Genomic DNA, 43,866 nt, shown 5'->3' with positions numbered 1-43,866 from the left:
GACCCGAAACCCCGACTTTAGCCAGGTGATTGCCACCACCCGGCAGATTGCCCTCACCCAACCCGGCAGCTACCGCCTGACGGCCATCGACAGCTGCGGCAACTATTACCGCGACTCAGTTGTCATCACCCAGCAGGCAGACCCCACCACCCTGAGCCTCAACCTGCCGCCTCTATACGACCGCTGCATCCAGCAGGGCCGCCCCCTACAGGCCCCCGAAGCCCCCGGCCTGGCCTACCGCTGGACGGACGAAGACGGCAGCCTGCTGAGCGAGGAGCCTGTGTTTCTACCCCCAAGCGGCCAGGGCGGCACCCTCACCCTCCAGATCAGCGACCGATGCGGGCGCAGCGCCACCGCCCAGGTAGAGGTCATCGACCCCGAGGCCTCGGCCGTACACCGCTGGGGCACCGCCTTCAGCCCCAATGCGGATGGCCTGCACGACACCTACCCGCCCGCCAGCTACCTGGATGGCGCCTACCGCCTGCGGGTCTTCAACCGCTGGGGCCAGCTGGTGTACACGGGCAGCCAGCCCTGGCGCGGTACGGACGGCAATACCGATGCGCCCGAGGGTACCTACGTGGTGCACATCCAGGTGCCCGACTGCCAGGGCGGCACGCGCGAGCTGATCCGTACGCTGATGCTGGTGCGCTAGGGGTACGCTTGATACCCTGACAGGGCGAAGCCCCACCCAAGGCAGCAGGCAACTGCTACAGGCAACTGCTAGCCGAGTGCCTGTGCGATGGCCCCCTCCATCACCTGCCAGGCCAGCTCCAGGTCGGCCCGGGTAGCCACGTAGGGCGGCACCAGGTACACCACTGGCCCCATGGGGCGGATCAGCACCCCCTGGGCCAGGCAGTAGTCGTAGATGCGGGGGCCCAGGCTGCTCAGGTAGGTGGCATCGGCCCCGGTGGCGGGTAGGGTCAGTGCGAGCACGGTGCCCGTTTGGCGCACATTCTGTACGCCTGCCAGCTGTGCCATCCGGGCCTTGCCCTCGGCCTGCCAGTGGCATAGCTGCGCAATACGCGCCTGGCAGTCGGGCGTGCGCAGCAGGCGCAGGCTCTCCACGGCCGCCGCACAGGCCAGGGGGCTGCCCGTAAAGCTGTGGCCATGCAGGAAGGCCCGCACCTTCTCGCCCCGGAATGCGGCGCGTATCTCCTCGGTGCACACGGTGAGGCCCATGGGCAGGTAGCCGCCCGTCAGCCCCTTGCTTAGGCACAGTATGTCGGGCCGGGCCTGTATATGCTCGTGCGCAAACAGGCGCCCTGTACGGCCAAAGCCCACAAACACCTCGTCGAAGATGACCGGTACCCCCCGCGCCTGTGCGGCCCGCACCAGGGCCTCCAGCTTGTCGGCCGCATACATCTTCATCCCCCCCGCCCCCAGTATGAGCGGTTCCACAATGAGCCCGGCCACAAAGTGGCGGCTACAGGCAGCTTCCAGTGCCTCCAGCAGCGCCCCGGTGGGGGTTGTGTCCGGGTCGGGCAAGAAGGCTACCTCGAACAACTGCCGGTCGAAGGGCCGCGTAAAAATGCCCCGGCTGCTCACACTCATCGCCCCGAAGGTATCGCCATGGTAGGCCGACTCGAAGGCCAGAAACACCTGCCGGGACTCTCCCCGGTTGTGGTGCAGCTGCAGCAGCATCTTCAGGGCTACCTCTATGGCCGTGCTGCCATTGTCCGAAAAGAAAAAGTGGGCAAAATGTGCATCCAGCACCTCGCGCAGGCCCCCCACCAGCTCCACCGCCGGCGGGTGGCTGAAGCCGGCAAAAATAACCTGCTCCAGCTGGTGTACCTGCCGCGCCACAGCCGCCGACAGCTGCGGATGCGCGTGCCCATGCAGCGTTACCCACCAGCTGCTGATGGCGTCGAAGATGCGCTGGCCGCTTTCGGTAACCAGATAGGCTCCCTCGCCCCGCACTACCCGCTGCACGGGTGCATCTGTGCGGTAGCTGAAGGGGTGCCAAATGTGTGCGTCCTGTTCCCACATGGCACAAAGGTAGTTTTTTACCACAGGGCTTCGTTACTTGGGGGCTATGCAGTGTTCAGCCCTTTTACGCGTATTGCTATCGGGATGGCTACTGGTGTGGCCCAGCCTGGCCCAGCAGCCCGAGCGGCTGGGCCAGGGGGTAAACACCGAGGCCGTGGAGCTGATGCCCTTTGTAACGGCAGATGGGCAAGAGCTGTACTTTGTGCGAGCCCGCCACCCGCGCAACCTGGGCCATCGGGTAAACCCCGAGGATCAGGACATCTACCTGTGCCCCCGCCAGGGGGATGGCTGGGGCCCTAGCCTGAACATTGGCCCCCCGGTGAACAACTATTACCCCAATGCCCACCTGGCTATCACCCCCGATGGAAACACCCTGATGCTGATGGGAGTGTATGTACAGGGTGGGCGGGTGCTACTGCCCGGCTTTAGCTACAGCCTGCGCACAGCGGGCGGCTGGGGTATGCCCAGGCCCCTGCATGTGCGAAACTACCGAAACCTGGACCCCGAGTGGTATACCGGCTACCTGGCTGCCGATGGGCAGACCCTGCTGCTAGGTATAGAAGATAGTACTAGCCTGGGTGGGCTAGACCTGTACGCCAGCTTCCGCCTGCCCGATAGCAGCTATAGCCAGCCGCTGAACCTGGGCCCGCAGATCAATAGCCCGGGCCGAGAGGTGTCGGCCTTTTTGGCACCGGATAACCAGACGCTGTACTTTGCCAGCGAGGGGCGTAGCGACGGCCATGGCAGTTTCGACCTGTACATGAGCCGAAGGCTGGACGATAGCTGGACACACTGGAGCCAGCCGCTGAACCTGGGCCCCCCGCTCAATACGCCGGGCTTTGAGGCCTACCCCAGCATTGCCGCCAGGGGCAGCTGGCTGTACTACGTCCATAGCGACAGCGCGGCCCTGCCCGACATCTACCGCATGGCCCTGCCCGACACGCTACTACCCACCCCCACGCTGCTGGTGCACGGCACCGTGCGCGACCTGGATACAGGCCTGCCCCTGCAGGCCGAGATTGTGTATACAGACCTGCAGACAGGCACACCCGCAGGCATGGCCCGCAGTAGGCCCGGCACAGGTGCCTATCAGGTAGCCCTTCCGCCCTACGTCTGGTATGGCCTGAGTGCCCAGGCACCCGGCTACTACCCGCTGGGCGAGGAGCTGGACCTGCACCTGATGCCCGATACGGAGCCCAGCCTGCAGCGAGACTTGTACCTGCAGCGGGTGCAGCCCGGCAGGGCCATTGCGCTGCGGAATGTGTTTTTTGGTACAGACAGCACCGACCTGCGGCCCGAGAGCCGGGCCGAACTAGACCGCCTGGTGCAGCTGCTAGCCGCACAGCCCAGCTGGCGCATCCGCGTTACCGGGCATACGGACGAGCTAGGCAGCGAAGACTACAACCGCCGGCTGAGCCTGGGGCGTGCCAATGCGGTGTGCGCCTACCTGCTGCTGCACGGCATAGCGGCAGCCCGGGTGGAGGCCGAGGGCATGGGCGAAGCCCAGCCCCTGCAGGCACCGGCTAGCGGAGCAGACAGGGCGGCAAACCGGCGGGTGGAGTTTACCGTGCTGGAATAATTGGGCCACCGCACTACCGTAATCCCCGCTTCATTTATCTTTGTGCCAATGCCCGCCCTACTGCCCAGCCAGCCCCGTGCACCGTGGATGCAGCGCCTGAAGTGGGCGCTACAGGTGTGGGCCTTCTCGCTGCTGAGCCTGCTGGTGCTGCGGCTGGCCCTGTGGGGGGTCAATTATTCGTTTTTCCGCACCCTGGATGCCGGGCACCTGCTACAGGCCCTGGTGATTGGCCTGCGTTTCGACCTGGCTACCCTGGCCATTTGCCAGGGTGTGGTGCTGTTGGTGGTGCTATGGCCGCTGCCGCCTGTCTCCATCCGCCGCCGCTACGGGTTGCTGGCTTTGCTGCTCACGGCTTTGGCCCTGCCCTGGCTAGCCTTCAATGTGGTAGACATCGCCTACTTCCGGTTTACCCAGCGCCGCAGCACCTTCGAGGTGGCCGAGCTGGGGGGCGATATCCTCCGCCTGAGTGGTACCCTGCTGGCCGAATACTGGTGGCTTGTTCTGCTCTTTGCAGCTCAGGTATATGGCTACTACACGGTGCTGCGCAGGCTGGGCCACCGGGTTTTGGCTTCTGCCGATTTTGATTCGCTACCACACCGCAGGGCTGCCTGGTTGCCCGCTAGCCTGAGTTTTTTGGTGGTGGCGGCCCTGCTCTTCCTTAGCATACGTGGCGGGCTTCAGCGCATCCCCCTGCGTCCGGCCGATGCCTTTCAGGCTGAGGAAGTGATGGTGGGCCACCTGGGGCTCAATTCATTCTACACCGTACTGCACAGCCTGTCTCAGCAGGCCCGCAGGCCGCTACAGCTACTGCCGCCAGATGAGGCGCGGCAGCTGGCGCAGCAGCTGGTGCTAAGCCCGCAGGATAGCCTGCTGCGGCCCGGCCAGTACCCCTTCTGGCGGGTGCGCAGGCCAGCGGGGCCACCCATACGGCGCAACGTGGTTATTATCCTGCTGGAGAGCTTTGCAGCCCAGTATGTGGGGGTGTGCAACGGAAAGGCCGGTACCCCTGCCAGCCTGACCCCGCACCTGGACAGCCTGGCCGCAGCAGGCCTCTTCTTTCCAAACTTCTACGCCAACGGTACCCGCAGCATGGAGGTCTTCCCATCGGTGCTAAATGGCCTGCCCGACCTGTTCTCGCGCCCCATCATCGGCAGCGAGATGGAGACCTACTTCAGCCATGGCCTGGGCTATGCCCTGCGGGCCGCGGGCTACCACACGGCCATGTATCATGGCGGCATAAATGGCTCGCTGGGGCTGGACAGCTACAGCCGCCTATCGGGCTGGGGCACCTATTACGGAAAAAATGAGTATCCCGAGCCGGCGCACTACAATGGCACCTGGGGCATCCACGATGGGCGCTTTCTGCCCTGGGCAGCACGGCGCATGCAGCAGCAGCAGGCACCCTGGGCTGCTGTCCTTTTCTCGCTTAGCAGCCACCACCCCTTTGCGTACGAGGCCGACCGGCACCCAGACCTGGCCCAGGCGGGCCTGAACCCCTTTGAGCAGACAGTTCGGTATACAGACCGTGCCCTGGGCCAGCTAATCCAGACCTTTCGGCAGGCCGGTACGCTGGAGTCTACACTCTTTGTCATCACGGCCGATCATTCCTTTCACTACGAAACCGATACCCCGCCCGCCCTGCCCGATAACTACCGCACCCCGCTGGTGCTGTATGCGCCGGGGCTGATAGCGCCCCAGGTTTCCACTGTGCCGGGTAGCCCCGTAAACATTCCGGCCACCGTGCTGCACCTGCTGCACCTGCCTGGGCCCTATGCTGCCATGGGCAGCTCGCTGCTAGACACGGCGGCGGTACATTTTGCGGCAAACCACTATACAGATCTGTATTCCTTCGAAACCGAAACCCACTGCTGGCAGACCAACCTGGCCAGCTATGAGGTATACCTGCAGCGCACAAAAGGCGGCTGGCAGCCCAGCCATGCGGCCATACCCGCCGCCGAGCGGAGGCGCTACCTGGCCTATATCCAAACGGCCCATAACTGCATCATTGCCAACAAAATAGCCCCGGTTCAATGAGCCCCGAAACCGGCCTGGGGCCTTTTTCGCGCATCCTGCTGGTGTACAACCAGGGTGCTGGCAGGCAGCGGGCCGATGCCCTGCAGCAGATAGCGCAGTATGCCCGCCGCCGCCGCTGGGAGCTACAGCTCATCCGCTGCGGGCGGGGCCTTCCGCCCACAGACGTAGCCCTGGCGGAGGCCCTCAGCACCGGGGCCGACCTGGTGATAGCCGCGGGCGGAGATGGCACCCTGCACCACACCGCCCGCCAGCTGGCCCACACCGGCGTGCCCATGGCTATTTTGCCCCTGGGCACTGGCAATGGCATAGCCCGGCACTATGGCATCCCCCTGCGGCTGGGCGCGGCCCTGGCGCTGCTGGGCACCGGGCAGGTGCGCCCGGTGGATATGGGCCGGATGAATGAGCAGCTATTCATGGGCTTTATGGGCATGGGCCTGGATGCACGGGTGGCCCACCGCTTTGAGCGAGAACAGGGCAGACGTAGCTTTCGCAGATACCTGTGGCTTAGCCTGCGCGAGCGCTGGCACTACCAGCCACAGGCTGTGCGCCTGCATCTGCCCGATGGACAGCAGCTGCTGCTGGAGCGGCCCCTGCTGGTAAACGTGGCGGTTACCACTCAGTTTGGCAGTGGTGCGCGCATAGCACCCGCAGCCAGCGCCACCGATGGCCTGCTGGAGCTATGTGTGCTGCACCAGCACCCCCTGCTGCTGGGGCTGCCGCTGGCCATACGGCTGTTTCGGGGTACACTACCCGGCTCGCGCTACTACCAGCACTGGCCTGTGCCTCAGGTGGAGATAGAGCTACTGCAGAAAACCCTGCTGCAGCTGGATGGCGAGCTGCTGCTCAGCACACACAAGACCCTGCGTTTTTCCTGCCTGCGGGGGGCCCTGCAGCTGCTGCTACCGGCCGGACAAAAAGCGTAATTTCGCATCCTGCCAGTCTCGCCCATGCCGCTACCCAAACTTTTTACCCGCCTGGATCGCTACATTATTTGGGGCTTCCTCTCCACCTATCTATTCATGCTGTTTGCGGTTACGGTGCTGGGGGGGCTTATTGATTTTTCGGAAAAGCTGGGCGACTTTATGGATGCGGTCTCTGCCGATGCCTGGGGGATTTTTCGGCACTACTACCTCAACTTTCTCACCTTTCTGGGTCATTTGCTTTCGCCCATCTGTGTGTTTCTGGCGGTCATCCTCTTTACCAGTCGCCTTACCCAAAATAGCGAGATTGTGGCCATACTGTCCAGCGGGGTCAGCTTCTACCGCCTGATGCGGCCCTACCTGCTCACTGCTGGCTTCCTTACCCTGGTTTCTTTCTACCTGGGTGGGTGGCGGGTGCCCGATGCAACCCTGCGCTTCGAAACCTACTACTACGACGAGATCCGCTCCAGAGACTACCACGACGAGCAGAACATTCACCGAAAGGTAGGCCCCAGCCACTTTGTGTACATGTACAACTTTAACCAGTACGAAAACGAAGGCCGCCAGTTCAGCCTGGAGGAGTTTCGCGCTGGCGAGATGATAAAAAAAACCCAGGCCCCCAAGGTACGCTACATCGACAGCCTGGGCCAATGGCGCATCTACAACCCGGTGGAGCGCCACATACTGCCCAACGGGGAGCGCCTGGTGCAGCGCCCTACCTATGACACTACCCTGTACCTGAAGCCCAGCGACATATATAAGCCCAACAACTACAGCCGCAGCCTGCAGCTGCCCGAGCTACAGCTGCGCATACAGGAGGAGCTGGAGCGTGGGGGCAGCTATGTGCGCCCGCTGCGCTACGAGCTGCACGAGCGCTTTGCCTTCCCCTTTGCCATGCTCATCCTCACAGTCATTGGTTTTGCCCTCAGCACCCGCAAGCGGCGGGGCGGCATAGCCCTGCAGCTGGGGCTGGGGCTCATATTGGCTTTCAGCTACATCATCGTGCTTACACTCTCCAAGACGGTGCTGGGCGATAGCCTGCCGGTATGGCTGGCTATCTGGACCCCGAACCTGATCTATAGCGGCATTGCCTACTGGCTCATCCGCTGGGCGCCCAAGTAGGTAGGGGGCCGCTTACGCGCGGCCAAGCGTAGAGTCCTACAGGATTCATGCACATTTTGGCCTACGGCCGGGTGTCTTGTGGATTTTTTGCACGGGCCAGCGGTGGATATTATCGCTAGTATGCACCCATGGAAGCCCAATGGCTAGACCTGATACAGGAGCTGATACAGCGCGCGCGCCAGCAGTCCCAGGCCCTGCAGGCACTGGTGGAGCAGCGGGCGCAGCTGAACATGCGCCAGGCCCAGGAGCTAGACCGTAGCGAGGCGCTGGGCCAGCTGTACCGCCGCTACAGCGAGGCACAGCAGCAGCTGGCCGAGCAGCAGGCGCAGCTGGCCGACACCCTGGCCCTCTTTGCCCGCCAGCTGGCCCGCCTGGAGGGGGTGCACCGGCACCAGGCCGAAGACCTGAAGCGGCTGTACGAGCTGCACACCGACGAGATCCGCGCACTAAAGAAGCAACTGGCCGAGCTGAGACCCTCCCAATAGGGCCCACCAGCCCCCCCAGCGAGAAATGCGCCAACGGCGGCCCGATACGCATGATTGGTGTACCTTTGCGCCATGAAGAGCAAGACACCCCAGGATAGCTACACCGAGATTACCGAAATGGTGCTACCCAATGATACCAACCCGCTGGGCAACCTGATGGGGGGCCGACTGCTACACCTGATGGACATTGCCGCTGCCATAGCCGCCGGACGGCACAGCAACCGGGTGTGTGTAACGGCATCGGTAGACTTTGTAGACTTTAAGTCGCCCATCAAGCTGGGCGAGGTGGTCATCATCACCGCCCGCGTTACCTGTGCCTTTACCACCAGTATGGAGATCAAGCTACAGGTGTGGGCCGAAAACACCCTGCACGGAACCCGCCGGGAGTGCAACCATGCCTACTACACCTTTGTGGCCGTAGACCAAGGCGGACAGCCCATACCCGTAAACGAGCTGAAGCCCACCACGGCCGAGGAACTGGAGCTGCAAGCGGGTGCAAAGCGCCGCCGCGAGCTACGCCTCATCCTGGCCGGAAAGCGCACCCCCGAGGAGGTGGCCCCCTTCAAAGAGCTGCTGCAGCAGCGTATAGACGAACAGCAAACCAAAAAGCCCTAGCTCCCACCTGGCCGAATGGCCCGAATGGCCCGGCCAAATGCCTAAAGACGAGCTGGCCCTGCGCGTTTGGCCCTAGCCAGGTGCTTGTGCCTAACTGAAGGCCAGCCTGGGTGCAGGTGCGGTACATATCTGTTACCTTTGTGCCACCGTATAAGATCAGCCATCGGCTTATGTCTCACAAACACGATACCGTAACCCCCTATGGCCAGCAGGCGGGCGAAAAGAAAAAGCAGGTGGCCCAGATGTTTGATGCCATCAGCAGGCGCTACGATTTTCTGAACCACTTCCTGAGCGGCGGTATCGACATCCTGTGGCGGCGCAGGGCGGTGCGCATGCTGCGGCCCTTGCGGCCCCGCATTGTTATCGACCTGGCAACCGGCACCGGCGATTTTGCCATAGAGGCGGCGCGTATCCTTAAGCCCGAGAGGGTGATTGGCGTAGATATTTCGTCTGGTATGCTGGAGGTGGGCCGCGAAAAAATGCGCAAGCGCAAGCTGACACAGGTGGAGATGGTGCTGGGCGATAGTGAAAATATGCCCTACCCAGACAATTTCTGCGATGCCATTACCGTTGGCTTCGGTGTACGCAATTTTGAAAATCTGGAGAAGGGCCTGGCGGAGATGTACCGCATACTGCGGCCCGGTGGTGCAGTGGTTATCCTGGAGCCTGCTGTGCCAGCGGCCTTCCCCATGCGCCAGCTGGTGCAGTTTTACTACAAGACGCTGCTCCCCTTCTTTGGCGGTTTGTTTTCCCGGGATCCCCGGGCCTATCAATACCTACCCAACAGCGTACAGGCCTTTCCGCATGGCCCCGCGTTTCTAACCATCTGTCAGCGTATCGGATACAAAAATACCCAGTTCAAATCCTTATCCCTCGGTATATGCGCGCTGTATTGGCTGGAAAAATAAGCCTGCTACTTGTGCTGGCGTTGACCAACGTGGGCCTGGCCCAGTGGAACAACACCAAGTATGACACACGAAAGTGGAACCTGGGCTTCACCATGGGGCTGCATATGGGTTTCGTACGCCTGGATCAGGGAGACATTGACCCGGACCCCATTACGGGGCTGATAGCCAGAGATGTACGTGCCCGGCCTGTACCCGGCATTAACCTGGGGCTGATAGCGAACCTGCCGCTGCACCGGTATTTCGACCTGCGCTTTGTGCCCCAGGTATCGCTACAGCAGCGCGACTTTACCTACCGGGTGCGCGACACTACCTTCGACCGACGGCTACAGGCCAGCTATATGGACCTACCCCTGATGATACGCTTCAAGAGCCAGTTTTACCACAACTACCGCGTGTATGTGATGACCGGCCTGAAGTATAGCCTGAACCTGACCAGCGAAAAGCGGGTGAAAGACGACCCGGACCTGATTAAGATAGACCGCAAGGACCTCAGCATCGAGTTTGCCTGGGGCCTTACCCTATACGGAGACCGCGTGATGCTTTCGCCCGAGCTGCGATACTCGCTCGGGGTGCTGAATGTGTATTCGCCCGAGCGTACCGAGTATGGAAATGCCATCCGCTCTATTGCCAATCACACCCTTACGTTCTCGCTAAACTTTGAATAAGTGGGGCTGGATGCCAGCTGGCTGCACCCAGCATACTACTAGCACTTTTAACTTTCACGCCCGCCTACTTATCCCCCTTCAAGATGTCAAACGTTGTAACTACGGATCATATCAGCCTCCCTTTTCCCGTAGCGCAGGTATATGCTACCCTGATGGACGTACCGGCCTACCCCGAGTGGTTTCCACCCAGCCTGTCTTTTGAGATTGAGCGGCATGTGCCCGATGGCCCCGGCAGCCGCTTTGGCATGAAAACACAGCCCGTAAGCTGGAAGGTGGAGGTGCTGGAGGTGGAGCCGCTACAGCGGATACACATGCGCTACTACGATGGCCCCTGGACCGGCACGGCCACCTGGCGCCTGGAGGCAAATGGAGACCGAACGGAGCTGTACTACGATGTAAACCTGAAAACACAGGGCATGATGATGACCATGCTGAGCAAGATGATGGACTTGAATGAGTTTAACAGCAACCAGATGCAGAAAGTGTTTGCAGGCCTGCAGCAGTACCTGGGCCGGCAGTAGCGAGGAGCAGTGCCACCTGGTATGGTAGGGTAGGGTAGCGTTACCTCCCCCGGGGGCACCGAAAAAGGCAGCTATGTACCCTGCACCGCTCGCTACTCGCGCCTAGTAGGCGCGGGTATCTCGGCCCTCATAGTAGTTTACAAAGGCGCGGTTCACTACCCGGTTTCCCCCCGGTGTGGGGTAGTCGCCCGTAAAGTACCAGTCGCCCGTATGGCCAGGTATGGCCGTGTGCAGCCCCTCCACTGTTTGGTACACCACATGCACCGGTATATCCAGGTTGGGGTTCAGCATTTCGCTGATCTTGTCCGATATTTCCTCTTGGCTAAAGGGTGCGTACACCTCTTTTACATAGTTGGTGTGGTTGGCCTCGCCGGTCTCCAGGGCCTTCCGGGCTTTCTCGTAGATGGCGTTCAGGCTGTCTTTCCCGTTTCGCTCGGTGTGCAGCTGTATGGCAGCCTGAAAGGCCACAAAGCGCCCTATCTGGCTCATGTCTATCCCATAGCAGTCGGGGTAGCGTATCTGGGGCGCGCTGGATACGATAACAATGCGCCGGGGCTGCAGGCGTGCCAGCATCTTCAGTATGCTCTGCCTCAGCGTGGTGCCGCGCACAATGCTGTCGTCTATACACACCACATTGTCTACCCCCGGGCGCAGGATGTTGTGCGTTACGTCATACACGTGGGCGGTCATTTCCTCGCGGTCGCTGTCGTTGGTGATAAAGGTGCGCAGCTTGGTGTCTTTCTGTATCACGCTCTCCACCCGCACGCGGCGTTCCAGCAGGGCCTTTAGCCGGGCAGGGTCGGGCAGGGTACCCAGCGCACCCAGTTCCTCTATTTTTTGCTGGTTCAGGTAGTCTTCCAGCCCATTTACAAAGCCCTCAAATGCCACCAGGGCCGTGTTGGGTATGTAGGAGAACACGGTTTGGTCCAGCTCATAGTTTACCTTCTGCAGCACCTGGCTGGCCAGCTGCTGGCCCAGGGCCTTGCGTTCGTGGTAGATGTCGGGGTCGGAGCCCCGGCTGAAGTAGATGCGCTCGAAGGAGCAGCTGCGGCGTGCCCCGGCCTGGGCATAGGGTGCCAGCTGGGTTTCGCCCCCAGGGCTCACAATCAGGGCATGGGCGGGCGGTATTTCGGGTATTTCGGCAATCGGTATATTGAAGGTGGTGGCTATGGCCTGCCGCTCGCTGGCTATGGCCACTACCTCATCGTTCTCGTAGTAGCTGCCAGGGCGTATGCCATTGGGGTCGCGCAGGGCAAATAGGTGGCCCGTGCCGATAAAGCCCCCCATCATGTAGCCACCGTCCCATTTTTCGGCAGCCTCGCTCAGCACGTGTAGCACGTCCAGGTTTTGGGCAATCAGCGGGCTTATCTCATGCTTGCTGTGGCCGGCCTGGCGGTACTGCTGGTACAGGTCCTCGTTGTGTTCGTCCAGAAAGTGGCCTACCCGCTCCAGCACCGTTACCGTGTCGGTGTTCAGGCGTGGGTGCTGCCCCAGGCTCACCATCTTGGCAAACAGTTCGTTTACATTGGTCAGGTTAAAGTTTCCTGCCAGCACCAGCGTGCGGCTCTTCCAGTTGTTTTCGCGCACTACCGGGTGGCAGGCTTCGCGGGTGTTCAGGCCATGGGTGCCATAGCGCAGGTGGCCCAGCAGCACCTCGCCCGCGTAGGGGAAAAACTGCTTCAGCAGCTGTACGTCCATACGGGCCTCGGGCAGCTCGCGCAGCACCTCACTCAGCTTGCCGTTTACAATGCGGATGAGGCTTTGCCAGGGCGGCGCCGGCTCGGTTACCCGCATCCGCTCTACAAAGGGCTCGCCGGGTATGGCATCCAGTTTCAGGCTGGCCAGGCCCGCGCCATCCTGCCCCCGGTTGTGCTGCTTCTCCATCAGCAGGAACATCTTGTTTAGCCCCCATAGCGCCGAGCCATACTTATCCTGGTAGTAGGCTAGCGGTTTTTTGAGGCGGATGGCTGCCAGCCCGCACTCATGTTTGATGGCATCACTCACGGCTGCAAAGTTAGGCATAACAACCGGGAAAGGGGCACGAAAGTTGCGCCCGCATCCGTTGCGCGGGCAACAGATGCCCAGGTATTGGCCGGGGGTAGTTAATATTGCAACTAAATTTGCTATTTGCGTACCCAATCTGCCTCTATGCGCAAAACCCAGTGGGCCCACACCGCCTTGGTGCTACAGAATCTTCTGCTTGGCACTACCTACACCTTTGGTGCCTGGGCCAGTGTGGCCTTTCATCCGCTGGTGCTTACGGGCCTGCGGATGTCGGGTGCGGCAGTCATCTACCTGCTCATCTTCAGCCTGACGGGTGGCTGGCAGCAGTTTCGGCCTACGGGGCGCGAATGGCGCCAGATTTTCCTGATCACCCTGGTGGGCAGTGTGGTCAATCAGATCCTGTTTGTGGCTGGCCTGCGCTACACCAGCCCGGCCAATAGCGCGCTGCTCTATGCCACTACGCCCCTCATGGTGCTGCTTATTGCCGCCCTGTGGCAGCGCCTGGAGGTGCTGCGCTTATACAAGCTGCTGGGCGTGCTCATCAGCCTGGCGGGTGTAGTTCTGCTGCTGGTGCTGAGTGGCGTGGTGCCTAGCCGCGTGGCCAGTGCCCCCCTGCTCGGCAATGTGCTTACGCTGGGGGCGGTGTTCTGCTGGTCTTGCTACCTGGCCTTCAGCCGGCCCTTCCTCCAGCGCTACAAGCCCTGGCACTTTGCCAGTGCTACCATGGTGCTATCCGCCCTGCTATTTGTTCCGGTCAGCCTGTTTTTCTTCCCGCAGCAGGACTTTGCCGCTGTACCCCGCCAGGGCTGGCTGGGCCTGGCCTCCTTGATCCTGTTTAATTCTTTGGCAAGCTACTTCCTGTTCCTCTTTGCCATGCAGTACCTGAGGGCCAGCCAGGCTGCCATATACATCAATATGCAGCCGGTGGTGGCCGTCTTCTTCAGCATGCTGGTGCTGGGCGACCAGCCGCCGGTAGTCTTTTATGTAGCGGCGGGTATGATCCTCTGCGGCATCTTTCTGATCAATTATCGCCAGCGCTGAGCGTACAGATGCCATATATCCGGATGCCTATGCGGGCTTTTAGTGCCGTGGGGATGGGGGTACTGCTGGTATGGATGGTGGGCCTGCCTCAGCTGCTGCACGCCCAGTGTGCAAGCTGCAAGCGGGCCAGCTATAGCCTGGTGGCAAAGGCGGATCCAACGGCCCTGCTGCGAAACGAATACCGCTTTACCCTGGAGAGGACCTTCTGGGACCGGGCCAACCTGAGCTGGAGCCTGAGCGGTGGCTACCTGCAGTACAACCAGGATAGGGGCGTGCATCGGCCAGGGCGTACAGCCGATTTTGGCCAAGCCTGGGGCCAAGCTTTCGCCCCGGGCCGCGATCCGTTCCGGTTTAGCACCGCGCCCCTTTTTACTGCCGATAGCAGCGTACAGTGCGAGGAGATACAATCGGGCCTGCTGCGCCTGGCCCTACGCGCGTACCTTACGCACCTGTCGCCCTATGGCTTTTTTGCAGAACTGTCTGGCAGCTACTACAACCTGGCAGCTACCTACCGCGCCGCCAATGGCCAGCGGCTAGGCGGAGCGGTTATCCGGGCGCCGGGTGTGGGCTTTGCGCTCGGCTACCAGTTTCTTACTGGTAGGCGCGGCCGGTGGGCCTTCGACTTTTTTGGTGGATTTGACTACCACTGGCTGTCCCGCCACCCGCGCACAGAGGCAGAGCCTGCGCGGCGCACTGCTACACAGGTGCGCCTGCATGCGGGTATGCAGCTGGGCATAGCCCTCCACCGCTAGGCCGCCTGGGCCTGTTTCTCTCCGCCCTGTACTGGCAGCTTATGCAGCACTGCCCACCTAGGAAACGATGGGCTCCTCGGTGTGGTCTTCGGCTTCTGTCTCCGTGGGGCTCCCCTGCTTGGGTACAAAGCGGTCTCGAACCAGCTGTTCGATTTCGCTCATCAACTCGGAGTTGTCTTTCAGCAGCTTCTTCACGGCATCGCGGCCCTGGCCCAGCTTGTCGCCCTTGTAGCTAAACCAGGCACCGGCCTTCTGCACGATTTCGGCTTCCACGGCCATGTCCAGCACCTCGCCCGCCCGGCTGATGCCCTCGCCATACATAATGTCGAATTCCGTCGTCCTGAAGGGTGGGGCTACCTTGTTTTTCACCACCTTCACCCGCACATGGTTTCCTAGTATATCGTTGCCGTCTTTTATCTGGGCAGCCCGGCGTATATCTAGCCGTACGGATGCATAAAACTTCAGGGCGTTACCGCCGGTGGTGGTTTCGGGGTTGCCAAACATGACCCCGATTTTCTCGCGTAGCTGGTTGATGAAAATGCAGACACAGTTTGTCTTGTTCACTGCACCGGTAATCTTCCGCAGGGCCTGGCTCATCAGGCGGGCCTGCAGGCCCATTTTGCTTTCGCCCATCTCGCCCTCCAGTTCGGCCTTGGGCACCAGGGCGGCTACGGAGTCGATGACAATTACATCGATGGCTCCTGATCGGATCAGGTTCTCGGCTATCTCCAGGGCCTGCTCGCCATGGTCGGGCTGGCTGATCAGCAGGTTCTCGGTGTCTATTCCCAGTTTTTCGGCATAAATGGGGTCAAAGGCATGCTCCGCATCCACGATGGCAGCTATGCCGCCTTTCTTCTGGGCTTCGGCTATTATGTGCATAGCCAGGGTAGTCTTGCCCGAGCTTTCCGGGCCATAGATCTCTACGATACGGCCACGCGGCACCCCCCCTATACCCAGGGCCATATCTAGCCCTAGCGAGCCTGTGCTGATGACGGGCACGTCCAGCACGGGGCGGTCGCTCAGCTTCATCACCACGCCCTTGCCGTATTCCTTTTCCAGCTTGTCTACCGTTAGTTTCAGCGACTTTAGCTTTTCTGCTCTCAGGTCTTTATCTGCCATGACGTGTAAATGAGTCTACGTAGAATTTTATGTTCAATACCCCTGCAAGATACACACCGGGGCTGCCGTGCGCAATACATTTTCGGCACGCCCTGTGCCAGCGTGCTGCCTGTGTGGGCGCCAGGCCGGTGTGTGTGGGGTATGGTGGATAAAAGCAGCGACAACTGTATCTTTGGCCCCATGACCCAGCCCCGGAACTACCGGATATTCTCGCACCACCAGCCCTTTGCCCTGGAAGCAGGCGGTGTGCTGCCCGAGCTGCACCTGGCCTACCACAGCCTGGGCACGCCCAATGCGGAACAGCGTAACGTGGTGTGGATATGCCATGCCCTGACGGCAAACAGCGACCCGGCAGACTGGTGGCCGGGCATGGTAGGCCCCGGCTGCACCTACGACCCCGCACACTGGCACATCCTGTGTGTAAACATGCTGGGCAGCTGCTATGGCAGCTCGGGCCCCCAGCTGCCCAACCCCGCCACCGGCCAGCCCTATGGCCGCCACTTTCCCGATGTAACGGTGCGAGACATGGTGCGCGCCATGGAGCTGCTGCGCCAGCACCTGGGCATAGGCCGCATACACACCCTGATGGGCGGTAGCATGGGCGGCCAGCAGGCCCTGGAGTGGGCGGTGCAGCAGCCCCAGCTGTTTGGCCACCTGGTGGTGCTGGCCACCAATGCCCGGCATAGCCCCTGGGGCATAGCCTACAACAGTGCCCAGCGCATGGCCCTGCAGGCCGACCCCGGCTGGGACCAGCCCGGCGGTGGGGCGGCAGGCCTGGAGGCCGCACGCGCCGTGGCCATGCTCAGCTACCGCAGCTACACCGCCTATGGCCAAACCCAGGCCGATGAGCAGGACGACAAGCTGCAGGGCTACCGGGCTGAAAGCTATGTGCAGTACCAGGGCCAGAAGCTGCGCAAGCGTTTTCACCCCTACAGCTACTACCTGCTTAGCCGGGCCATGGATAGCCACCACCTGGGCCGCGGCAGGGGGCCACTGCCCAGCGTGCTGGGCCAGGTGCAGGCCCGCACCCTCTGTATCGGCATTACCAGCGACTACCTGTTCCCCCCCGCCGAGCAGCAGTACCTGGCCCAGCACATACCAGGCGCCCGCTATGTGGAGATTGACTCCATCTTTGGGCACGACGGCTTCCTGGTAGAGCACGTGCAGATCAGCCAGGCCATCGCCGCCTTTTATGCCGGCTGAGGTGCCGCCGCCGCAAGCCCGGCACCCGAAAAAATCCGTACCTTTGCGGCCTGTATCCCTATGCCTACGGTCGGATTTTACACACTGGGCTGCAAGCTTAACTTCAGCGAGACGGCCACGCTTGGTCGGCAGTTTGAGGCGCAGGGCTTTCGTGCCGTGCCCTTCCGCGAGCCAGCGGATGTGTACGTGATCAACACCTGCTCCGTAACCGAGCAGGCCGACAAGAAATGCCGCAAGGTGGTGCGCCAGGCCCTGAAGCAAAACCCCGATGCCTTTGTGGCCGTGGTGGGCTGCTACGCCCAGCTGAAACCGCAGGAGATAGCCGCCATACCCGGGGTGGATGCTGTGCTGGGGGCCGCAGAGAAGTTTCGCCTGTTTGAATACATAACGGAATTTCAGAAAAACCGCCAGGCCGAGGTGCACCACTGCACCATAGCCGAAACGCGCGACTATGTGGCCAGCTACAGCACCGAGGAGCGCACCCGGGCCTTCCTGAAAGTACAAGACGGATGCGACTACAAGTGCACCTTCTGCACCATCCCCCTGGCGCGAGGCCACAGCCGCAGCGACACCCCCGAGCGCATCCTGGCCCAGGCCCGCCACCTGGTGCAGCAGGGCGTGCAGGAGATTGTGCTCACGGGCATCAACATTGGCGACTATGGCGTGGGCCAAGAGGCCAAGCTGATCGACCTCATACGCCTGCTGGATGCTGAGCTGACCGAGCTGCCGCGTATTCGCATCAGCAGCATCGAACCAAACCTGCTGACCGACGAGATGATCGACTTTGTGGCCCATAGCCAGCGCTTTATGCCGCATTTTCACCTCCCGCTACAGAGTGGCAGCAATGCCGTGCTGGCCATCATGCGCCGCCGCTACCGCCGCGAGCTGTATGCCGGGCGGGTACAGCGCATCAAGCAAGCCATGCCACATGCGGCCATCGGCTGCGATGTATTGGTCGGTTTTTCCGGCGAAACAGACGATTATTTTGAAGAAACCTACCACTTTATAAAGGACCTGCCCGTCAGCTACCTGCATGTGTTCCCCTTCAGCGAGCGAACCAATACCCTGGGGGCAGAGCTGCCGGGCCATGTGCCCCTGCCCGTACGCCAGCAGCGCGCCGACCGCCTGCGCATGCTGAGCGAAAAGCTGAAACACGCCCACTACGCCGCCCACCTGGGGCAGCAGCGCCCCGTGCTTTTTGAAGACAAGGTGGAGGCAGGCATGCGCCTGGGCTGGACGGACAACTACGTGCGGGTTGCCCTCCCCACTGCCGATGCCCGGGCCAATGGCCTACAGCCGGTACGCCTGGCGGCCATCCACCCAGACGGTTATGTGGCGGGTGAGAGCCCACTATCCTCGCCCGCGGCCCTGCACACACCCCAAGAGAGAACATCCTCGGCGCGGACGGAGATGCCCCTGCCGTAGGGCAGGCAGCCGCCCATACACGGGCGTAGCCGTTCGTCCCAATGGGTAGCCAGCCCCGGAATGACCGGTATCGTACATCCTGAAACAATCCGTATTTTCGGCCCTTGAAGTTTCTATTCACCCACCTTTTTACGCTATGAGAAGATTCCTCCTCGCCTGCACGATGCTGCTGGGCACCGTGTTTGCCCAGTCTGGCGTGCTGCCCCTAGACCCCAGCGTGCGTACCGGCGTGCTGCCCAACGGCCTTACCTACTACGTAAAGCAAAACAAAAAGCCTGAGGCACGTGCCGAGCTACGCCTGGCCCTGAAGGCAGGCAGCCTGCAGGAACTGGACGGCCAGAACGGCCTGGCCCACTTTACCGAGCACATGTGCTTCAACGGTACCGAGCACTTCGAAAAACAGGTACTGGTGGACTATCTGGAGGGCATAGGTACTGAGTTTGGCCCCCACCTGAATGCTTATACAAGCTACGAGCGCACCGTCTACATGCTGCGCATCCCTACGGATGAACACGAAATTGTAGACAACGGCCTGCTCATCCTGTCGGACTGGGCCCAGCGCCTACGCCTGGAGACGGAGGAGATAAACAAGGAGCGTGGCGTGGTGATAGAAGAGTGGCGTACGCGCAGGGGTTTTGGAGATCGGCTGGGGGATAGTGTTCTCGCTACTTTTTTGGAAGGTTCTCGCTACTTGGACCGGAAGGTGATCGGAAAGACCGAAGTACTATCGGGCTTTGACCCCGATACCCTCCGCCATTTTTATCATACCTGGTATAGGCCCGAGCTGATGGCGGTCATTGCTGTCGGAGACTTTGACCCAGACGAGATGGCGGCGAAAATCCGGAAGGAGTTTTCCGTACTCAGCCCCAAGTCGGGCCCCCAATACCAAGACTATTCGGTTCCGGCCTGGGATAGCCCCCGGGTACTGTCTATGAAAGATGCTGAGTCTCCGGTATCGATGGCTCAGCTCTACTTCTTTCGGCCCAAAACGGTGACCAAAACCCTGGATGATTACCGCGCCGGTATCTTGCGGCATATCGTGGGTGCCGCACTTACCGAGCGGCTACAGGTGCTAGGCCTGCAGCCAGGTGCGCCTTTCTCAGAAGCGGGGGCTGGTTTTTCCAACTTTCTGGGCCCCCTGCGCACCCTGGTGGCAACCGCCACCGTTACCCAGGACGCAGGACGAGAAGCCCTGGAGCAGCTGGTGCGCGAGGCCGAGCGTATGCGTCGTCATGGCCTCTTGCCTGGCGAGCTGGAGCGTGCCAAGGCTGAGCTGAAGGGCTTTGTGGATAAGCGATATGCCGAACGAAATAGTACCGAAAGCGATGATTTTGCCGAAGAGCTAATCGAGTATTTCCTGAAGGGCGAAGCCATGGTAGGCATAGAGCAGGAAAGCCAGTACCTCACTCAGCTTATGTCTGGCATCACGCTCTCCGAGGCAAATGCCTTTGCCGCCTCCGCCTTGCTGCCTCAGCAGGATGCGGTTGTATTCCTGGTACCAGACAAGCCGGGGGTAGACCTGCCAACAGACCAGGAACTGGTGGACCTGCTAGCACGCGTGCGGGCCGAGCAGATAGAACCTCTGCTAGAAGAAGACAACACAGCCCCCCTCATTTCCCAGCTTGCCCAGCCCGGCGCCATTGTATCCGAGCGCGTGTACAAGGCTACAGGCATTACCGAGCTGAAGCTCTCCAACGGCGCACGCGTGCTGCTGAAGCCAACAGATTTTAAGCAGGATGAAATTATGATCACTGCCTATGCAGACGGCGGCATCAGTGTTTTTCCCGACGATACCTACCTGAACGCATACTTCTCTGACAACCTGGTGGGCCAGATGGGGCTGGGAAGTTTTGACCGGATTGCCCTGGAAAAGAAGCTGGCCGGCAAGCAAGTTTCCATCTCGCCCTATGTGGCCGAATACGAGCATGGGCTGTCCGGCTCCAGCACACAAAAGGACTTGGAGACCGCCTTCCAGCTTGTCTACCTTACCCAGCTTAGCCCCCGGGTGGATGAGGTGGCCTATCAGAACTGGAAGCTGCAGGAGCAGCAGCAGCTGGCGGACGCAGACAGAAACCCGGAGTCCTACTTCCGGCGCCAGAGCCAGCCAGTGCTCTACGCTGGTCATGTGCGTAAGCAGGCTATACAGGCTGCCGACCTGGAGCGCTTGTCCCTGGCTACCATCCACGAGCAGTACAGGCGTCTGTTCAGCCACGCAGCGGGCTTCACCTACGTGTTTACCGGCAGCTTCCGGCCAGCGGACTTGAAACCCCTGATAACAACCTACCTGGCCGCCATACCCCAGGGTGAGCCGCAGAAGTGGGTAGACCGCAAGGTGCGCACCATACCCGGCCCGCTGGAAAAAACCTTTAGAAAAGGAAGAGACCCCAAGAGCTATGTGCAGCTCAGGTTTTTGGGTCAGGAGCCCTTTACCTACGCAAACATGCTGTCGCTGGATGCCACCTGCGAGGTGCTGAGCATAAAACTGCGCGAAAACATACGCGAGGAAAAGGGCGGCGTGTATGGGGTAGGCTGTAGCGGTGGCCTGCAAAAGTGGCCTGTAGCCAGCTACTCAACCACCATTTCTTTTTACTGCGACCCAGCCCGGGTGGAAGAGCTGATAGCGGCCTGCACAGAGGAGATTGAGAACTTGCAGAAAAATGGCCCCACGGCTACAGACCTGAACAAGGTAACCGAAACCTACAGGCGCGGCCTGGAAACTAGCCTGAAGGAAAATGCCTGGTGGCACAGAAAGCAGAAGACTTTTGGCCAATACGCCTGGGACTTTGAAACCATTGACCGCCAGCTGCCAGATGAGTTGAAAAAGCTGAATGCGAAGCGAATACAGAAAGCAGCAGCCACCTACTTCGATACAAAGCGGATGGTGCAACTGGTGCTGAAGCCTGAGCCGGCGGAATAGTACGCCAGGGCCCGGTACTTATGGTACCGGGTTTTTTTTGCCCACGCCGCATGTCACTTCTCACTCTTGTGCTGGATGGCTATCTGGTCTTTGTCCATTGTGCCGTTTGTCCGCTTGGTGCCCGGGCTCTGAAAATAGGCATTAAGAAGCACCTTTAGCATGGAAACCTTTTGTCCAGGCATAGACCCCCCGAGCTGGCTGGCCAGTACTGCACCCGCAGCCTGGGCCGGCAGCGCTCCGTGCTTTTCGAAGCCCGGGTAGAAGCAGGCATGCGCCTAGTCCGGCCGGACAGCTGGCCGCCCGTATCCACCGCCGCAGCCCATACTTTCTGTACTGTAAGCCTACAGGTAGTGCATACCCCGGGTTGGGTGCAGGTGGCACTGTCATTACCGAATAGGTATCTGTGGTATTGTTTTGTTCCAAATTTTTATTCTTAAAAAACTACCTCTTTAATCTCAAAGAGTTGTTTAACGCTATTTAACAAAATGAATATGATGAACAGAGGGGCGTAATAGACATGCTTCTATATCTTAGCTTATTGTTCAACACTTAAGTTTACACGTATGAAGAAACTCTTACTGGTGCTACTGTGGCTTCCGCTTGCAGGCGTAGCACAGCCGCGGGCACTACCGCTCGACCCCAGCGTGCGTACCGGCGTACTGCCTAATGGCCTTACCTATTACATCAAACAGAACAAAAAGCCCGAGGCGCGTGCCCAGCTACGCCTGGCCCTGAAGGCAGGCAGCCTGCAGGAACTGGATGGGCAGAATGGCCTGGCCCACTTTACCGAGCACATGTGCTTTAATGGCACCAAAAACTTTGAGAAGCAGAGCCTCATAGACTATCTGGAAGGCATCGGCACTCAGTTTGGCGCCGACCTGAATGCCTACACCACCTTCGACCGGACGGTGTACCAGCTGCTCATCCCCACTGACATGCCTGATATAGTAGACAATGGCCTGCTGATACTGGCCGACTGGGCACAGCGGGTACAAATGGAGCCCGAGGAGATAGATAAAGAACGCGGTGTAGTGCTGGAGGAAATGCGCACGCACATGGGCCTATCTGAGCGTCTCACGGATAGTACCTATCATCTGTATGCGGCTGGAAGCCGCTTTACCGAGCGTATGCCGATTGGGAAAAAGGAAGTGCTGGAAGGCTTTGCGCACGATACACTCCTCCACTATTACCGCACCTGGTATCGGCCCGAGCTGATGGCGGTGATAGCGGTAGGCGACTTTGACCCTGCGGAAATGGAGCGGAAAGTAAAAGAAACTTTTGGCCCGCTGGAAGCACGAAAGGGCCCCATGCCCACTTCCTATCCGATTCAAGCCTGGACAGAGCCCCGGGTACAGCTGATAAAAGATGCTGAATCGCCCTTTTCCATGCTTAGCGTTGCGTACCTGGTGCCCCCCCTGGTTACACGCACCCGAGAGGACTACCGCCTGCTGCTGCTGCGCTACCTGGCCAGCACAGCCCTGCAGGAGCGGCTGGCGGCAAGGGCACGAGAGGCCAATCCACCCTTTATAACAGCCAATACTGGCATTGGCCAGTTTGTAGCCGATAACTGGGATAGCTGGTACCTGCAGGCCAACCTGGCAGATGGAGGCGCAGCCCGTGGACTGGAAGCACTGGTGACCGAACTGGAGCGCATGCGCCGATACGGCCTGCAGCCCGATGAACTGGAGCGCGGAAAGCTGAGTGTAATGGGCATGCTAGAAAAGCGATATGCCGAGCGTGATGCAACAGATAGCGAACAGCTGGTAGACGAATTAGTAGAGTATCACCTGAAGGGTGTGGCAATGCCGGGCTTTGAGGCCGAAATGGCACTGGCAAAAGAACTAATGCCACAGACCACGCTAGTCGAGGTGAATGAATACATAAAAGAGCTGCTAAAGAGCAATGTGCCTGCGGTAGGCTATCTGCTGCCCGACAAGCCAGGGGCTGTAATGCCCACCAAGGCTGCTACCCTGGCCCTGCTGGAACAGGTACGGAAACAAGACATACAACCGCTAGCAAAGGTGGACATAGACCGGCCACTAATAGCAGAAAAACCGAAAGAAGGTAAAATTGTAGCCGAGAAAACCCACACCACGATTGGTGTAACCGAGCTTACCCTCTCCAACGGTGCCCGCGTGCTGCTAAAGCCGACAGATTTCAAGCAGGACGAGATTCTGATCCAAGCCTACTCGCCGGGCGGAACCAGCTGCTTTGAAGACCCAGCGTACCTGGATGCAGATAACGCGGCAAGCATCGTTGCAGAAAGCGGCCTTGGAACTTTTGACCAGCTAGCCCTGGAGAAAAAACTTGCCGGAAAGGAAGTGAGCGTTACACCCTACATCGGCAAGAGTACACACGGCCTTAACGCGAGCAGCACCAAGAAGGACCTGGAAACAGCCATGCAGCTGATATACCTTACCCATACCCAGTCCAGATCGGATAGAACTGCTTTCGAAAACTGGCGGCATAAAAAGCAACAAGATCTAGAAGATGCAGACAGACTGCCGGAGCAGTATTTCTTCCGTCAGTATACTGATATTCTGGCTGATGGGCAGCTGCGCTATCGGAATCTAAAGGCTGAGGATTATGCCAAGATGGATCCGGACCAAGCTATGGTGCACTATCGCAGCCTGTTTGCCCATGCTGCTGGCTTCACCTACGTCATTACCGGTAGCTTCGATCCGGTACAGATCAGGCCGCTCATCCAGCAGTATATCGCCTCTATTCCGGCAGGCACAGCCACCGAAGTTAAGGCGAGAGAGCGCAAACTGGTGCAGGGCCCTATGCGCCGAGAGCTAACCAAAGGAGAGGACCCCAAAAGCCTGGTAATGCTAGCAAACCTTGGGGCTGAGGACTATACGCAGCAGTACCTGCTGGAGCAGAAGGCCACCTTTGACGTGCTGGATATTATGATACGCGAAGAATTGCGCGAGAAACGGGGTGGCATATATGGTGCAATGCTACAGGGATCAAAAGTAAGTTATCCCAAGCCTTACTTTAGTTCAATGATTTTCTTCTTCTGTGCCCCCGACCGAGTAGCTGAGCTAGCAGAAGCCGCTATGGAGGAGATGAAAAAACTTGCCAAAAATGGCCCCAGTGACACGAACCTGCAGAAAGTACGCGAAACCATGCGCCGCAACTATGAGCTGAAGGTGAAAGAAAACAAGTGGTGGCTGGAGCAGCTGATAGAATATCAGCGATACGGCTGGGATATCAAAAACCTGGGACAGGATGGAACAAAAGCGATAGACAAGCTGAACGCCAAGATTATACAAAGCGCGGCGAAGCGCTACCTGGATACAGAGCATACCATTCAGATTATCTTGAATCCGGAAAAGGCAAAGTAGAAATGCGTGTCTTGCTTCGGTTCTGTCTCTTCCATAGCTGCTGATCTGTGGCTAGTTAGTTCAGGACCAAATAATTCGATTCCACTAGACAGGGGGGGCATTAGCCTCCCCTTCTTTTTTATGCGCTCATGTTATCCACAGTTGGTACTGCGGGGGTTCCCATTTTCGTAGTGTGGGTGTGTGGCTTTTTGTTGGTCGCTCAGGCTACTGTATTATACCTTTATCCTGCGGTAAAATGAAGAAGCACCTTTAGTCATGGAAACCTTTTACCCGGGCATAGACCCCGAGCTGGCTCGCCAGTACCGCACCCGCAGCCTGGCCTATACCAGTGTGTTTGCCCTACTGCTGTATGTGGCTTTTCACCTCATGCACATCCACTTTCCCTACAAGGGCGATGAGGATGCTCAAAAGCGGTATCACACAGTGGGTATTATTGAGTTTGAGGCGGAGCTGGGTACCGGCACAGCAGGCCTGGGTGGGGCCGCTGCCTCCGCTGAGGCTGCACCGCCGGCCGACTATGGAAACCGCGAGGAGGGGAGTAAGGACATAAATAATTTTGAGACCCCTGCCAAGGACCCAGACCGCCTGGCCACCGTGCCCCGAGATGCGCCCGCAGCAGCCCCGGCCCGTACGGCCCCAGCCAAAACCGAGCTGGCTACCCAGAGCCACGCCAGCCCCGTAAAAACACCCCCCCGCCGCCGCATCGTACACGAGAACGTAAGCCAGCCCCTGGCAGATGCCTCGGGCCCGGGCACGGCCCGCACAGGCGGCACACCCGGAGACGTGGGGAGCAACCACGGAAACGGAACCGGTGTGGGTAATATGGGTGGGCCCAATACCGACAACCTGGATCCCCGTGGCCTGTACGAGGCCGGTGGGGGTGGCGGTGGCGGCAGTGGCTTCGACGGCCTGGGCTCCCGTGGTGTTATTCAGGCCGATCAGCCCAATCCCAACTTCCGATCAGATGGCAAGGTGAAGTACAAGGTAGTGATTGCCCCCGATGGCCGGGTGCTGGCCTTTGAGCCAGTGCAGGGCCTAACGCCAGGCCTGCGCGCCCCCAGCCTGGAGGCTGCAGACTATGTGCGGAAGAACTGGCGCTTCGAGCCTATAGACCGAGCCGCCGGAAACCAGGTGTGCTACTACACCATCCGCTACAAGCTAAGCTAGTGCGGCACGATCCGAAGCGGCACCCATTTCTCTAATACTGGGCGTGCTGGGCTGCCAGTTCTACTCCCCCTGGGGCTGCTCCAGTTGTATCAGTACTGGTATAATCAGGTGTCCTTTTTCGGAGAGGAAGTACTCTATGTGCAGGGGCTTGCGGGCCACTATCCTCTTTTCAATTAGACCCGCCTCTTGCAGCTCTCGCAGTGCCACCGCCAGCGACTGGCGATTACTGCCCTCCAGGCACCTCAGCAGCTGGCCAAACCGTTGAGGCCCGTCTGCGGATAGCTTCAGGATTTCCGCCTTCCATTTGCCCGATATCAGCCTCAGCAGGGCCTTTGCCGGGCATATCTCCGCATCAGCGTCCGCCCGAGCGTAGTCATAAATTTTTGACTTATTGACGTCTTCCTGCATGATTGGGATATTTGTTTTCAGACTGAAGCATCCGCTATGCTACCTGGAAAACGCGAATCTTCTGCCTAATGTTTTTGAAATGGCTAAATGTTCCTCTACCCAAACCCCGCCAATAGTAAACCACCCAGTGGGGTTTTATGGTTTGATTCTGATATTTTTTTTACTAGTCACGGGCTGCCAAGCCCAAACCCAAAAAGACATGAAGAAGGAAAGTAATCCGCTTTTGTGCAGCCCCGAGTCTGGACTGTGTGCGCTGCCATCACACCTGCAGGACGGCGATTCTGCCCATGCCCATCTGGCAAATGACTCGAAAAAGGTAATCCGTGTTATCTATTTTACCGATCCCATTTGCTCTTCCTGCTGGGGCATAGAGCCGCAGCTTCGGAGGTTAAAGCTGGAGTATGGTGCCTATCTGGAGATTGAATACCACATGGGTGGCCTCTTGCCCGACTGGAGCTACAACAGTGGGGGCATTAGCAAGCCATCTGACGTGGCACATCACTGGGACGAGGTGAGCGTGTACTATGATATGCCCATAGACGGTGATGTGTGGCTAGAGGATCCGCTCGCTTCCTCTTATCCCCCCTCTATTGCCTTCAAGGCTGCAGAGCTACAAGATCCCACGCGGGCCCTGGTATTTCTCCGCAGGATTCGCGAGATGGTTTTCTTGCAAAAAAAGAATATCACAAAGTGGGTACACCTGGCCGATGCCGCACGCCTGGCTGGCTTGGATACACACCGGCTCCATCAGGACTTTGAGGGCCAGGCAGTCAGCCAGTTTCAGTCAGACCTCGCTTTGGCGCGCACCTATGGGGTCCGGGGCTTTCCTACCCTCATCTTCGAGGGGGGAAAGGGCACGGAGCACGAGGTATTGTATGGTGCCCGCCCCTACGACTCCTTTCGAAATGCCGTGCTGAAAATATATCCCGCTGCCACCGCCGAGGCCTACGAAAAAAGCTGGCAGGCCCTGTTTGCACGCTTTGGCAGCCTGACCGCGCGCGAGTATGCAGAGCTGGGCCAGCTGCCACGGATAGAGGCAGAGAGACAGCTGAACGAATTGGCCGAATCAAAAAAATTAAGGGTACTAAGAACCAAAAATGGTGCCATCTGGATGCGTTAGGACATCTTTCTTCTCCTTCGGTCGGCCTGCCTTGCAGGTACTGCGCCAGGGCCATGCTGGTAATGAACCCAAATGGCGCGGGCGGTGTAGTGTGTCCCGTTGACCCCTCGTATCTACACCTAGCAGTATGGAAGACTACTATGCCTTTTTTGGCCTGCCCGAGCAGTATGGGCTGGATGTAGCCGGACTGAAACAGCGCTACCTGGCCCAGAGCAAAGCCCTGCACCCAGACTACCACACCCTGGCAGATGCCCCGGCACAGCGCCACGCCCTGGAACAGAGCAGCCTGAACAACCGCGCCTACCACACCCTGAAAGACCCCCTGCAGCGGCTGGCCTACCTGCTGCAGCGCTACTGCCTGCTGGATGAGCAGGGCGGCAATACCAGCGGTGTGGAGCTGGAGCCGCCCTTCCTGCTGGAGGTGATGGAGCTAAGCGAAGCGGCGGAAGAGGCCGATGCAGACACCGCCCCGGTGCTGCTGCTCCAGCTGGCCAGCCTGGAGGATCGGGCAGGGCGGGAGCTAGTAAGCAGCCTGACTGCCTTTGACCAGGCGAAAGATGGCCGTGGCGAGCTACTGAGGCAGGCTATGCAGCCCTATTTGCAGCAGAAATACCTGTTGCGCATTCGCCAGGCCCTGCGTACCTTCGCACCCCGGCCTTAGCAGTTTGAGTTTACTGGGCGCAGGCTGAATGCCCAGATGGCGGAATCGGTAGACGCGCTGGTCTCAAACACCAGTGGTGGTGACACTGTGGGGGTTCGAGCCCCCCTCTGGGTACTTTTTCGTACATGGGGTGCACACTTGCACCCCTTTTTTGTGCGTGAGCCGGGGATTTGGTCTGTGCATACCTCCCTTATTGTTCATTTTTCAGCATCTATCCAACAAGTGTTTAACTGTCATTTTTGACAGTATCGCGCTACACACTTGCAGTTCTATCCGTAGGCAGCATTACTTTGTACTCATTCTAGCTCAAACTGCATGCCTTCAGCCTCTATCTCCCCCCCTGCTATCCCTACAAGATACGGCACTCGTGGCCTGTTTTTTGGCCTTGTCGCCTCGGTTACTTTTCTCACTTCTTTCTGCACCCCAGCCAACCCCAAGGGCCAGCACTTATCAAAAAAGAACCCCACTATGCATACCCCAGAGGAGACTGTAACACAACTATTTATCGCTACCGACCAGCAGGACTGGGCGGGGGTAAAGGATGCCTTTGATACCCGGGTGTTGCTAGACTATTCTTCTATGACCGGCAGTCCGGCGGCCGAGCTTACCCCAGACGAAATCATCAGCGCCTGGAAGGGCATACTACCCGGCTTTGCACACACCCATCACCAGTTGGGCAACTTCCTCACCACCCAAGATGGCGCTCGAGCAAAAGTATTCTGCTACGGCACGGCCACCCATTATCTCCAGCATGCCGAGGGCAACGTGTGGACAGTGGTAGGCAGCTACAACCTGGAGTTGGTACGGCAAAGCGACGGACAGTGGAAGATTGCTGCCATGAAGTTTAACTACAAGTATCAGGATGGAAACCTGATGCTACCCGCCAAGGCCATGGAAAGACTAAGGAGCGAATAAAAATAATCCAGCAGCAGCATGCCCGTATACAAGAGGGTTTATAGGCTAAGCATACCTTTAAGCGCGGTGCTAGGCGTACTTGCGCTGTGCCTGGCGGCCTGCACCCAGCGTTCTGCTAACACCCCTCAACACCAAGACACCAATATGGACGTGGCTACCCGAAACAAAAGCACGGCTCGCGCTTTTCTGAAAGCACTTGAAAACGAGAATATAGACGAAGTAGTGGCCATTTTTGCCGAAAACGGTCGCCATATCAACCCCTATGCCTCTGGCATTTTCCCGTCGGGTGCTGCCGGACGAGAAGAAATTCGCGCCTACTGGACTCCCGTGTTCCCCAACTTCGATGGGATGAGCTTCCCAATTGACGAGATCTACGCCCTGGAGGACCCAAGCCAAGTGTATGTCAAGTTTAAGGGCCGTATTAAGCTAAAGAATCAAGCCGCCTACTACGAGAATGACTACTACGCCTTTTTCCGCTTCGACGAAAACGGACTCATTACTGAGTATGTAGAACTTTTCAACCCAATCGTGGCCGCCCGGGGCTTTGGTCTGCTAGGTCAGATCAAATAGCCCCGGCCTTCGGCCCGTGTAGACATACGCAAACGGGCATACCCTATCCAGTAGCACCCTGCCAGGGAACTACCAGCCCGTACATTTGCTTTTGACAATACCCTGGCTGTATCCTGCCAGCGTATATTGGCACATCATATAGATTGCATGCGAAAAATAGTAGTAGCCGTTACCGGTGCTTCGGGCAGCCTGTATGCCCGCCGCCTGCTGCACCACCTGGCACAGCTGGGCACCCAGCAGCCCCTGGAAGTAGGGGTGGTACTCAGCAAGAATGCACGCGATGTGTGGCAGTATGAACTAGGCGAGGCGCCCAACCTACCCTTCCAGGTGTACGAGCGCGATAACTTCTTTGCCCCCTTTGCCAGTGGTAGTGCCCGGTATATGGATATGGTCATTGTGCCCTGTAGCATGGGCACCCTGGGCCGCATTGCCCACGGCTTTAGCGACGACCTGATAACCCGGGCGGCAGACGTGATATTGAAGGAGCGCCGCCGCCTGATCTGCATCCTGCGCGATACCCCCTACAGCATTATCCACATCGAGAACATGCGGCGTGCCACCGAGGCCGGTGCCATTATGCTGCCTGCCTCGCCCAGCTTTTATTCGCGGCCTGAAACCTTTGAGCAGCTGGCCGATACCGTGGTACATCGCGCGCTAGACCTCATGGGTTTTAGCCCCGATACCTACCGCTGGGGAATGTCTTAGGCCAGGCCGCCCCGGGTTTTCCACACCCCTCATTTGGTTTGTGCCCCACCAGGCTGCCCAGTGTGAAAAGAAAGCACGTGACAGCGGCGATACCTACGCTTATCTTAGCACCGTAGCTAATCCTGAAACCATGAAGCATTTTGTATATCTCATTCTCGCCCTTGGTGCCCTGGCCACTACCGCCTGTTCTGTAGACCAGGTAGATGGTGCCCTGGATGACGGCCTGGAGGGCAGCATTGTAGCTGGCGATAAAAAGGAAGAAAACAACCTGGACATCCAGCGGGCAGTAAAGCCCCGATGGAAGCCAGTGGCCAATTTCAACGGCAAGCAGAGCAAAAAAACCAGCACCTTCAAGGTAACCGGCGAAACCTGGAAAGTAGAGTGGGATGTGAAGGGTGGCAGTGAAGAGGAGTTTATTATCATCATGAAAAACCGGCACGACCGCGAAGACTCCGAGATCATAGCCAACCAGATCGGATCCGGTGCAGACTTTGTGGATTTTGAGGGTGGCCAGGGCGAGTATTACCTGGACATCAGCTCCAAGGTGCCCTATACCATCAAAATAGAGGAGTACAAATAATAAGCATTAGGCCACTACCATATTGGCCGTGGTGTATGGTGGCTCTAGGGCCTGGGCGGGGCAGCTTATCGAACAAGCTGCCCCGCTTTTTTTCCTATTTTAGCCAATATGCCCCGCCCCTAGCCTTATGCATGGACGACGCACGAGTGCCCGAACTGCCCTGTATGGCCTAGCCAGGCAGCTGGGGCGCCTGCTGTCTGTGCTGGGCCTGCTACTGCTGGGTCTGCTGCTGGGCACCCTGTTTACCTTTTGGCTTTTTGGTAAGACCATTGTAGAGGGGCAGATAACCAAGCTGATGCAAACACCGGTGCACATTGGCAGCCTCTCCGTTGACTTTACTGACTTCCCCCTTGCTACCCTACATATGCAGCAGGTGGAGGTAGAGCCTACCCTGGGCAAGCATCCGCTGATGACCACCCAAGAGGCTACCCTAACCCTGGACCTGGCAGAGCTGTATTTCAACAAGAAGCAGAAGACAGTAGAGCTTATTCGCCTACGGGGAAACCGGGTATACATGCTGCTGGATCGCAGCTATCGCAAGAATTTTCAGCTTTTTAAGCCCTACGACCCCGACCGGAAGCGGCCAGATGAAGTGCGCATACACCGCATGGTACTGGAGGATACCCGGCTGGACTATCTCTCTTGGCCCACCAGGCGGCGCTATGCGTTTTGGCTGGATAGCGCAGAGCTGGAGATGCGCAACTACCGGTCTCAGGTACTTTTTAGGGGCCGTGCAGCGGGGCGTAGCCGTTACCTGGATATGGGTGGCTTCCGGATAATGGAGGATCAGCCTTTTTCGCTACAGACCAGCCTGGTGCTGGATAAGCCCAGTAAGATGATTGATTTCCGCAACATGGAGTTGACCCTGGACGAATCGAGGCTGAGCCTGGCTGGCAAGCTGCTAATGAGTGGACGCGATCGGTACTATGACCTGCACTTTGGCACCAACTACGGGAAGGTGCAAACCCTGCTCAGCTTCATACCCCAGCAGACGCGCCGCCTGCTGGCCAACTACAAGCTATCGGGCCAACTTAGTCTGTCGGGCACTATTGTGGGCGTGGACGATGAAACCACCAACCCGCACATAGAGCTAGCTTTCCGCGCAAAGGAGACGGAGGTGAAACACAGACAGAGTGGTAACTCGGTACAGCACCTACAGCTAAGTGGGCATCTTACCAATGGCAAGCGAAACAGCCTGGAAACCGCAGAGCTAAGCATAGACAGCCTGTGGGCCAATTTTGCCGGGAGACCTATTTTTGCGCAGCTTCGGCTCAGCAGTCTGCTCGACCCCTTTCTGGAGGGCAGGGCCACGGCCACCCTTGAGTTCGGGAAGGTTCTTTCCTTTCTGGGCCAAGACACTGTGATGCAGGGAAGTGGCCTGCTGCGGATAGACCTGGACCTGGCTGGGCCGCTCCACCACGTTGGCAGGCCCGATGAGCTGCACGCTGTACACTATCGGGGCGGGATCAGCCTGGAGGATGTGGCACTAAGCCTGAGGCACCAGCCCCTGGAACTGCGCCATGCCTATGGTCGGCTGGCCCTGCGTGGCCGTGCGCTGCACACGCCCAGCCTCACTGCCCAGCTAAACGGACAGCCCCTGCGGCTGGCTGCTACGCTACACGATTTCCTGAGCTATGCCTACGGCGAGGAGCGGGTGCTGAAGCTGGATGCAAACCTGCAGCTGGATACGCTGTATATCCCTGCGCTGCTAAGCCATACGGCCCAGCTAGGCCGGCAGCGTGGGCTGGCGGCTACCCAGCCGTTCCACCCCTCTGCCCTGGGCATGGAGCTGCCGGGCTGGCTGGCGGCTAGCCTGCACCTGGATGCCCGTGTGATATACCTAAACCAGTATGCATATCAGGGTGTACGCGGCACCCTTTCTCTGCGGGATAAGGTGCTGAGTATGCAGGCCTTTGAAATAGGCGGAAAGAAGGGCCGGGCACTGCTATTTGGTAGCCTGAACAGCCAGCAGCGGGCTCAGAATACCTTTCAGCTGGCCCTTGACCTGAACAGCGAGGACCTGCCCCTGGTGCTGCAGGACCTGGGCCTGTGGCCCGCCAGGCGGCCTGTACCCACCAGTGCCGTGCAGGTGGGGGGAAACCTGCGGCTGAATGGCTACGCCACCCGGTCTGCCCAACCCCGCATCCAGCTGCACCTGGCGCTGGAAAATGGCTACTTTTTCCAGCCTGTTCAGCGGATTTTTATCCGAGACGTTACCCTGAGTGCCCTATTCACAGAGCAGCATCTGAAGGATCCGCGCCATACCCCCATCCGGATAGATACCCTGTATGGGGTGGCCAACCAGTTTCCCTTCTGGGCTAGCCTGCGCCTGGATGACCCCGCCACCGGGCAGGTACGCATGCGCCTGCGTACCGAGATAGGCGCAGATGTACTGCTGAACTACTTTAGCCTACCCACCGTGGCACAGCCACAGGGCACCCTGGCCTTTTGGGTAGAGCTGGCGGGTAAGCTATCGGATATATCCGACCCCAAGAAGCTGGTGAAGATGCCTCAGCGGGGCGACTTTCGGATGCAGAATGTTTCCTTCGACCTGGCCCCAGCGGGGCTGCCTTTCCGCCAGCTGAATGCCGAGATGTACTACGACGGAAAGGGGGTAGAGATCCGCCAGATGTCGGGCCGCATGAACGGGAATTCCTTTCGTGTGCGCGGAACGGTATACGACATCCTGGGCTTCCTGTATACCGATCAGCCTGGGCTGGCTGCCAAATTCTCCTTTGAGAGCGATAGCCTGAACCTGGAGACCTTTGCCCTGCTGGATAGACCGCGCGGGGATACCGCCAAACTCAAGCAGATCGACCTCCCCAGCCAGTCGGAGATTGTAGCCCATTTCTCACTGGGCTACGCCTACTACCAGCGCTTGCAGATGCGGGATATGGAAATGGATGTAGTGCTACAGGGCCACCTGCTACAGGTACGGCAGGCCCGGCTACGCACCTGTGGTGGGCTGCTGGCTGCACGGGGCCAGATGGATCAGACCGACCCTCAACAACCGGTTATCTACACCCACCTGGAGCTGGATCAGGTAGACCTACACCAGGTTTTTGCCTCTTTCGACGCGCTCGGCAAGCAGCAGCTCGACTCGCTGGGCATCCAGGGCCGGCTAAGCCTGGCCGGAGACCTGCACTTGCACCTACAGCCCAGAAGCAGCCGTGTATCCTTGCCGAAGCTGGCCAACTTTTCCATTCGGCTGGACGAGGGTTCTATCCGAAATCTGGGCCAGTTTTTGAAGCCCAACCCGCTGCTGAATCAGCAGGACCTGGCTACACCTACCTACTTCAGCCTAAGGCTGGACAATGTGTTTCTGGCAGATTCTACCCTCTTTATGCCGTCGGTCGAATTCATCAGCAATAAGCTCAACTTCACGGCCCGTGGCCATTATCGGCTGAATGACCAATTGCGCTACGACCTGGCCGTACTGCTGCCCAAGGAGGAGGAGCTGGCGGCTGCAGACTACTACCACACCCCCAAATACTATGGCAAAACAGTCTATGTGTTTAGGCTAACCGAGAATCCGGAGCGAGATAAGGGCATGCGCGTAAAATTCTTGCCACTCTGGGCCCTGCGGAATATACTGCGCGCCCGGCCCCGTTCCGCAGCCGATGCCTAAGGCGGGGGCTGCTGGCTAGTGGGCTTTGTGCAATACACCCTTGTGGTACACGCCATAGGCCTTCCCCTTAAGAGTGTGGCCGGTGGTGGGGTTGCTGTTATACAGGGTTTTCAGGTGCTTTTCTGTTGCTGTCCAGCGCAGCCTGGGCTGGAAGAGGGTGAGGCTTAGCTCGGCTCCCGGCTCAAAGGCGGGGATGGGCATACGCAGCAGCTTGCGCGGCTGCAGGCCCAGTATCCGTACCAGGGTTTCCACCTCTGCATAGCCCTCCAGCGCTGTGCTTGCACAGGCGTAGCAGGTTTCCAGCATCGGCATGCCATAGGCGGCAAAGTCAAACTCCAGCCGCTTTTCATCTATCGTAGCCGGGCTGTGCCCACTGGCCAGTATGTCTAGGGTTCCGTCGGCTACGGCCTCTAGCAGGGCCAGTCGGTCTTGCTCGCTGCGCAGGGGTGGGCGCAGCTTGTAGCGTGTGTCAAAGTCGCCCAGTTGTTCATCCGTAAAGTACAGGTAGGCTGGCAGCGTGCCAGCCGTTACCCGCAGGCCATCGGCCTTTGCCTGGCGGATGCGTGCCACACTATCGGCAGCTGTGATGGGGCACAGGTATAGCTCGGCCTCTGTGTGGCGCAGCAGCTCTAGCAGCTGCTGCACAGCCAGGGTTTCGGCCAGTATGGGGCTGGCCTTCAGGCCCAGGCGGGTTATGGCCGGGCTTTCATTGGCTACGCCACCTGCCTCCAGGCTCTCCAGCATAGGCAGCTGGTGCATGGGTAGCTGCAGGGGGGCCAGGTAGCGCAGTATCCGGTACTGCAGGCCGGCGGCCTGCAGGGGTTGCCAGCCATCGGAGATGAGGCAGGCCCCGGCCTGCTGCATGCTGGCCAGCTCGGCCATTTCCTTGCCCTGTGTACCCTCGCTGGCAGCGCCCATGGGCAGCAGGGTGGTGGGCAGCGTAGCCGCCCGCGCCAGCAGGGCCAGCACAGCCTCGGCATGGTCTATGGGCGGGTGGCTGTTTGGGCTTACTACCACGTGCGAAAATCCCCCCTGTAGGGCACTGGCGCTCAGGTGCTCCAGGCTATCTCGCAGTTCGTGCCCGGGTATGTTCAGGCTTGCCAGGGTGTCTATCCAGCTCAGGCTTACATGCAGGTCCTCGGCCTCGGCTACGGTGTGGCCTTGGGTGGGCATGCTGCCACCCGGTTCCAGCCGGTGCAGCCGGCCATCCTGTAGCAGCAGGTCTATCGGCCTGCTATCCGATGGGTGGCCCGGGTGTACCAGTACAACGTTGCGTAGCAATAGCATGCAGCAAAGTTAGCAGATAAGTAGCTGCCTACCCGCCCCGGATTCCCACTTTATGCACGCTCCTGAGACAGGATGTGCACGCGGTTGGCATGACTGTTCAGCACCAGGAAGATCAGCACCGAGAAGGTCATCAGGCTACTGCCCCCATAGCTAAAAAAGGGTAGGGGGATGCCGATAACAGGTGCCAGGCCAATGGTCATGGCAATGTTTACCAGGATATGAAAGAAGAAAATGGCGGTAACCGAATAGCCCAGCACACGGCCAAAGCGCGTCTTGGTATTCTCCGAAAGGTAGGTGAGCTGCCACAGCAAAACGAAGAACAGCACGATAACCAGCGAGCTGCCCAGCCAGCCAAACTCCTCGCCCACGGTGCAAAAGATAAAGTCGGTATGCTGCTGGGGCACGTAGTCATATTTGGTTTGGGTACCATTCATGAAGCCCTTGCCCCACAGGCCCCCGCTGCCTATGGCTATTTTGCTCTGGTGGGTGTTCCAGTTGGTGCGCATGGGGTCAAAGTCGGGGTTGAAGAGCGCCTTGATCCGGTCTTGCTGGTGGGGCTTCAGCTGCCCGATCACCAGGTTTATGCTCAGCGACCACACGATCAGGCCGGCCACCACCACGGCCGGCACCAGGGAGCTGCGCCCCCGAAAGTCGAGGTAGAAACCCAGATTGCTCACAAACTTGCCAATGGGCCGCCGGAAGTAGTACAGCAGTAGCAGGAAAATCATGAAACCTGCCAGATAGAGCGTGCCTACGCCTGCCATAGAGAGCAGGGCCACTGCCAGCAGGGCAATGAGTAGGCCAAAAAAGGCCAGCGAAAGCCCCTCGCGCAGTAGCATGAAGATAAAGGCCGAAAACACCAGGGCTGTGCCCGTGTCTTTTTGCAGGATGATGAGGGCCATGGGCAGCCCAATGATGCCCAGCAGGTAGAGCTTGTCCTTCAGGCTACCCAGGCTGAAGCCGTGGCGGCTCATGTACCTGGCTACCGCCAGCACCGTGCCCACTTTGGCAAACTCGGAGGGCTGAACGCCAAAGCCACCGAAGCTGAACCAGGCCTTGGCTCCGTTGATCTCCTTGCCCACAAACAGCACGAGTATGCACAGGAAGATGGAAACCCCATATACCCCATAGGCCGCCCACTCCACCAGTTTTATATCCAGCGTGAGCGTAACAAAACACAGCACGGCCGAGATGAGGATGAATATAAACTGCTTGCCCTGTGGCTGGCCGATGTCCATCAGGTCTGTCCAAAACCCGGCACCCGAGGCCCCACTGGCGGCGTAGATGTTAAACCAGCCAAACAGCACAAATACCCCGAAAAGGGCCACCGTTAGCCAGTCTAGTCGTAGCTCGGGCTTGTCTGATCTCGACATGGTGCTAAAGATACCATACTCTTGGGTAACTTTGTGCATGGGGCTCACATTCTACAAGTATCAGGCCACGGGTAATGACTTTGTGCTGATTGATAATCGCAGCGGGCAGGTGGATCCGGATGACTATGTATTCTTCGAGCAGCTGTGCCACCGCCGCTTTGGGGTGGGGGCAGACGGGGTGATCCTGCTGGGCTCCGATGCCGACACAGACTTTGCCATGCACTACTACAATGCCGACGGCAGGCCCGGCAGCATGTGTGGCAATGGTGGGCGTGCGGTAGTGCGCTTTGCCCAGCACCTGGGGCTGGTGCAGCAGCAGGCCCACTTTGTGGCCATAGACGGCCTGCACGAGGCCAGCATGGAGCAAGACCAGATCTGGCTAAAGATGGGTGCCGTAAGCCAGATAGAGGCCCTGGGCCCCGAGGCCTACTACCTGGATACCGGTAGCCCGCACTACGTGCGGTGGTGCCAGGGGGTACAGGCCCTGGATGTGTACACCGAGGGCAGGGCTGTGCGTTATTCCGATCGTTTCCGTGCAGTGGGCACCAATGTAAACTTTGCCGAGGAGCTGGCACCCGGACAGCTGCGCATCCGCACCTACGAGCGTGGTGTAGAGGACGAGACCTACAGCTGCGGAACCGGCGCTACGGCCGTAGCCTGTGTATACCGCCAGCTGCGGGGCTATGCCGGCCCCAGCGTGCAGCTGCACACAGCGGGTGGGCTGCTCACGGTCGAGTTTCGCACATCGGGCATCTGGCTGGGCGGCCCCGCCCTGTGTGTATTCCGGGGTGAATGGATTGACCGAAATTAGTAGCTTTGCGTAGCTTCGGCGCAGGGGCCATGGCGGGTGGTGTGCAGCTGCATACACCCGGCCCTCTGTAGGCCAAGCGCGTAACCGAATAGAAAAGAACATGGGATGTGGCAAAGACGGCGGCTGTAGCACCGCGTGCAGCAGCAAGCTGAATGTATATGACTGGTTGGGCAACATGCTGCCGCCCGATACCCCCGAGCATCGGAATATCTACGAAATCCGCTTCAAGACAACCCGAAAGGGCTTCTATCGCAACGAAAAGGGCCTGGATGTAGTAACCGGAGACCTGGTGGTGGTGGAGAGCGACCGAGGCTGGGATGTGGGCGAGATAACCATGGGCGGCGAGCTGGTGCTGCTACAGATGAAAAAGAAAAAGGTGAATGCCAAGCACGTAGGCACCATGGTGCGCATGGCCAGCGAGGCGGACAGGCAGCGGCTGCAGGCCCTGCGCGACCAAGAAGCCGAGTGCCTGTTCCGCACCCGCCAGCTGGTGGGCGAGCTGGGCCTGGATATGAAGATGAGCGACGTGGAGTTTCAGGCCGACGGCGGAAAGGCTATTTTCTACTACACCTCCGAGAGCCGGGTAGACTTCCGCGAGCTGATCCGCAGGCTGGCCAACGAGTTTAAGGTGCGGGTGGAGATGAAGCAGATCGGATCCAGACAAGAGGCAGCCCTGGTAGGCGGCATAGGTGCCTGTGGGCGCGAGCTGTGCTGCAGCAGCTGGCTTACCGACTTCAAAAGTGTAGGCACCGGTGCTGCCCGCTACCAGAACCTGAGCCTGAACCCAACCAAGATAACCGGCCTGTGTGGGCGCCTGAAGTGCTGCCTGAACTATGAGCTGGAGGCCTATATGGATGCCCTGACCGACATACCCAAAGTGCGGGAGATACAAACCGAGCTCGGTAAGGCCTACCTGCAGAAGACGGACATCTTCCGTCGCCAAATGTGGTTCAGCTACGGCGGAGATAGCAACTGGACCATGCTGAACGCTGACCGGGTGCAAGAGCTGATACAGCTGAATAAAAAAGGGATAAAACCCCCCAGCCTGCTGCCAGAGGAAGAAGTGGCCGCCCGTGAAAGCAAGAAGATGACCGACTTTGTAGATGTGGTGGGCCAGAGCGACCTGCACGAGCGCATGCAGCGCCAGGCCCGAAAGAGCAGGGGCAGCAAGGATAAGCGAAAAAAACGCGGCCCCCGCAGGCCAGCGGGTACCGCATAGCAGCCGCAAGCGAGCCGGGATCTGCTCCGGGCTTATCACACCAACTAGATATCGATACCCTATGAATGGCGTATACCTCCACCTACTGGTCAACCACGTGCCCACCTACCTTATCCTCACCTCTATCCTGCTGGGTACCTGGGCTTTCTTTCGGCGGCACGCCTTTGGCCTGCGGCTGCACTACCTCCTCAGCCTGCTGGGCTATGGTTTTGTGCTACTGGCGCACAAGACGGGCGAGCTGGCGCGCGAGCACCTGGCCGAAAGCCGCCAGCTGGCCGATGTGGGCAGGCTGGTAAGCCTGCACGAGGAGCTGAGCGAAAGCTTTATGCCGGCCATGCTAGTGGGCCTGCTGGTTACGGCGCTTGCTGCCTATGGCCACTGGCGGCCATTCCCCCACAGCCGGAAGCTCTTTATCCCCTCGGTCCTGCTACAGTCTGTGTTGTGGATCATCCTGGCGGTTATTAGCCACGCGGGGGGCGAAATTCGTCATCCGGCTGTGCGCTTTTAGCGCACTTTGCTGCTGCTACACGCGCGGGGGGGGGGGTCTGCCTGCTTTGTGCAGTTCGCGTGCGTCCGGTCTACTGGTTGCGTCCGGGCCCGCCCGAACGGGTACGGGCTTGTTGTGGGGGCTTACAGAAAACGAGATCGGGTGTCTGCATCGGGCAGTGGGCAGCTGGCCTCCTGCCCAAACCACCGATAGCGGTGGCTGGCTACCCAGCGGTACAGGCTGTCGCGCAGCAGGCGGGGCAGCAGGTAGCCTAGCCAGGCCACGGGCCGGTGCCATCCACCCATTATGCGCCCAATGCGCAGCACGGCACTGCTCTGCCTGTATACCCGCCCCCGGTATAGCAGCAGGATGGAGCTCATATCTGGCCCCGCCGAGCCCGCCGCCTGTAGCAGCTGCGTGTGGGCCTGCAGGCTGCCCACACGTATCCGGCCCCGGCGGTCGTGCCGCAGGATGTAGCGTACTGAACGGTTGCACAGCGTGCATACCCCGTCGAATAGCACGATAGGCACTTCCGGATCGGGTTTGCTGCCTGGTAGAGGGGGCGTATGCATGGCGCTACTGATACACGGGCACCGCCAGGTGTACGCGCAGGGTATCGGCTGTGTTGCCCGGCATATTCATCGCAAAGTCCCTCCGCGCCACTACCAGGTCGCCCTCAAACACGCCCTGCTTGCTACCCTGTGCGTGGAATACAAAAGGAATCTCCACCGGTCGGCTCTGGCCATGCAGGCTCAGGTCTCCCTGGGCCACATAGCCATCTTCGGCCTTCAGCACCTGCCTGCATGCGAAGCGCGCGCTGGGATACTGCGCTACATCCAGCCAGTCTGCAGAGCTGGCATTGCCGGTCAGCTCCGGGTCGCCCAGGTCCAGGGTCTTCAGATCCACCTCTACCTCGAAGCAGGATTTATCGAGCAGGTTGGGCGAGAAATGGATGGCGCCACTCAGGCCCCGTACCACACCCGCCTCCACATCGGGGCCCTGCAGGCTGATGCGCACGGCAGGCTCGTCTATCTTCCACCTGGGGGCCTGCAGCAGCAGGAAGCCTGCGGCAACCAGCGCAAGCAGGGTGAGCAAAGACACCTGGAGGGGCAAATACTTTTCGCGATTCATGCCACCCATAACCCACTGCCTCTGGCATAAATTCAAAATCTGACAAACTTGCCCGGCTCCCCCCACCCATACTGCCAGCGCTGTGTAAATATGGCAGTTTGTGCCAGGGTGGCCCCGTTTTTGCTAGGCATGCACACATCAAAAGAGCCATCTAGTGGCCTTGTCTTATTCAACAATCGATCCTACCAGATGAAAACCGGAAACCTATCCATCCACACCGAGAACATTTTTCCCATCATCAAGAAGTTTCTGTACAGCAACCAGGAGGTATTTCTGCGCGAGCTGATCAGCAACGCGCAGGATGCCACCCAGAAGCTGAAGGCGCTGGCCAGCAAGGGCGAATATGATGGCGAGCTGGGAGACCTGACCATAGAGGTGCTGCTGGACGAGGAGGCCAAAACCCTGACTATACGCGACTATGGCCTGGGCATGACTGCCGCCGAGGTGGAAGAGTACATCAACCAGATTGCCTTTTCCAGTGCCGAGGTGTTCCTGGAGAAGTACAAAGACACTGCTAGCCAGATCATTGGCCATTTCGGCCTAGGCTTCTACTCGGCCTTTATGGTAGCCGGAAAGGTGGAGATCCTCACCCGCAGCTACCAGGATGCACCCGCCCAGCGCTGGGTGTGCGAGGGCAGCACGTCCTTCAGCATGCAGGCGGATAGCCGCGAGCGCCGGGGCACAGATGTAATCCTGCACATCAACGAGGAAGGCGCCGAGTACCTGAAGGCCTATCGGATAGAGGAAGTGCTGAAAAAATACTGCCGTTTCCTGCCTATCCCCATCCGGTTCCAGGATCAGGTAATCAATGACAGCGAGCCTGCCTGGACCAAAAAGCCCGGCGAACTAACAGAGCAAGACTACAAGGACTTTTACCAGAAACTTTACCCCTTTCAGGAGGCTCCCCTCTTCTGGATTCATCTGAATGTAGACTACCCCTTTACGCTCAATGGCATCCTGTATTTTCCGCGCATCCGGCCTAATGTAGAGATGCAGAAAAACCGCATTCAGCTCTATAGCAATCAGGTGTTTATTACCGACAATGTGGAGGACATTGTGCCCGACTACCTGAGCCTGCTACAGGGGGTGATAGATAGCCCGGACATCCCGCTGAACGTAAGCCGCAGCTACCTGCAGACGGATGCTGCCGTACGCAAGATCAGTAGCCACATCAGCAAAAAAGTGGCCGATAAGCTAAGCGAGCTATTCAAAGATGACCGAAAGGCGTACGAAGAAAAATGGGAAAGCATAGGTGTATTTGTGAAGTATGGCATGATACGAGACAACACCTTCTACGAGCGCGTGAAGGATGCCTGCCTGCTGTACAATACGGCCAAAGAATTCTATACCCTGGCAGAGTATAAGGACAAAGTGGCCCCCCTGCAGACAGATAAGGATGAGCAGGTGATGTACCTGTACGCCACCGATGCGGAGGAGCAGCATGGCTACGTAGCAGCAGCCCAAAAGCACGGCTACGACGTGCTGCTACTGGATGGCCTGCTGGATATGCACCTGATCGGCTACCTGGACCACCAGCTGGAAAAGGTACAGTTTAAGCGTGTAGACAGCGACACGCTGGATAAGCTGATAGACAAGGGCCTGGAAAAGGCCAGCCTGCTGAACGAACAGGAACGGGAAACCCTGGTGGACCTATATAAGCGGGTGCTGGCACACCCCAATGCGCAGGTGCAGGTGGCCCCGCTGAGCGAAGCGGAACTGCCGGTGCGCATTACCCGCCCGGAGTATCTGCGCCGCATGATGGACATGAACCGCATGGGCAATATGGGGATGGACCTGGGTGAGAGCTATACGCTGGTGATAAACGAAACCCACCCGCTGGCCAAGAAGGTACTGCTGATGCCTGAGGGCGAAGCGCGTACCGCCCTGGTGCAGCAGAGCTATGACCTGGCCCTGCTGAGCCAGGGCCTGCTGACGGGCCACCGCCTGACCGACTTTGTAGAACGCAGTGCCGCGCAGCTGGCCTAGCCACCCGCTGCCGTAGTGCTAGCGGTGGGCTACCCGGAGCAGGATGAGAATGTTGTGTGATTTATACACCCTACTGCATCCTTTGGGCCACCGCCTGCGTACCTTAGGGGTCACTTAAGAAACCCGCCCAACGTGTATGAATAAGTCGAGAGACGGATACCTTCCCAATACCTTTGCCAGCAAAACCCGAGACTGGAAAGACCGCCGCGTGGTAGATACCTGGCAGATATTCAAGATCATTGCCGAGTTTGTAGAGGGTTTCGAAAAGCTGAGCAAGATTGGCCCCTGCGTCTCCATCTTCGGCTCTGCCCGCAGTAAGCCCGACAGCCCCGAATACCTGCTGACCGTAGAGGTGGCCAAGGCCCTGGCCGACAACGGCTACGGCATTATTACCGGCGGTGGGCCAGGGGTGATGGAGGCGGGCAACAAGGGGGCCCAGGCAGGAAATGCCCATTCGGTGGGCCTCAATATCGAGCTGCCCTTTGAGCAGGAGTACAACCCGTATATTGACAAAGACCTGCTGATCGAGTTCGACTACTTCTTCGTCCGCAAGGTCATGTTTGTAAAGTACGCACAGGGCTTTGTGGTAATGCCCGGCGGCTTCGGCACCATGGATGAGCTGTTTGAGGCCCTTACCCTTATCCAGACCTACAAGATAGACCGCTTTCCCATTGTACTGATGGATAGCAGCTACTGGAAGGGCCTGCTGGAGTGGATCCAGAACACGCTGCTGGCCCGCAAGTTTGTAAGCCCCGAAGACCTGGACCTGATGGTGGTGGCCGACACAGCTGCCGAGGTAGTAGATATCCTCAATCAGTTCTACAGCAAGCGCCAGCATCAGCCCAACTTCTAACTGTCTTCCACAGAGCCACCCCTGACAGGGCACACTACCCGTTCTGCATTTAGCTAGCCTGTACAGCCAGTCTTTGTGTCTGTCACCTTCTCCCGGACACAGGGTGTTCAGCCTGGCCAACCAAGCCGACCTTCCATCCGTTAGGGATGCTCCCCGCCCTCTCTCAGCGGGGCAAGGGGGGGCTAGCCGCGAGCTGCCCATCCCGGTATTGGTTCCGGCGGCGCACGTTCAGGTTCAGCACCTCTACAAAGAGGCTGAAGGCCATGGCAAAGTAGATATAGCCCTTGGGTACCTCCAGGTGTATCCCCTCTACAATCAGCAG

38 protein-coding genes and 1 tRNA gene are annotated in these 43,866 nt (G+C 59.0%); 30 read left to right on the top strand and 9 right to left on the bottom strand.

Translation table 11 applies throughout. The annotated features are described in order from the left end of the window. On the top strand, positions 1-652 hold a 652-nt coding region (locus tag LW884_06245; protein ID MCE3007932.1), incomplete at its 5' end, for a gliding motility-associated C-terminal domain-containing protein. Positions 653-720: 68 nt separating this feature from the next. On the opposite strand, the gene bioA is transcribed toward LW884_06245, so the two are convergent. Next, complete coding sequence (bioA, locus tag LW884_06240) at positions 721-1,986, bottom strand: adenosylmethionine--8-amino-7-oxononanoate transaminase (protein ID MCE3007931.1); 1,266 nt, start codon at positions 1,984-1,986, stop codon at positions 721-723. Between the two features lie 46 nt (positions 1,987-2,032). Here bioA and LW884_06235 point away from each other — a divergent pair, with 46 nt between their 5' ends. The 9 genes from LW884_06235 (at position 2,033) to LW884_06195 (ending at position 10,835) form a co-directional block, all read left to right on the top strand. After that, positions 2,033-3,565 (top strand): OmpA family protein, encoded by a 1,533-nt coding sequence (locus LW884_06235; GenBank protein MCE3007930.1) that lies wholly within the window; start codon positions 2,033-2,035, stop codon positions 3,563-3,565. A gap of 48 nt (positions 3,566-3,613) precedes the next feature. After that, the gene (locus LW884_06230; protein MCE3007929.1) at positions 3,614-5,599 is read left to right on the top strand and encodes an LTA synthase family protein; all 1,986 of its coding nucleotides are present in this window, start codon (positions 3,614-3,616) and stop codon (positions 5,597-5,599) included. Next, positions 5,596-6,522, top strand: a complete 927-nt coding sequence (locus LW884_06225; GenBank protein ID MCE3007928.1) for a hypothetical protein — start codon at positions 5,596-5,598, stop codon at positions 6,520-6,522. Before LW884_06230 ends, LW884_06225 begins: the two co-directional genes overlap by 4 nt. 24 nt (positions 6,523-6,546) lie before the next feature. Then, a complete protein-coding gene (locus LW884_06220) occupies positions 6,547-7,641 on the top strand; it encodes an LptF/LptG family permease (GenBank protein MCE3007927.1) in 1,095 nt (364 codons plus the stop codon). Positions 7,642-7,769: 128 nt separating this feature from the next. After that, complete coding sequence (locus tag LW884_06215; protein ID MCE3007926.1) at positions 7,770-8,126, top strand: hypothetical protein; 357 nt, start codon at positions 7,770-7,772, stop codon at positions 8,124-8,126. A 72-nt stretch (positions 8,127-8,198) separates the two neighbouring features. Then, on the top strand, positions 8,199-8,741 hold the full coding sequence (locus LW884_06210; GenBank protein ID MCE3007925.1) for an acyl-CoA thioesterase: 543 nt from the start codon (positions 8,199-8,201) through the stop codon (positions 8,739-8,741). A gap of 170 nt (positions 8,742-8,911) precedes the next feature. Further along, on the top strand, positions 8,912-9,649 hold the full coding sequence (gene ubiE / locus LW884_06205) for a bifunctional demethylmenaquinone methyltransferase/2-methoxy-6-polyprenyl-1,4-benzoquinol methylase UbiE (GenBank protein ID MCE3007924.1): 738 nt from the start codon (positions 8,912-8,914) through the stop codon (positions 9,647-9,649). Next, the gene (locus LW884_06200) at positions 9,622-10,314 is read left to right on the top strand and encodes a PorT family protein (protein MCE3007923.1); all 693 of its coding nucleotides are present in this window, start codon (positions 9,622-9,624) and stop codon (positions 10,312-10,314) included. Before ubiE ends, LW884_06200 begins: the two co-directional genes overlap by 28 nt. An 83-nt stretch (positions 10,315-10,397) precedes the next feature. Beyond that, positions 10,398-10,835: an SRPBCC family protein gene (locus tag LW884_06195; protein ID MCE3007922.1), complete on the top strand. Its 438-nt coding sequence runs from the start codon at positions 10,398-10,400 to the stop codon at positions 10,833-10,835. A 102-nt stretch (positions 10,836-10,937) separates the two neighbouring features. Here LW884_06195 and LW884_06190 read toward each other — a convergent pair whose 3' ends face one another. Then, the gene (locus LW884_06190; protein ID MCE3007921.1) at positions 10,938-12,857 is read right to left on the bottom strand and encodes an amidophosphoribosyltransferase; all 1,920 of its coding nucleotides are present in this window, start codon (positions 12,855-12,857) and stop codon (positions 10,938-10,940) included. Between the two features lie 126 nt (positions 12,858-12,983). Between LW884_06190 and LW884_06185 the strand changes: the two genes are divergently transcribed. Both LW884_06185 and LW884_06180 read left to right on the top strand, forming a co-directional pair. Further along, entirely contained in the window at positions 12,984-13,880 is an 897-nt protein-coding gene (locus LW884_06185) for a DMT family transporter (protein ID MCE3007920.1), read from the top strand. Positions 13,881-13,909: 29 nt separating this feature from the next. Beyond that, the gene (locus LW884_06180; protein MCE3007919.1) at positions 13,910-14,632 is read left to right on the top strand and encodes a hypothetical protein; all 723 of its coding nucleotides are present in this window, start codon (positions 13,910-13,912) and stop codon (positions 14,630-14,632) included. 57 nt (positions 14,633-14,689) lie between these two features. On the opposite strand, the gene recA is transcribed toward LW884_06180, so the two are convergent. Continuing rightward, entirely contained in the window at positions 14,690-15,751 is a 1,062-nt protein-coding gene (recA, locus tag LW884_06175) for a recombinase RecA (GenBank protein MCE3007918.1), read from the bottom strand. Positions 15,752-15,931: 180 nt separating this feature from the next. Between recA and metX the strand changes: the two genes are divergently transcribed. From metX to LW884_06150, 5 genes are all read left to right on the top strand, one after another. Next, positions 15,932-16,954 (top strand): homoserine O-acetyltransferase, encoded by a 1,023-nt coding sequence (gene metX, locus LW884_06170; GenBank protein ID MCE3007917.1) that lies wholly within the window; start codon positions 15,932-15,934, stop codon positions 16,952-16,954. Positions 16,955-17,014: 60 nt separating this feature from the next. Then, entirely contained in the window at positions 17,015-18,379 is a 1,365-nt protein-coding gene (gene mtaB, locus LW884_06165; protein MCE3007916.1) for a tRNA (N(6)-L-threonylcarbamoyladenosine(37)-C(2))-methylthiotransferase MtaB, read from the top strand. Positions 18,380-18,515: 136 nt separating this feature from the next. Beyond that, positions 18,516-21,296: an insulinase family protein gene (locus tag LW884_06160; protein MCE3007915.1), complete on the top strand. Its 2,781-nt coding sequence runs from the start codon at positions 18,516-18,518 to the stop codon at positions 21,294-21,296. A gap of 563 nt (positions 21,297-21,859) precedes the next feature. Continuing rightward, complete coding sequence (locus tag LW884_06155) at positions 21,860-24,643, top strand: insulinase family protein (GenBank protein ID MCE3007914.1); 2,784 nt, start codon at positions 21,860-21,862, stop codon at positions 24,641-24,643. A 255-nt stretch (positions 24,644-24,898) separates the two neighbouring features. Further along, complete coding sequence (locus LW884_06150; protein ID MCE3007913.1) at positions 24,899-25,810, top strand: energy transducer TonB; 912 nt, start codon at positions 24,899-24,901, stop codon at positions 25,808-25,810. A 60-nt stretch (positions 25,811-25,870) separates the two neighbouring features. Here the strand turns inward: LW884_06150 and LW884_06145 are convergent, their stop codons facing one another. Further along, the gene (locus LW884_06145; protein ID MCE3007912.1) at positions 25,871-26,218 is read right to left on the bottom strand and encodes a helix-turn-helix transcriptional regulator; all 348 of its coding nucleotides are present in this window, start codon (positions 26,216-26,218) and stop codon (positions 25,871-25,873) included. A gap of 199 nt (positions 26,219-26,417) precedes the next feature. Here LW884_06145 and LW884_06140 point away from each other — a divergent pair, with 199 nt between their 5' ends. From LW884_06140 to LW884_06105, 8 genes are all read left to right on the top strand, one after another. Next, entirely contained in the window at positions 26,418-27,338 is a 921-nt protein-coding gene (locus LW884_06140) for a DsbA family protein (protein MCE3007911.1), read from the top strand. Between the two features lie 127 nt (positions 27,339-27,465). Then, positions 27,466-27,999 carry a Fe-S protein assembly co-chaperone HscB gene (hscB, locus tag LW884_06135; GenBank protein MCE3007910.1) on the top strand — a complete coding sequence of 178 codons (534 nt, stop codon included), beginning with the start codon at positions 27,466-27,468 and terminating at the stop codon, positions 27,997-27,999. 30 nt (positions 28,000-28,029) lie between these two features. Then, positions 28,030-28,113, top strand: a tRNA-Leu gene (locus LW884_06130). A gap of 354 nt (positions 28,114-28,467) precedes the next feature. After that, positions 28,468-28,914, top strand: coding sequence for a nuclear transport factor 2 family protein (locus tag LW884_06125; GenBank protein MCE3007909.1), 447 nt, complete (start codon positions 28,468-28,470; stop codon positions 28,912-28,914). 66 nt (positions 28,915-28,980) lie between these two features. Next, positions 28,981-29,484: a nuclear transport factor 2 family protein gene (locus LW884_06120; GenBank protein MCE3007908.1), complete on the top strand. Its 504-nt coding sequence runs from the start codon at positions 28,981-28,983 to the stop codon at positions 29,482-29,484. A 147-nt stretch (positions 29,485-29,631) separates the two neighbouring features. Continuing rightward, positions 29,632-30,189 (top strand): UbiX family flavin prenyltransferase, encoded by a 558-nt coding sequence (locus tag LW884_06115; protein MCE3007907.1) that lies wholly within the window; start codon positions 29,632-29,634, stop codon positions 30,187-30,189. Positions 30,190-30,319: 130 nt separating this feature from the next. Then, entirely contained in the window at positions 30,320-30,769 is a 450-nt protein-coding gene (locus tag LW884_06110; GenBank protein MCE3007906.1) for a hypothetical protein, read from the top strand. Between the two features lie 127 nt (positions 30,770-30,896). Continuing rightward, the gene (locus LW884_06105) at positions 30,897-34,397 is read left to right on the top strand and encodes an AsmA-like C-terminal region-containing protein (GenBank protein MCE3007905.1); all 3,501 of its coding nucleotides are present in this window, start codon (positions 30,897-30,899) and stop codon (positions 34,395-34,397) included. Between the two features lie 15 nt (positions 34,398-34,412). Here the strand turns inward: LW884_06105 and LW884_06100 are convergent, their stop codons facing one another. Beyond that, positions 34,413-35,684, bottom strand: coding sequence for a hypothetical protein (locus LW884_06100; GenBank protein ID MCE3007904.1), 1,272 nt, complete (start codon positions 35,682-35,684; stop codon positions 34,413-34,415). A gap of 50 nt (positions 35,685-35,734) precedes the next feature. Next, positions 35,735-37,057 (bottom strand): rod shape-determining protein RodA, encoded by a 1,323-nt coding sequence (gene rodA, locus LW884_06095; protein MCE3007903.1) that lies wholly within the window; start codon positions 37,055-37,057, stop codon positions 35,735-35,737. A 37-nt stretch (positions 37,058-37,094) separates the two neighbouring features. On the opposite strand from rodA, the gene dapF reads away from it, so the two are divergent. From dapF to LW884_06080, 3 genes are all read left to right on the top strand, one after another. Then, positions 37,095-37,868, top strand: a complete 774-nt coding sequence (dapF, locus tag LW884_06090) for a diaminopimelate epimerase (protein ID MCE3007902.1) — start codon at positions 37,095-37,097, stop codon at positions 37,866-37,868. Positions 37,869-37,968: 100 nt separating this feature from the next. Next, positions 37,969-39,087 carry a Signal peptidase-like protein gene (locus LW884_06085; GenBank protein ID MCE3007901.1) on the top strand — a complete coding sequence of 373 codons (1,119 nt, stop codon included), beginning with the start codon at positions 37,969-37,971 and terminating at the stop codon, positions 39,085-39,087. A 61-nt stretch (positions 39,088-39,148) separates the two neighbouring features. Next, positions 39,149-39,595, top strand: coding sequence for a hypothetical protein (locus LW884_06080; protein MCE3007900.1), 447 nt, complete (start codon positions 39,149-39,151; stop codon positions 39,593-39,595). Between the two features lie 122 nt (positions 39,596-39,717). On the opposite strand, the gene LW884_06075 is transcribed toward LW884_06080, so the two are convergent. Continuing rightward, the gene (locus LW884_06075; protein ID MCE3007899.1) at positions 39,718-40,146 is read right to left on the bottom strand and encodes a DCC1-like thiol-disulfide oxidoreductase family protein; all 429 of its coding nucleotides are present in this window, start codon (positions 40,144-40,146) and stop codon (positions 39,718-39,720) included. Positions 40,147-40,150: 4 nt separating this feature from the next. Next, complete coding sequence (locus LW884_06070; GenBank protein ID MCE3007898.1) at positions 40,151-40,705, bottom strand: YceI family protein; 555 nt, start codon at positions 40,703-40,705, stop codon at positions 40,151-40,153. 189 nt (positions 40,706-40,894) lie between these two features. Between LW884_06070 and htpG the strand changes: the two genes are divergently transcribed. Both htpG and LW884_06060 read left to right on the top strand, forming a co-directional pair. Further along, positions 40,895-42,691 (top strand): molecular chaperone HtpG, encoded by a 1,797-nt coding sequence (gene htpG / locus LW884_06065; protein MCE3007897.1) that lies wholly within the window; start codon positions 40,895-40,897, stop codon positions 42,689-42,691. Positions 42,692-42,827: 136 nt separating this feature from the next. After that, positions 42,828-43,544: a TIGR00730 family Rossman fold protein gene (locus tag LW884_06060; GenBank protein MCE3007896.1), complete on the top strand. Its 717-nt coding sequence runs from the start codon at positions 42,828-42,830 to the stop codon at positions 43,542-43,544. A gap of 163 nt (positions 43,545-43,707) precedes the next feature. On the opposite strand, the gene LW884_06055 is transcribed toward LW884_06060, so the two are convergent. Then, on the bottom strand, positions 43,708-43,866 hold a 159-nt coding region (locus LW884_06055), incomplete at its 5' end, for a TerC family protein (protein MCE3007895.1).

The sequence above is a fragment of the Bacteroidota bacterium genome (genome assembly GCA_021300195.1).
Taxonomy (GTDB): domain Bacteria; phylum Bacteroidota; class Bacteroidia; order J057; family JAJTIE01; genus JAJTIE01.
This window is presented reverse-complemented; position numbering and strand designations above follow the sequence as displayed.

Bases quoted from the DNA above. Each gene is read 5' to 3' on its own strand.
- LW884_06235 (MCE3007930.1), top strand. From the start codon at position 2,033: ATGCAGTGTTCAGCCCTTTTACGCGTATTGCTATCGGGATGGCTACTG.
- LW884_06200 (MCE3007923.1), top strand. From the start codon at position 9,622: ATGCGCGCTGTATTGGCTGGAAAAATAAGCCTGCTACTTGTGCTGGCG.
- bioA (MCE3007931.1), bottom strand. From the start codon at position 1,986: ATGTGGGAACAGGACGCACACATTTGGCACCCCTTCAGCTACCGCACA.
- LW884_06060 (MCE3007896.1), top strand. From the start codon at position 42,828: ATGAATAAGTCGAGAGACGGATACCTTCCCAATACCTTTGCCAGCAAA.
- LW884_06155 (MCE3007914.1), top strand. From the start codon at position 21,860: ATGAAGAAACTCTTACTGGTGCTACTGTGGCTTCCGCTTGCAGGCGTA.
- htpG (MCE3007897.1), top strand. From the start codon at position 40,895: ATGAAAACCGGAAACCTATCCATCCACACCGAGAACATTTTTCCCATC.
- LW884_06145 (MCE3007912.1), bottom strand. From the start codon at position 26,218: ATGCAGGAAGACGTCAATAAGTCAAAAATTTATGACTACGCTCGGGCG.
- LW884_06150 (MCE3007913.1), top strand. From the start codon at position 24,899: ATGGAAACCTTTTACCCGGGCATAGACCCCGAGCTGGCTCGCCAGTAC.
- mtaB (MCE3007916.1), top strand. From the start codon at position 17,015: ATGCCTACGGTCGGATTTTACACACTGGGCTGCAAGCTTAACTTCAGC.
- LW884_06080 (MCE3007900.1), top strand. From the start codon at position 39,149: ATGAATGGCGTATACCTCCACCTACTGGTCAACCACGTGCCCACCTAC.
- LW884_06085 (MCE3007901.1), top strand. From the start codon at position 37,969: ATGGGATGTGGCAAAGACGGCGGCTGTAGCACCGCGTGCAGCAGCAAG.
- LW884_06230 (MCE3007929.1), top strand. From the start codon at position 3,614: ATGCCCGCCCTACTGCCCAGCCAGCCCCGTGCACCGTGGATGCAGCGC.
- LW884_06070 (MCE3007898.1), bottom strand. From the start codon at position 40,705: ATGAATCGCGAAAAGTATTTGCCCCTCCAGGTGTCTTTGCTCACCCTG.
- ubiE (MCE3007924.1), top strand. From the start codon at position 8,912: ATGTCTCACAAACACGATACCGTAACCCCCTATGGCCAGCAGGCGGGC.
- recA (MCE3007918.1), bottom strand. From the start codon at position 15,751: ATGGCAGATAAAGACCTGAGAGCAGAAAAGCTAAAGTCGCTGAAACTA.
- LW884_06185 (MCE3007920.1), top strand. From the start codon at position 12,984: ATGCGCAAAACCCAGTGGGCCCACACCGCCTTGGTGCTACAGAATCTT.
- rodA (MCE3007903.1), bottom strand. From the start codon at position 37,057: ATGTCGAGATCAGACAAGCCCGAGCTACGACTAGACTGGCTAACGGTG.
- LW884_06100 (MCE3007904.1), bottom strand. From the start codon at position 35,684: ATGCTATTGCTACGCAACGTTGTACTGGTACACCCGGGCCACCCATCG.
- LW884_06105 (MCE3007905.1), top strand. From the start codon at position 30,897: ATGCATGGACGACGCACGAGTGCCCGAACTGCCCTGTATGGCCTAGCC.
- LW884_06160 (MCE3007915.1), top strand. From the start codon at position 18,516: ATGAGAAGATTCCTCCTCGCCTGCACGATGCTGCTGGGCACCGTGTTT.
- LW884_06210 (MCE3007925.1), top strand. From the start codon at position 8,199: ATGAAGAGCAAGACACCCCAGGATAGCTACACCGAGATTACCGAAATG.
- LW884_06110 (MCE3007906.1), top strand. From the start codon at position 30,320: ATGAAGCATTTTGTATATCTCATTCTCGCCCTTGGTGCCCTGGCCACT.
- LW884_06180 (MCE3007919.1), top strand. From the start codon at position 13,910: ATGCGGGCTTTTAGTGCCGTGGGGATGGGGGTACTGCTGGTATGGATG.
- LW884_06225 (MCE3007928.1), top strand. From the start codon at position 5,596: ATGAGCCCCGAAACCGGCCTGGGGCCTTTTTCGCGCATCCTGCTGGTG.
- LW884_06215 (MCE3007926.1), top strand. From the start codon at position 7,770: ATGGAAGCCCAATGGCTAGACCTGATACAGGAGCTGATACAGCGCGCG.
- LW884_06140 (MCE3007911.1), top strand. From the start codon at position 26,418: ATGAAGAAGGAAAGTAATCCGCTTTTGTGCAGCCCCGAGTCTGGACTG.
- LW884_06115 (MCE3007907.1), top strand. From the start codon at position 29,632: ATGCGAAAAATAGTAGTAGCCGTTACCGGTGCTTCGGGCAGCCTGTAT.
- LW884_06190 (MCE3007921.1), bottom strand. From the start codon at position 12,857: ATGCCTAACTTTGCAGCCGTGAGTGATGCCATCAAACATGAGTGCGGG.
- hscB (MCE3007910.1), top strand. From the start codon at position 27,466: ATGGAAGACTACTATGCCTTTTTTGGCCTGCCCGAGCAGTATGGGCTG.
- LW884_06075 (MCE3007899.1), bottom strand. From the start codon at position 40,146: ATGCATACGCCCCCTCTACCAGGCAGCAAACCCGATCCGGAAGTGCCT.
- dapF (MCE3007902.1), top strand. From the start codon at position 37,095: ATGGGGCTCACATTCTACAAGTATCAGGCCACGGGTAATGACTTTGTG.
- metX (MCE3007917.1), top strand. From the start codon at position 15,932: ATGACCCAGCCCCGGAACTACCGGATATTCTCGCACCACCAGCCCTTT.
- LW884_06220 (MCE3007927.1), top strand. From the start codon at position 6,547: ATGCCGCTACCCAAACTTTTTACCCGCCTGGATCGCTACATTATTTGG.
- LW884_06125 (MCE3007909.1), top strand. From the start codon at position 28,468: ATGCATACCCCAGAGGAGACTGTAACACAACTATTTATCGCTACCGAC.
- LW884_06195 (MCE3007922.1), top strand. From the start codon at position 10,398: ATGTCAAACGTTGTAACTACGGATCATATCAGCCTCCCTTTTCCCGTA.